Here is a 52,271-nt window from a genome sequence, read left to right on the forward strand (position 1 = left end):
AACGCCGATAATCTACATTATGTAAAGTAGAAGTGATTCGGTTGCGGAATTTGCAGACTAGGACCCGTTGTTGGTACCCCCGCTTCTCCCAAGCGCGAAGTCGCAACCAAGCTGCCAGCGAAATCCAGTGACAAAGCCCTCCGGCCACGTATACGCTCCGACCAGCTTCAATTCCACGCCTCCCCTGGCGACATGTAAGCCATTCCTGCCGTCCGCACCATGTTCGCAATTCGTCAGCATTTTGGGGACATCCAACGGCGTCAACCTGCCGTGGGTGGAGGCAGGCGGGTTGAGAGTGGAACTGTATTCCGTCAACGGGGTGCTTCAATTCGCGGCGAAAACCCCTTGCAATCCGATCAGTGGACCGGCGACGATCACAGGGAACACCCACACACTCGGCAAACTCGCAGCTGGGGCAATGGGCTGCGCCGGCGAGTCTTCTGCGCAGGAGCAATGGGTCACGCAATTCCTGAGTCGCCCCATCGAAATGTCGTTCGTCCAAGACACTCTGACCTGGACGAGCGGAGGGGACACCCTCCGCTTCAAAAGCAAATAGCAGCCGCTCGTTTCAGCTTTAGCATGCCTCCAGGCGGGATACCCTGCGGGGGGCGCCCCTCGTCCATCACGGGCTCCTCCCCCACCAGGTTCCAAACCGCGCACGTTTGGCGGGATAGGTGAGCAAATCGAGCTGGTCCACCAGGTTGTTGGCGAGTAGCCATCGGACCAGGACACCGCTGCCCGGGACCAGCAGCTCGCCGTCGTGATCCGCTTTCAGCTCAGCGATCGCTGTGGCGAGGTCGCCGGTCAGGACCGTGGTGCCCGACCATTGCGGGTCGGTGAGGCTGGAAGACGCCACGTACTTGGGCCGGCTGTTCAACGCGGCCGCGATCTGGTTGGTGCTCGGATCGATCATCGCTCCCCAATAAGGGGCAAGATCTCTTACGTGCGCCGCCCGAAGAGGAACGCGGACGCAGCGCCGTAAACCTGGCTGAGGTAGTCCCCCGTTTCTGAATCGAGAAGCGGGATCGCCCATCCCCCGCGGTCAAAGCCGCCTCTGCGATCTTCGTCGGCTCCCCCCCAGGCCCTGCATCACGCCGTCCACCGTGACGTTTGTCGTCCTCGTCAACCTCATGTCGTTTCACTTCACCCCGTCGAACAACGGTCGCGGACCCCTTCCGGACCCACGCCACTTGCCCTCATTGTCCCAAGTGTCAACGCCCTTGTCCGGGTACCGCCGTCGAATGACGCCGACTCCGTGCGACGATAACCGGATGGAACAGACACCGGAAGTACTCCGCTATGCCGCCTTTACCGCCACGCCCGACGGCGGAAATCCGGCGGGAGTCGTCCTCGACGCAAGGAGCCTCGACGACGCCGGGATGCAGGCCATCGCTTCTGGCATCGGTTACGCGGAAACGGTCTTTGTCACCGAGGTCGCCGTTGACGGGGACACCCGCCGAAACCGTGTGCGGTACTTCTCCCCCATCGCCGAAGTACCGTTTTGCGGCCACGCGACCATCGCTTTGGCTGTCGCGCTGTCAGGACGCGACGGTGCGGGAACCTTTGTGTTCGATACGGCGGTTGGGCCAGTGGTGATCGGGACGGCGTTACGCGGTGCTGCTGTGACAGCAAGCTTCACGAGCGTGGAGCCGCGAATCGCCGAGTTCGCCGACGGCGTTCTGGACTCCCTCCTCGGATTGCTCGGCGTGGGCCAAGGCGAATTGCACCCGGGCTACCCTCCGATGGTCGCCTTTGCCGGAAACTGGCACCCCATTCTCGTCTTCGCCGAACGCAGCACCTTCGACTCCTTCGTTTTCGACCCGGATGCCATGCGCGCGCTGATGGATGCCAAGGGTTGGGCCGGCACCGTCACGACGCTCTGCGAGATCGGTCGCGGCGAGTTCGACTCGCGCAACCTGTTCCCAGTAGGAACCATCACTGAGGATCCCGCGACAGGTTCAGCCGCCGCGGCTTTCGGCGCATACCTCCGGCTGCTTTCGCTCGTGGAGACGCCAAGCCGGGTCATTGTCCATCAAGGCAGCCACGTCGGCCGCCCGAGCGTCCTTACCGTCGACATTCCGTCCCAGGGCGGGATCGTCGTCAGTGGCGAAGCCGTGGAGATTGCCGAGCCCTCATAAGCAATCCAGGCCCGGCCAAAAAAATAGTAAGGTTACCTTTTCAGTTTGCCTTACTATCTGGTAGCGTCGTTGTTATGAACCCCAGCCCGGATGCGGACGCGGCAGGAACGCTCGAAGCTGCCGCCGAGCTTCGTGTCCTCATTGGCCAGTTGACCCGACGGCTGCGTGAGCAGTCCCAAGTGGACAACCTGACGAATGCGCAAAAGGCCGTGCTGATCCACTTGGAGCGGGACGGCCGGGCCACGTTGTCCGCGCTGGCCCGAGCCGAGGGAATGCGTCCCCAATCCATGGGGGCTATCATCTCCGCCCTTTCCAGCCTGGGACTCGTTGAGAGCGGACCTGATCCGGCCGACGGCCGTCAGCGGATCCTGTCCCTGACAGCCGAGGCCCGTGAGAGCATCAGCGCCAGCCGGGCGGCCAAAGCCGATTGGCTTTACCGCACCATCCTGTCCAAACTCACGCCGGACGAGCGCGAACAACTGCCCGGCGCCGTTCACCTACTCAAACGCCTTTTGGAGCCGTGATACACATGACCATCACCACGTTGGACCCACAGACAGCCCTGATCGTTGTTGACCTTCAGCGGGGCATTGTTGCCTCCCCGAAAGCCCACCCGCTGGAGCCGATTGTGCAGAATTCCGCAGCCCTGGCTGATGCCTTCCGCAGCCACGGGCTGCCCGTGGTGCTGGTAAATGTCACCGGCGGCGCGCCGGGCCGGACAGATCAAGGCAGCACCGCGGGAAGGGAGTTCCCCGCCGATTTCGCCGAGCTCCTGCCTGAACTGAACCAGCAACCAAGCGATCACCTTGTGACGAAGAAGACATGGGGCGCCTTCACCAACACTGGCCTTGGCGCACTCCTGGAGGACCTCGGTGTCACCCACGTTGTGCTGACCGGTGTTGCCACAAGCATTGGCGTGGAATCCACCGCGCGGAGCGCCCACGAAGCCGGCCTGAATGTCACCTTGGCCCTGGACGCTATGACCGATATGAACATGAACGCCCACGAGAACTCCGTCACGACGATATTCCCCCGGCTGGGCGAGACCGGAACGACCCAAGAAATCCTGGACGTGCTCAAAGCCTCCCGGTCGTGACAGCGCGGGACCCCGCCCCAGCATCGAGTCCGTCCGCTGACGTGGCCAACAAGCCGCTGACTCAGCCGCGGAACCCGGCCGGTGCTCCGGCTTCCGAACAAGGGCAACGGCACTCGAACCCGCTGGGCTGGAGGTTCACGGCACCGCTGCTGCTTGGCTCCACCCTGAACCCGATCAACAGTTCGATGATCGCCACCGCGCTGGTCGGCATCGGGGCTGACTTTCGCTCAAGTCCGGGAGCCACTGCCGGGCTCATATCCGTCTTGTATCTGTGCAGCGCGGTGGCCCAACCGACCATGGGGAAACTCTCCGTCGTCTTTGGGCCCAGGCGGGTCTTCCTCTCCGGCGTCGCTATCCTTCTGGCGGCCGGAGTTGTCGGAGTGTTTGCCCCGAATCTCGGGGTGCTGCTCATTTCACGGGCGCTCATCGGCGTCGGGACCTCAGCGTGCTACCCGACGGCGATGGCGCTCGTCCGCCGGCGGGCCGACGAGTCCGGCATCGGCGTACCGGGCCGCGTGCTGGGCAACTTTTCGATCGCGGCCCAAGTGACCGCCGTCGTCGGCCTGCCCCTGGGCGGGGTACTGGCGGGCGCGTTCGGCTGGCGGGCACTGTTCGCGGTCAACATACCGCTGGCCCTCCTGGCATTCACGTTCACTTTGCTCGGAGTGGCCAAGGACGCGCCGGTCCGCAAACAGGGCTTGGGCAGCCTGCTCACCATGCTGGACCTGCCCGGGATAGCCCTCTTCGCCGGTGCAATCGTCTCGCTGCTGGTGTTCCTCTCGGCGCTCACGACGCCGGCCTGGTGGCTTGCCGCGCTGGCCGTGGTGCTGGCGGGAGCGCTGCTGGTGCGGGAACGCCAGGCACGCAGCCCGCTGATCGACGTCCGGATGCTGGGCGCGAACCGACCGCTGCAGCGTACGTACCTGCGTTCGATCCTGGCCGCGTTGGCTACATACACATCGATGTATGGCGCCAGCCAGTGGATGGAACAAAGCATGGGGCTGCACGCCGCGACCGTGGGGCTGATTCTGATCCCGCTGAGCCTGCTGAGCATCGTCGTAGCGCGGGTCGTCTCCGGCCGTGCCTGGGTCCGTTGGCCTTTGATCCTTGCCGGTGTCGCTCTGACGCTCTCCGCAGGAGTGATGCTGCTGGTGAACCACGGCTCCAGCGTTGCGTTGCTCATCGGAATGACCTTGCTGCTGGGCCTGACCAACGGCTTCAGCAGTTTCGCCAATCAGGCGGCGTTGTACCTGCAAACGACTGCCGCGGAGATCGCGGTGGCCTCGGGATTGCTGCGGACGTCGATGTACCTGGGCGCGATCGGGTCCTCCAGCGTCATCGGCATCGCCTTCGGACCGTCGGCCACCGACGCAGGTTTCCATATTTTGGCCTGGATCCTGGTCGCCATCGGGGCATCGATGGTGCTCCTGACAGCGTTTGACCGCAGCGTTCCGGCCGTCGCCGCCGAGCATTGACACCGACGGCGGGTGGTGACCCTCCCGCTCAACCTGGCGTTGACCGCCGTATTCCTCTCCGTGGTCTTTGCCCTTCAGGCGCACCGCGACAGCGGTGTCAGCTTGCTCCCCGGCCGCCTTGGCCGCGGCCAGACCGCAATGGATGATGCACAGGTGTGCGTTGTTCCCTTTCAGCTGTTCGCCGAAACCGCGGTCCCCAGGCCAAGGGCCGTAAGGATCGCGGCGGAGCTCCGTTCGAGTGCTTTCGTCACAGATGGCTTCTTCAACCAGAGAACGGCCTGGGTGGCCACCACAGACAGGATTCCCAGGTAAAGCATCGAAATAGCGAAGTCGATCACTCCGAGGAGCATCGTCAGTCCAAGGGACGCCTCCCCGGGAGGAAGGAACTGGGGCACCACGGCGAGGAAAAACAGGCCCACCTTGGGGTTCAGCATGCACGAAACAAGACCTGCGAAGAAGCTCGAGCGCAGCGTGGGGCCCGCCCAAGTGGGGTTCTCTTCCTGGTGGGCTGGTTGCCCGCGCCGGCTGTGGATAAAGGCGCTGACCCCCAGGTAAACCAAGTAGAGGCCGCCGATGATCTTCACCATCCTGTACGCCTCGGCCGACTGCTCCAGTAGGGCCGCCAGTCCAATGCCGACAAGCCCTGCCCAGAAGATGCTGCCCAACGAGGAACCGAGACCGGCCGAGAGGCCGGCTTTGACGTTCGACAGGCTGTACCTCAGGACGAGGAACGAGTCAGGGCCTGGAGTAAGGGCCAGGATCACGCACAACCCGGTGAACGCCGCTAGTGAACTCAGAGTCATGTTCCCATTGAATCATCGCGCGGCATTTGGACCGTGTACCGCGGGCCTCACGGAACCTTCCCAGAGCCCCCAGCTACAATAGGGCCGTCCGTATTTCCCCTGGAGAGGTAGTTCCCCTTTTGGTCACTCGCCACGATGCACCCAGCCCGGAGCCGGGCCAGTCGCCCCCTGTCGCCTACCCGGGCCAGGGAAAGCTGGCTGCCCGCAGCCGGCGGTTCAGCTTTCGTCGTTCGGCCCGCTGGTTCAAAATCACCAGCGCCGCAGTGGCTGTCCTGCTGATCGCAGTCATCGCGTTTGGAGGGTATTGGGTATGGCGCCTTCAGGCCAATATCTCATCGTCCGCACTCGGCGCCGGTGGCATCAGGACGGAAGGGCCGGTTGACGACAGCAAGGACCGCCTGCAAATCCTCGTTCTGGGTACCGATACCAGGAGCGGCAAGAACGGGCAGTTCGGCACCACAGACCAGTCCTCCGGCTACGGCCAATCGGACGTCATGATGCTGCTGGACATTTCCGCGGACAACAACCATGTCAACGTGATCAGCTTCCCCCGCGACTTGTTGGTCGACGTGCCGGCTTGCACTGACAGCAAGACCGGCAAGCAATACCCCGAACGGCAAAATGCGATGATCAACAGCGCGATGGCCGAAGCCGGCATCGGCTGCGCTGTTGACACCGTCAACAAGCTCACGGGTTTGGAGGTTGACCACTTCATGATGGCCGACTTCAATGCAGTGACCGAACTGTCCAAGGCCGTCGGCGGCGTCGACGTCTGTGTGAGTACCGCAGTCAACGACCCCGACTCCGGGCTGCATTTGCCTAAGGGCACTTCGCAGGTGGAAGGTGACCAGGCACTTGCGTTCCTGCGCACGCGCCACGCATTTTCCGACGGCGGGGACCTCGGACGGATCAAGGCGCAGCAATCGTTCCTCGGTTCCCTCGTGCGGAAGCTCAAGGCTGACGGAACGCTCGGCAACCCCCAGAAGATGCTGAGCATCGCCGACACAGTCACGAAGAACCTCACCGTCGATGACGGACTCGCCTCGGTTCCGGCCCTGTTGACCATCGCGGGCAGGCTCAAGAATATTGACCCGGCCAAGGTCAACTTCATCACGGTGCCCAACGTGCCGGCCGCGTCCGATCCCAACCGGCTCGACCTTGACCAACCGGCGGCGAGCAACTTCTTCGCTGCCCTGACGAAGAGCCCCGATCTCAGCCAGCCCGCACCAAGCGCAGCGGCGTCCCCGGGGCCATCCACTGCAACGTCGAAAGCCGGTTACGACAAGGCCCTTCAACCGATCACCGTCGCCAATGGAACAGGCGTGACCGGCAGGAGCCAGGAGATCGGATCGATTCTCTCCGCCGGAGGCTTCACGAAACTGGCCAAGATCCAAGCCGATGCCAGGCCACAGACAATGGTCTACTACGGTGCGGGCTTTGCCGATGTTGCTGCGGACGTCGCCGCGATGTTCGGGTTGCCCGCGACGAGCGTGCAGCAGGTAGCGAGTGTCCAGGGAGTGCAGCTCTACGCCGGGCAGGACTTCGCCACCGGGGACAAGCCGACACTTCCGGCCCCCAAGCCCAACGATGTGGTTGCCCAGACCGCTCAAGACCAGACCTGCCAGACAACCAACCCGGTCGGATAGCCGGAAGACAGAGCGCCCTCCGCCTCGCAATGCGTGGCGGAGGGCGCTTTCTGTTTTCTTGCTACTGAGGCTGCTCGCCCGAAACGTTGACCAGCCAGGCAATGCCGAACTTATCCGTCAACATCCCGAAGATGTCGCCCCACGGCGCCTTCTCCAGTGGAACGGTGATCGTGCCGCCGTCGGCCAGTCCGTTCCAATAGCCGCGAAGTTCTGCTTCGTCGTCACCGCTGAGCGACACCGAGATGTTGTTTCCCGGACTGTAATCCATGCTGTTGGGGGTGTCTGCGGCCATGAGCTGCAGTCCGTTATCTGTTTTGAGCGCGGAGTGCATGATCTTGTCGCCCTCGGCGGGGTCTTCGCTCGCGTGGAACTCGGCGAAGGTGCTTTGGGTCAGCTCGCCCCCGAAGACCGACTGGTAGAAGGCCATGGCCTCCTTGGCGTTGTCCCGAAAGCTGATGTACGGGTTGAGGTTCGTGGTCATTACATGGCTCCTCAGTGTTCAGGGCAGCACGATCAGCTACCTTTTCGTCATGCTAACAGCGCCGGCTGCGCCCATCCACAGCCCAAAATTACCGCGCCCGACGGCGGCTGACCCGGTTCCCGTACGCTCCTTGTCCCGGAGGCGCGGAGTTCTTCAACAACGGGCCGGAGATCGGGTACGCCAAGTAAAACGCCGATGCCCGGCCGAGGTCGCTGGCGCGCCGGACAACGTGGATCAACCTCATGGTGTACCTCCGGGAATTGCGGGTCGATTCACGTGCGGTTGCCACATCTTCCGCGGTACTCAATCTTGGTTCAAGAGCCTGCCGGCATGCGGAGGGCCTTCAGTTCGAGTTCGGCTTAGCTGCGCGATAAGGTCGTTTCCATGCCTGCTGCAAAATCGACCCTGGTCCGCACTGCCCTCATCGCCGGACTGGCCGACGCCATTCTCATTCTTGTTTTCGCGGCCATCGGCCGCGACGCGCACCAACGCGCCGACGTCCTGACAGGGGTCTTTTCCACGGCCTGGCCCTTCCTTGCCGGTGCGGCGATCGGCTGGCTCGCCGCGAGGGTCTGGCGGGCACCGTTCCAGACCTGGCCGGCCGGCGTCGCCGTGTGGATTGGAACCGTGGCCGGTGGCATGCTCCTGCGTGCGGCCACCGGGCAGACCGTGGTGATCGCCTTCATTATTGTCGCCCTCATCAGCTTGGGGATCCTGCTGCTCGGCTACCGCGCTGTGATCGCCCTGGTAGTGCGGGTCCGTCGGCGGAGCCGCCAGTCCTGAGCGCCCGCCGATGTACTAGGCTTGCTACGTCCATCGCCGCACTTCGGAAAGGCCGCCCCCAGTGATCACCGCTTTTGTCCTGATCAAGACCGACGCTTCACGTATCCCGGAGACGGCCGAAGAGATCTCCGCCATCCAGGGGATCAGCGAGGTCTACTCCGTCACCGGGGAATGGGACCTTATTGCCGTGGCGCGCGTGGCGAAGCATGAGGAATTGGCGGATGTCATCGCCGACAAGCTCTCCAAGGTCCCCGCGGTGGTTCACACCACCACGCACATCGCCTTCCGCGCCTACTCGCAGCACGATCTGGACGCCGCGTTCTCGCTGGGCTTCGAGCAGTAACCGCCGGCGCCCCGACGCCTACCTTTGGGTGAGTCCAACCCACGTGTCGAGGACCCGGGCAGCTGCTCCCGAGTCGACGGACTCCGCAGCACGCAGCCAGGCCGATTTCATTCGGTCCAGGAAAGGGCCGTCGGCAGCAGTCTCGTAAGCCACCAAGCCCGCGGCGGCGTTGAGCAAGACGGCATCCCGGACCGGACCCGCCTTCCCGCCAAGCACTTCGCGCACGACGGCGGCATTCGCCGCGGCGTTGCCGCCTCGAAGATCGGCCACGGTCGCCGGAGCAATCCCGAGATCTGACGGCGAGAACCGCTGTTCGGTGACCTGCCCGTTCCGGATTTCCCACACCGTGGACGGACCTGTGGTGGTGAGTTCATCGAGGCCGTCTTCCCCGCGGAAAACCAAACCCCGGCTCCCCCGGCGTGCCAAGACGCCGGCGATCAGCGGAGCCATGGTGGCGTTGGCAACGCCCACGGCTGAAGCCTGGACATGGGCAGGGTTGGTCATCGGACCCAGGAAATTGAAGGCGGTGGGAACACCAAGTTCAGCCCGTACAACACCGGTATGCCGGAAGGACGGGTGGAATACCTGGGCGAAGCAAAAAGTGATCCCTGCCTCTTCGGCGTTGCGGGCGACGCGCTCGATCGGCAAGTCAAGCCTCACGCCCAAGGCTTCCAGGACATCGGCGGAGCCCGACGACGACGACGCGGCGCGGTTCCCGTGCTTTACGACCCGCGCTCCAGCGCCGGCCGCCACAAGGGCAGCCATCGTCGAGATGTTGACCGTGTTGAGTCGATCGCCGCCCGTGCCCACAATGTCCAGCTTTTCGCCCGGGATGCTCACGGCTTTGGCGTTGGACAGCATCGCCTCGACCAGTCCGGTGACTTCCTCCACGGTTTCGCCCTTGGCGCGCAGGGCAACCAAGAAACCGGCGATCTGGGACGGGGTTGCTTCCCCGGACATGATCGTGTTCATGGCCCATGCCGTGTTCTCGACCGTGAGGTCATGCCCGTTGATCAAGGCAGAGATGAGTCCGGGCCATGAGTTGCTTGCCTGCTGTGCAGATGCCTGTGAAGTCACCACTTGATGCTAGCGATCCACCGTGCTCCGTGACCAATGCGAAGGAGGTCGGGAACTTTTCCGCGCGAATTCGCGTGTTTGTAGAAAAAGTCTCCCCAAATGGCGGTTCGCATTGGGAAGTCCGGACTTTTACAGACATAATGTCCTTGTGACATCTGCGACCCATGCCCCCAGTACCCCGGCGCACCCGACGCTGAATCGCCCCAATTTGGTTTCCGTTGGAACCGTTGTGTGGCTTTCCAGTGAGTTGATGTTCTTCGCCGGTCTCTTCGCCATGTACTTCACGCTGCGTTCCACGTCAGGCGCGTTGTGGGCGGACGAAACCGGCAAGCTCAACTTCCCGTTTGCGCTTGTAAACACGATCGTCCTTGTGTCAAGTTCCTTCACTTGCCAGATGGGCGTCTTCGCCGCCGAGCGACTTGAACCGCGCCGTCGAGGCGGTGTGCTGCAGTTCACCCGCTGGGGCATGAACGAATGGTTCCTCCTGACGTTCATCATGGGCGCCATCTTCGTTGCCGGCCAGAGCACGGAATACGCCATGCTTGTGTCCGAGCACGTTACGCTCTCCGCCAACGCCTACGGTTCCGCTTTCTACATGACTACCGGCTTCCACGGCCTGCACGTCATCGGCGGCCTCATCGCCTTCCTGTTCATCATTGGCCGCGCATACGCCGCCAAGAAGTTCGGACACTTTGAAGCGACCTCGGCAATCGTCACCTCGTACTATTGGCACTTCGTGGATGTTGTGTGGATCGGCCTCTTCCTGGTCATCTACGTCCTGAAGTAGCCCGGCACCGACTCTTGTTCCACAAGAGGATGAATTTTAAAGAAGCGGCTCACGGAGCCGACGCAGGATCGAATAAAGGAACCACCACGTGAAGGCACTCTCGCAGAAGCGACGTCATCCACTGGCAGCAATTGCGCTGCTGTTGTTGGGACTCCTCGTCACTGGTGGGCTTTACGCCGTTGCCACAACGGTCAACCAGGCGAAGGCAGACACCACTACCTTCAGCGCCAGCGACGCCCAGGAGGGCGGCAAGCTCTTCGCCGCAAACTGCGCCACCTGCCACGGCATGGGCGCAAGCGGAACGAAGGACGCTCCGTCGCTGGTCGGCGTGGGTGCTGCTGCAGTTGACTTCCAGGTTGGCACCGGCCGTATGCCCATGCAGATGAACGGACCCCAGGCCCAAGAAAAGCCAAGGCAGTTCAACGACCAGCAGACTCAGCAGCTCGCGGCTTACGTCGCCTCGCTGGGTGCTGGTCCGGCAATTCCCGACGCATCGCTGCTCGACGAAAAGGGTGACGCCGCGAAGGGTGGCGAGCTCTTCCGCGTCAACTGCGCGATGTGCCACAACGCTGCCGCAGCCGGCGGTGCCTTGACCCGTGGAAAGTTCGCTCCGGCGTTGGCCGGGGTTTCGGGACAGCACATCTACGAAGCCATGGCCACTGGTCCGCAGAACATGCCCGTCTTCAACGACGCCAACATCTCTCCTGAGGGCAAGCGCGACATCATCACCTTCCTGAAGACGATCGAAGCCAACGGGTCGCCGGGCGGAAACGACCTCGGATCCCTGGGTCCGGTTTCCGAAGGTCTCTTCGTCTGGGTCGCAGGCCTCGGCGTCATCATCGCCTTCACCATCTGGCTGACGTCCCGCACGTCATAACCCGGACGCACTAAGAACTTCTGCTGTCCCCACAGCAGTTTGAATTGAACATTAACCCGGTTAAGGCCGGGACAACGAGAGAAGGATGAGGCGAATTATGGGCAACCATAGTGACGGCAGTCCGAACCACTCGGGCACCGTAGCTACGGCTGGTCAGAATGATGTGGAGAAGTTCCAGGATCCTGGGCTCCCTCCGCACCGTTTGCGCCTGGCTGACACGGATCCGAGAGCCGCCAAGCGAGCCGAACGACAGGTAGCCATACTCTTCGGCATATCTGTCATCGGCACGGTGATCTTCCTGGTGTCGTACTTTGCCATCGATCTGCACACCGATGGATCGATCGCAACGATCCGCAACCAAAACCTGTTGCTTGGCCTTGGCACCGCATTTGCGATGCTCGGCATCGGCACCGGTATCGTGCACTGGGCCAAGGCCCTCATGCCGGACCACGAGGTATCGGAAGAGCGCCACGCCATCCGTACCGAGGAAGACCGGCAGGCAGCCGTGCGGATCGTCGAGGACATCGTCGAGGAAACCGGCATCAAGCGTCGCCCGCTGATCCGCAACACCCTTTTGGGTGCTGTGGCCCTGGCTCCCCTCCCGGCCCTGGCCGTATTCGGTGACCTTGGACCCCGTCCGGACGACAAGCTCGCACACACCATGTGGGCACCCCAGGACGGCAAGCTCAAGCGCCTCACCCGCGACCCCGATGGAACTCCGATCAAAGCGTCCGACGTGACCATCGGTTCTGCGTTCCACGTGATCCCGGAAGGCCTCAACGAACTCCAGGAAGGCAAGCTCAACGCGAAGGCCAAAGCCGTCGTTTTGCTGATGCGCCTGAACCCGGAGGACTTGACGATTTCCAAGGGCCGCGAAACCTGGAGCTACAACGGAATCGTTGCCTACTCCAAGATCTGCACCCACGTCGGTTGCCCCGTTGCCCTTTATGAGCAGCAAACGCACCACCTGCTGTGCCCGTGCCACCAGTCAACCTTCGACCTCACCAAGGAATGCAAGGTTATCTTCGGCCCCGCCAGCCGTCCGCTCCCCCAGCTGCCCATCGCGGTGGACGCTGAGGGCTACCTCGTAGCCACGAGCGATTTCAAAGAACCTGTAGGACCGAGTTACTGGGAGCGTGACGAGCATGAGCGCCTCATCAACAGCTGAAGTCCCCTTCGTACCTAAAACCAAGGTTGGCCGGATCACGGACTTCGTTGACGAGCGTGTCGGCGGATCCGGAATCCTGCGTGAATTCGGCCGGAAGGTCTTCCCCGACCACTGGTCCTTCATGTTCGGTGAGGTGGCGCTGTATTCCTTCGTCATCCTCCTGATGTCGGGTACGTTCCTGACGTTCTTCTTCGACCCGTCGATGGCTGAGACCCACTATTCGGGTTCTTACACCCCGCTGACAAATGTCGAAATGTCCGTCGCGTACAACTCGTCGCTGAACATCTCGTTCGACGTCCGCGGTGGCTTGTTCTTCCGCCAGGTCCACCACTGGGCGGCCCTGCTGTTCGTGGCGTCCCTTGGTGTGCACATGCTGCGTGTCTTCTTCACGGGCGCTTTCCGCAAGCCCCGTGAAATGAACTGGGTGGTGGGCGGCGTCCTGCTCATCCTCGCCATGGCTGAAGGCTTCACGGGATACTCGCTCCCCGATGACCTGCTGTCCGGTAACGGCCTGCGAATCATCGACGGTGTCATCAAGTCGATCCCGGTGATCGGCACGTATATATCGTTCTTCCTCTTCGGGGGTGAATTCCCCGGTACGGCGATCATCGGCCGCCTGTACGTGCTGCATATCCTGCTGGTGCCGGCGATGATTCTCCTGATGATCGTCATCCACCTCTTCATGGTGGTTGTGCACAAGCACACGCAGTACCCTGGCCCGGGCCGCAACGACGGCAACGTCGTCGGCTACCCCCTGGGACCGGTTTATGCGGCCAAGGCAGGTGGCTTCTTCTTCATCGTGTTCGGTGTCGTCGCCCTCATGGCTGCGATGTTCACCATCAACCCGATCTGGAACTACGGGCCGTACGACCCCTCCCCCGTGTCTGCCGGTACCCAGCCTGACTGGTACATCGGCTTCGTCGACGGTGCCCTGCGACTCATGCCCGGCGTGGTCAACGACTTCCACTTCGAATACATCATCTTCGGCCATGTGCTGACGCTGAATGTGCTGTTGCCCGCATTGGTTCCGGCAGGCATCATTTTCACGGTGCTTTTCACGTACCCGTGGATTGAGCGCTGGATCACCAAGGACAACCGTGAGCACCACGTCCTGGACCGTCCTCGCAACGCGCCTACCCGCACCGCGATTGGTGTTGCAGGCTTTACCTGGTACTGCGTCATGTGGGCAGCGGCCGGCTCCGACCTCATCGCAACGCACTTCCACGTCGCACTGAACGATGTCACGTACTGGTTGCGCACGCTGTTCTTCATTGGCCCGATCATTGCGTTCATGGTGACAAAGCGCGTGGCCCTCGCACTGCAGCGCAAGGACCGTGAAATTGCCTTGCACGGCCGCGAAACGGGCCGCATCGTGCGCCTGCCGCACGGTGAGTTCATCGAGGTGCACGCCCCGCTGGACGACTACAAGCAATACAAGCTTGTGGGCTTCGAGTCGCCGTCCCCGTTGGCGGCCCAGCCGAACGAGCACGGCGTCGTCACTCCGAAGGAGAAGCGCCGCGCGGCACTGTCCAAGTGGTTCTTCGAAGACCGTGTTGCCCCGGCAACGCCGGCCGAGCTCGAAGCAGCGCACGGACACGGCCACCATGAGGCCATCGAATCCAGCGAAGAGCACAAGAGCCTTAGCCACTAGCTCCCGCAGATAGCAACGAGTGAGGGCCCCGTCCGCATGGACGGGGCCCTCACTCGTTGTGCTGCATCCGGGCGGTGTGCCCCTGGCTTCGAGCTAGTGGGTGCGGTAGCCCGTCGATTGGCTTCTCGTGGACCGGACGCCCGGCCGCTGCAACGGAACCCACAACTTGTAGCGGTCAGCACGGTAGTACGAGACGGAGTAGTCCACCATGGCACGGGCCACGAATGCGTGGCGCTGGATCTTGAGCAGCGGAGTACCGACATCCACGTTCAGTAGCCGCGCTGTGGATGGCGAAGCTGCGGTTGCTTCGATCATGTCCTCTCCCCACTCCATCACCAGTCCGTACTTTTCACTCAGTACGTTGTACAGGGACGTGGGAGGCGCCTCGTCCAAAAGACCTGGCACGCGGTGGGCAGGGATGAAGTTCTCGTCCACGCTCATGGGTTCGTTGTCCGCGAGGAGGAGCCTCCGGAAACGGACCAGCGGCGTGCCTTCCTCCAACTGGAGTTCCCTCGCCAGGAAGGCGCTGGCAGCGATTTGCTCAAAGCTCAGGACCTTGGCAGCCGGAACCATGCCACGGCGCTGCATTTCCTCGCTGTACGAGGTGAGCTTCACTTGCAGGTCCAGCTTGGGTTTGCGGACGAAAGTTCCCAGTCCAACCACCCGTTCGATGACTTCCTCGCCGACGAGGGCATCAATGGCCTGCCGTACCGTCATCCTCGCGAGTCCGAAGCGTTCAGAGAGGTCCCGTTCCGACGGCAACGCCGCGCCGGGCTTGCAGGACTCCGAGATGTAGCTACGCAGGATCTCGCGCAGTTGAACGTAGATAGGAGTGCCGCTCTTGCGGTCGATCTCCCCCGCGATACGTGCTGCTTCAGCAGGCACGGCGGACCCCGGCAAAGAAATCACTCATGAAACAAGCGTAGGCCAATCCACTCGCAGGTCTAGACCAGCCGTCCGCAACACACGGTGCGGCGGCGCTAGGCTTGTAGGGATCAAAATCGCAGTCGGCATCTGGCCGTACGAGTCAAAGGAGCCGGTTTGCCCGAGCACAAAGCCATCATCGCCGCAAAAATCGGCCTCCATGCACGGGCTGCCGCTCTGTTCGTGCGGGCCGTGACGGCCACTGGCCTGCCGGTGACGATCCGCAAGCCCGGCCAGCAAGCGGTGGATGCCCGCTCTTTGCTCGAAGTCATGACCGAAGATTTCGGATATGGCTGCGAAGTGGTCCTGGCGGTCGAGCGAGAAGCGCTGCAAGCCGGTCGCACGCTGGATGAGGTCAACGATGCCTTGGTGGCCCTTTCGGCCGTGCTGGAGGCCCTGGAGGGCTCCTGAAGGGCAATTCCCGTGATGGCATAGCTCTCAAACGGCATTCGGATACGACAAAAGACGGCGGGCCCCACCAAGTGGTGGGGCCCGCCGTCTTTGTTCACGTGTTTTTCTAGTGCGCGTGGTCTCCACGGCTGTATTCGAACACCCAACCGACCAGGGCTACGACAGCCAGGCCGGCGGCGACGAACGTGATCCAGAAGCCTACGGCCAAGCCAAGGAACCCGCCTGCACAAGACAAGCCGAGCACCAGCGGCCACCAGCTCCAGGGGCTGAAGTGTCCCTGCTCGCCGGCGCCTTCGTGGATCTCCGCGTCCGGACGGTCCTCCGGACGCATGCCGACCCGCTTACCCGTGAAACCGAGGTATGCGCCGATCATGCCTGCCAGGCCACCGACCAGGAGGATGCCGAGGGTGCCGACCCACTCATCCCAGTTGTTCAGGAAACCGTAAACCAGCGCGACCGGTACGAAGAAGAAGCTCCCCGCACCAAAAATCCAAGATTCGATTTTCATTTCGCGTCCTTCTGGTCAGCGTTGCCGAGCACCCTTGCTGCCGGCTCAGGGCTCATGGAAGTGTGGTGCTGCGCGAGTTCCGGGTGGTGGAGGTCCAAGGCAGGACGTTCGGAACGAATGCGGGGCAGCGACGTGAAGTTGTGCCGCGGCGGCGGGCAGGACGTAGCCCACTCGAGCGAGGCGCCAAAGCCCCAGGGATCGTCGACCTCGACCTTTTTGTTGCTGCGCCACGTGATGTAGACGTTCCAGAAGAACGGCAGGAGCGAGGCGCCGAGCACGAAGGACGAAATCGTGGAGAACTGGTTCATCCAGGTGAAACCGTCCTGCGGAAGGTAGTCGGCGTAACGCCGGGGCATACCCTCTACGCCGAGCCAGTGCTGGATCAGGAAGGTGCCGTGGAAGCCCAGGAACAGGAGCCAGAAGTGGATCTTGCCGAGGCGCTCGTTGAGCATCTTGCCGGTCCACTTGGGCCACCAGAAGTAGAAGCCTGCGAACATTGCGAACACCACGGTGCCGAAGACCACGTAGTGGAAGTGCGCCACGACGAAGTAGGAGTCCGAGACGTGGAAGTCCAACGGCGGGGACGCCAGGATGATGCCGGTCAGGCCGCCGAAGAGGAAGGTGACCAGGAAGCCGATGCTCCAGAGCATGGGTGTCTCGAAGGTAATCGAGCCCTGCCACAGGGTGCCGATCCAGTTGAAGAACTTCACGCCGGTGGGTACCGCGATCAGCATCGTCATGAAGGAGAAGAACGGCAGCAGCACCGATCCGGTGACATACATGTGGTGCGCCCACACGGTCACCGACAAAGCGGCGATCGCGATGGTTGCGTAGACAAGGCCCTTGTAGCCGAAGATCGGCTTGCGGCTGAAGACCGGGAAGATCTCCGAGACAATGCCAAAGAACGGCAACGCGATGATGTACACCTCGGGGTGGCCGAAGAACCAGAACAGGTGCTGCCACAAGACAGCGCCGCCGTTCTCCGGATCGAAGATGTGGGCGCCGAAGCGCCGGTCAGCGCCGAGGGCGAAGAGTGCGGCCGCGAGCGGCGGGAACGCCATGAGAACCAGGATGGCCGTCACCAGGGTGTTCCAGGTGAAGATCGGCATGCGCCACATCGTCATGCCGGGAGCGCGCATGCAGATGATGGTGGTGATGAAGTTGACCGCACCCAGGATGGTTCCGAAACCGGACAACGCCAGGCCGAAGACCCAAAGGTCACCGCCGACGCCCGGGGTGAACGTGGTGTCTGACAGCGGCGCATAGGCGAACCAGCCAAAGGAGGCGGCACCTTGCGGAGTGATGAAGCCGGACACGGCGATGGTGGAGCCGAAAAGGAAGAACCAGAAGGCCAGCGCGTTCAGTCGCGGGAAGGCGACATCGGGGGCGCCGATCTGGAGCGGCATGACGACGTTCGCGAAGCCGGCGAAGAGCGGCGTCGCAAACATCAGCAGCATCACGGTGCCGTGCATGGTGAAGAGCTGGTTGTACTGCTCCTTGGTCTGCAGGATCTGCATGCCGGGCTCGAAGAGCTCCGCACGCATCAGCAGCGCCATGACGCCGCCGAGGCAGAAGAACACGAAGGACGCGATCAGGTACATGTACCCGATGGTCTTGTGGTCCGTGGAGGTGATCCAGTTGACGACGATGCGTCCCTTGGATTTCGGTACTACGGGAGCCTCTAGGACCCCGGCTGATTGAGTATAAGTAGCCACGTCGCGTCCCTTAATTCTTTGCGTTCAGGTTCGGGTTGCGGTCGTACTTCGAATCGAGAAGACCGGTGTTGCCGCTCTGGCGAAGCTGATCCATGTGTGCCTGGAACTCGGCTTCGGAAACGACCTTCACGCGGAACAACATCTCAGAATGGTATTCACCGCAAAGTTCGGCGCACTTGCCGTCATAGGTGCCCTCCTTGGTGGGGGTCAACCTGATGTAGTTGGTCTTGCCGGGAATCACGTCGCGCTTCTGCAGGAAGGCCGGAACCCAGAAAGAGTGGATGACGTCGCGGGAATTCAGCTCGAGGTCAACCGACTTGTTGACCGGCAGATACAGCGTCGGCAACTGGTTCAAGTCGATGGCGTTGCCCGTGAGGTGCGCCTGGACGCCCGCTTCGTGAACGTCATCGGTGATGACAGAGCCCTTGACGTAGTTGAAGTCCCAAGCCCATTGCTTGCCCACGACGTCGATGGTGACGTCGGCCGGCTTGGAGCGATCGTCAATCGCCTGCTGGTCCTGGTTGGTGAAGTAGAAGAACACCAACACCATGAACAGCGGAATGGTCAAATAAAAGACCTCCAGAGGGAGGTTGTAGCTAAGCTGCTTCGGGAAACCCGTGGTGCCCTTGCGGCGCCTGTAGGCGATGATGCACCAAACCAGCAGACCCCAAGTGATAATGCCGACTACGAGGGCGGCGATCCATGAGTTGACCCAGAGGTCCATGATCCGATCGGTGTTGCTGGTTGTACCACGTTCCGTGGGCAACCAGCCTTTTTCTACCTCTGGTGAACATCCGGTCAAAACCAACGCGCCGGCTAGTGCCAAGCCAGTGATCGAGGTGATCTTTATGCGTCGGCTGCCGGTTCGGTTCTGCGAACTCACAGACGGCCCTTCCTCTTGTTGCTGCAGCCCGGCAGGCGGAAGGCCCACCGGGCACACTAAAGTTTTACTACCCGATGTAGAGCTTACCGCTACCAAGCGGTTTTCGCCGACATGCTGGCCCAGTGCGTCGGGACGGGTTTAACCCGTTCCTGAACTGGGCCAACAGTCTGCGAATGCCCGGTTAGTGGAACGAATCGCCGCAGGCGCAAGACCCGCCGGCGTTGGGGTTGTCGATCGTGAAGCCCTGCTTGGAGATCGTGTCCTCGAAGTCGATGCTCGCACCGCTCAGGTACGGCACGCTCATCTTGTCGACAACCACTTCGACGCCGTCGTAGTCGCGGACGGCATCGCCGTCGAGCAGGCGCTCGTCGAAGTAAAGCTGGTAGATCAGGCCCGAGCAGCCGCCCGGCTGAACAGCGACGCGAAGCCGCAGGTCCGTGCGGCCCTCCTGTTCGAGAAGGCTCCGGACTTTACCTGCTGCGACATCGGTCAACTTGACCTCGTGCTCAGGAAGCTCGCCGCCTGCGAGCTGCGCTCCGGTGCTGTTTTCGTTGGTTGCAGTGCTCATTGGCCTACCTTCTTATGACGCTCTTGGCGGCTGCGCCTACGCGCTGCCTGCCCTTACCCAAATACGTGCGGGCTATAGCTACATGCTACGTCGAGCCGGCGCATAGCTATAACTTCTAACGTAACCGGCCGGACCCTTGGCTTGTTCCCCGGCCTGATGCGCGCGTGGGCTCAGAGGCCTTCCGAGTTCAGGCGGGCCAGCATCAGGGCCTCGGCCAGCACTGCGTTGCGGAAATCCCCGATGTGGAGAGATTCGTTGGCGCTGTGGGCCCGTGAATCCGGGTCCTCGACACCAGTCACCAGGATCTGGACATCAGGATAGGTTTCGGTCAGGTCCGCGATGAAGGGGATTGATCCGCCGATCCCCATTTCGACGGCGGGCACACCCCAGGCTTCACCGAGTGCCCACATCGCGATCCGGGCGGCAGCTGATCCTGTATCGGTGGAGAAGGCGTTGCCCCGCTCCCCCGGCACGAACGTGACCTTCGCTCCGAAAGGCGCGTTCGCCGCGAGGTGTTTTCCGACGGCGTCCATGGCGGCATCGGGATCTTGCCCGGGAGCCAAGCGCAGGCTGAACTTCGCCCTCGCAGCGGGGAGCAACGTGTTGGATGCGACGTCGACGGCGGGTGCGTCGATGCCGATGATAGACAAGGCGGGTTTGGTCCAGAGCCTCGACGCAATACTGCCGCTGCCGGCGAGCCGCACGCCGTCGAGCACTGAGGCGTCGGCACGGTACTGGTCCTCGTCCACGTCCTCCACGACGTCATCCCTGGCTACCAAGCCCTCGATCGCGACGTTGCCGTCGTCGTCGTGCAGCGTGGCGATAAGGCGGGACAGGAGGGTCGGCGCATCCAGTACGGGACCGCCGAACATGCCGGAGTGCACGGCGTGTTCGAGCACCCGTACTTCGAAGGTACCGTCCACCAGGCCGCGGAGACTGGTTGTCAGTGCCGGTACGCCGACTTTCCAGTTGCTGGAATCGGCTACGACGATGACGCTCGCTTCGAGGAGGTCGCGGTGCGTTTCGAGGAAAGTGCGGAAGGTGGGTGAACCGGCTTCTTCTTCGCCCTCGAAGAACAAGGTGACTCCAAGGCCGAAGTCGTCTCCCAACACCTGGGTTGCCGCGGCGTAGGAAGCAAGGTGGGCCATGATGCCGGCTTTGTCGTCTGCGGCGCCACGGCCATAAAGGCGGCCCTCGCGTTCCTCGGCCACGAACGGCTCGGTGTCCCACAAGGTCACGTCGCCCGGCGGTTGCACATCATGGTGCGCGTACAGCAGGATGGTGGGCTTGCCCGGCGCGGCGAGGCGGCGCGCAACAATCGCAGGGCCCCCAGCGGTCCCGTCGGCCTTGTCGCAGCGCAGGATCTGTACGTCCTGGAAGCCCGACTCGCGGACCAGCGAGGCAACAGCCTCGGCGCTTCGCTCGAGTTCGGCCGGGTCGAAGCTGGGCCATGCGATCCCCGGAATAGCGACCAGGGCTTTCAAACGAGCCATGGTCTCGCCGAAGGAAGCATCGATCGAGGACTTGAGCGCATCAACATTGATCGTGCCGGAGCCGCCGGAAAGGGTCTGCGGGATCTCCGCATTCATTGAAGTCATGGCGAAAACACTACCGCCGCGAGTGGTGCTGGGGAACCGGGCCGGGCGGCGTGGCGGCCCCATTCGCCGGGCGGCGCGCCACGGCGACTTTCGCGCGGTTCCTGCGGGGTATTCTGTAGTGGTGTTTGGACGTAAAAAGGATGAGCCGAGCGCTCAAGACTCAATAGACCAGCTTGCCGCCGATCCCGCCGTGAGAGGCGCTGGCAAGGGCGCTCCCACGCCCAAGCGCAAGGAACAGGAAGCAGCCCGCAAGCGTCCCCTCGTACCGACGGACCGCAAGGCCTCGAAAGAAGCCGAGCGTATCGCCGTGCAGGACCAGCGCCAGAAAATGCGCCAGGCCCTCGACACGGGGGACGAGAAGTACCTGCCGCTGCGGGACAAAGGACCCCAGAAGCGTTTCGCGCGCGATTATGTCGATGCCCGTTTCAGCCTCGGTGAGTACTTGATGTTCGGTGCCCTGCTTTTCGTCGTGATCTCCTTCGTCATTCCTTCGGGAAGCGACGCCCTCAGCTACATCCTGATCGGCTTCTGGGTCATGTTCCTCGCTGTCTTCGCGGATGTGTTCGTCCTTTCCCGCAAGTTGCGCAAGGGCTTGACGCAGAAGTTCGGCGACATCGAGCGTGGCACCGTCTGGTACGGCAGCATGCGTTCCCTGCAGTTCCGTCGCTTGCGCCTGCCCAAGCCGCAGGTGCAGCGGGGCCAGTACCCCGCGTAAAGCCATCCGTCGCCACGGACCCGAGTCCATGAACCAGAAAGACCCTGGAACAACTGTTCCAGGGTCTTTCTGGTTTGTCCGCGCCTGGCGGCGACGCTTAACTGCGACGTTTGGCCAAGGCCCTGTTGATCCCGGCGGCCCAGAACGGACCTTCGTAGAGGAACGCCGTGTAACCCTGCACGAGGGTTGCGCCGGCGTCGAGCCGTTCCTGGACGTCGGCCGCGGACTGCACTCCGCCGACCGCGATGAGCACGAGGCCCTCCCCCACCGCGGCCTTCAGGCGGCGCAACACCTCGAGCGAACGCCCCTTGAGCGGGGCGCCCGAGAGTCCGCCGGCGCCGCACGCCTCGACTTTGACCGGATCGGACACCAGGCCTTCCCGGCCGATGGTGGTGTTTGTGGCGATGATCCCGTCGAGCTTGAGGTCCAAGGCGAGGCGGGCGACGTCGTCGATGTCTTCGTCACTCAGATCCGGTGCGATCTTGACGAGCAACGGCACATGGCGCCCCGCGGATTCGTCTGCCGCATCTCCGACGGCGCGCAGGAGCGGACGAAGCGTTTCGACGTTCTGGAGCAGGCGCAATCCCGGCGTATTGGGTGAACTGACATTGACTACCAAGTAGTCGGCGGCGGGTGCCAGGCTGCGGGCGCTGACCAAATAGTCCTCAACGGCGTCGTCGAGCTCTACAACCTTGGTCTTGCCGATGTTGACTCCGATCACGGGACGGACCCCTGAATGGGTCCGCTGCAATGCCGCCCGCGCGGCCTTGAGCCGCGGGGCCACGGCTGCCGCGCCGTCGTTGTTGAAGCCCATGCGGTTGATCACGGCTTTGTCCTCGATCAAGCGGAAGAGCCGTGGCTTCTCATTGCCGGGCTGTGCCTGGCCCGTGATAGTACCTACTTCCACGTGGCCGAAGCCCAGCTCGGCGAGGGCCTCGATGCCATGGCCCTCTTTGTCGAAGCCGGCCGCAAGGCCAAAGGGTGAGGGGAAGGTCAGCCCCAAAGCCTCGGTGCGCAAGGAGGGGTGGGGAGCCGTCATTTTGGCGAGGACGCGTCCTGCTCCTGAACGGTGTGCGAAGCGGATCGCCTGGAAGCCGATCTTGTGGGCCTTTTCGGCGTCCATCCAGGAGAAGGCCAACTTGAAGAATGTGGGGTAAACGCGCATGGTCCTAGTTTTCCGGTTTAGGGGTCCCGCACCAAACCAGGGCGGTTACCGGACGGTAGCATGTACGAATGCCGAGCAATCCACGTGATGGAGTTCACTCCGAGGCTATCATCAGAGCCGATGTCATCGTTATCGGTGCGGGATTGTCGGGGCTGGTCGCCGCGGCCCACGCCTACGCCGCCGGCAAACGCGTTGCGGTCTTGGACCAGGAGCCGCCGGCCTCCGTGGGCGGCCAGGCACATTGGTCTTTCGGCGGCCTGTTCCTGGTCAATTCTCCCGAGCAGCGGAGGCTGGGTGTCAAGGACAGTGCCGAACTCGCCTTGAGGGATTGGCTGGCGTCGGCTGCCTTTGACCGGCCGGAGGAGTCGTGGGCCCGGTTGTGGGCGGAGGCCTATGTGGATTTCGCCGCCGGCGAGAAGCGCCGGTGGCTGCGCTCCCTTGGCGTGCGGATCTTTCCGCTCGTGCAGTGGGCCGAACGGGGCGGTTATGGTCCCCAAGGCCACGGCAACACGGTCCCGCGGTTCCACGTCACGTGGGGCACCGGACCCGGCGTCGTGCAGCCCTTCCTGGCAAAAGTGAACGAAGGCGAGGCCCGCGGAAGGGTGTCCTTCCACTTCCGGCATCGCGCCACGGAAATAACGACGACGGCGGACCGCGCCACAGGGGTCAGCGGCGAGATTCTTGAGCCGTCCGGAGCCGGACGCGGCGAAGCATCGCCAAGGACCGTCGTCGGGCGGTTTGAGGCGACCGCCGGCGCGATCATCGTGACCACCGGCGGGATCGGCGGGAACCATGCCATGGTGCGCAGGCAATGGCCGGACGGGAGCACCCCGGAACACATGCTCAGCGGTGTACCCGCGTCGGTCGACGGCGAGTTCCTCGCTGCCGCTGCAGCCGCCGGCGGGCGGCTCATCAATGGAGACCGCATGTGGCACTACCCCGAAGGCATCCACAACCACTCCCCCGTGTGGCCTTCGCACGGCATCCGCATCCTGCCCGGTCCGTCGGCGCTGTGGATTGACGCGACGGGCAGGCAGTTGCCCGCCCCGCTGTTTCCGGGCTTCGATTCGCTGGGAGCCCTCCGGCATATCCTGGCGGGCGGGCACGGACATTCGTGGTTCGTGTGCAACCGCACCATCGCGCTGAAGGAGTTCGCCCTGTCCGGCTCGGAACAGAACCCGGACCTGACTGGCAAGGACATCAGGCTCCTTGTTTCCAGGCTCAAACCCGGCAGCGACTCTCCATTGCGCCTCTTCCTGGACCGTGGCGTGGATTTCCTGCAAGCTCCAACGGCCGCCGAGCTCGCCGCGAAAATGAACGCGCTGACAGGTTCAGCGCTCATAGATCCCGCCCGGCTCGATTCCCTCATCCACGATCGGGATTTGCAAGTGGCGAGTGGGCTGGGCAAGGATCCACAACTTGCCGCGATCCGGGCGGCCCGGCGTTTCGCCACCGACAAGATCATGCGTGTTGCCCCTCCGCACCGGCTCAGCGACCCGAAACACGGTCCCCTCCTGGCCGTCCGGCTCTCCGTTTTGACGCGCAAGAGCCTCGGCGGACTTCAAACGGACCTTCGCTCGCGCGTGCTCGACGATTCCGGCGTTCCGGTCCCCGGCTTGTACGCGGCTGGTGAGGCTGCCGGTTTCGGTGGAGGAGGAATCCATGGCTACCGGGCGTTGGAAGGAACGTTCCTCGGCGGGTGCCTGTTCTCCGGTCGCGCAGCCGGGCGCGATGCCGCGGCGAGTGTCTAAGCTGTTCCCATGGAGTGGCAGACCGACATCCTCGGTGCGGACTTCGAAAGTTGCGCATTCGAGGCGGCTGGACCTGACGGAGTGGTCCGGCGCGCAACGCTGGTCCGCCATGTTCCGCGCCAAGGTGCCGGCAACCCCTGTGATTCTCCCCCTCCGGCCGACCGCTCGGTCCTGTTCCTGCACGGGTGGAGCGACTACTTTTTCAACGTCGCCCTCGCGGAGTTCTGGACGGCACAAGGCTTCCGTTTCTACGCGTTGGACATGCACAACCATGGCCGCAGCCTGCAAGCGGACAGTCCTGGCGGTTACGTAGAGCACCTGAACGACTACGACGCCGAAATCAGCAAGGCCATCGACATGATCCGTTCCGCCGGTCAGCATGGCCAGGAGCCCGGTTCTTTGACGCTCATGGGACATTCCACCGGGGGTCTCGTCGCCGCTCTGTGGGCCAGCAGCCACCCTGGCTCTGTTCAGTACCTCGTACTCAACAGCCCGTGGCTTGAAATGCATGGAAGTTCCGTGGTCCGCCGCGCCGCGCAGACCATGGTGAAGCCGCTCGCGCGATTCCGACCCACGACGATCCTGCGCCTGCCCGAACGCGGCTTCTATTTCCGAAGCATCAGCAGCTCGGCCGAAGGCGAATGGCTCCTGGACGAAAAGTACCGTCCGCCCTTGGCCTTCCCCATGCGGGCCGGTTGGCTCAGTGCGGTCCTCAGCGGCCACACGAGGGTGGCCCGCGGGCTGAGGATAGACATCCCGATCCTGGTCCTGATTTCCGGAGCCAGCGCCAACGGCATGGTCTGGCAGGAGTCCATGCGGCACTCGGACGCCGTGCTGGACGTCAACACCATGGCCGTCCGGGCGATGACCCTGGGCCGTACGGTCACCCTGGAGCGGGTGGATGGCGGCCTCCACGACGTCTTCTTGTCGGCCGGTCCGGTACGCGCGGATGCCTATGACAGGCTTGCCCGCTGGATTCACGGGTACATCACCAGCGGGCCGCGGACGGAACCTCCGGCAGGCCGCGAACTGGGACAATCGGGGGAAACGCCATGACCACGGAACTGGGGTTGCCAGTCTGGCAACAGGACTTTCTGGGGGGCGGGTTCGAGGCCTTGGAACTCGAACTCCCGCCGGACGAAGAGGGACCCGCCTGCGCCACCCTCGTCCGGCACGTCCGTCCCGTGGCGGCACCGTCGGTGCCGCACGGGCTCCTGGATGCCTTGACGGCATTCACCCGACGCCGACGCCGGAGCGTCGTTCCTGTCAGCCAGGGGCCGCCGAGGGTGGTGCTGTACCTCCACGGCTGGGCCGACTACTTCATGCAGACCGAACTGGCTGAGTTCCTGGGCGCCTCGGGCTTCCATTTCTATGCCCTTGACTTGCGGAAGTTCGGACGAAGCCTGCGGCCGGGCCAGACCCCCGGCTACACGACTGACCTTTCTGTCTATGACGAAGACCTTGATGCCGCCCTCCGCGCGATCCGGCAGGATGTTGCCGAGCTGACGGGCAGCGTGGAGGAACCTACAATCCACCTCCTGGCCCATTCGCTGGGCGGCCTGATCGCGGCGCTGTGGGCGGACCGGAATCCCGGCCGCATTGCCACGCTGACATTGAATTCGCCGTGGTTGGAGCTCCAAGGCAGCAGCCTGATCCGCAGCATCGCGATGCACGTCGTGGAGCCGTTTGCCCGTACCGACCCCAAGCGTCCCTTCCGGTTCCCGGAGATGCCCGCCTACTGGGAAAGCGTGAGCAACCTGGCCCACGGCGAATGGACCCTTGACCCGGAATGGCGGCCGCGCGCTTCCTTCCCGATCCGCGCAGGGTGGACCAAGGCAGTCCTCGCGGGCCACGCCGCCGTCGAACGCAAACTCAATATCGACGCTCCGGTGCTCGTGCTGCTTTCCGGCCGGACCCGGATCCAGGCTGAGTGGACCGCGGAGCTTATGCGCGTCGACGCCGTGATCGACGTCGAGCAGACGGCCCGCCGGGCGCTGGGCCTCGGGCGCCGGACTGCGGTGTTCCGCTATCCGGGTGCGCTCCACGATGTGTTCCTGTCACGGCGCACCGTCCGGCAGCAGGCCTACAGGGACGTTGCCATCTGGTTGGCTTCGTACCCGGACTGAGCGGTTGGCACGCTTGTGCCAATTCCTTGCCGCAGTCAGCGGGGTGCGGCAGCGTCTACGGCGCCTCCGTAGCGGCGGTCGCGTTTGGCGTAAATCTCGACGGCGTCCCACAACGTCCTGCGGTCGACGTCGGGCCACAACGTGTCCATGAAGACGAACTCCGCGTAGGCCGATTGCCACAAGAGGAAGTTCGAGAGCCGTTGCTCGCCGGAGCTCCGTAGAAACAGATCGACGTCCGGAAGGTCCGGTTCGTCGAGGTACTTCTGGATGGTCTTCTCGGTGACGGAACCCGGCTTCAGGCGGCCATCGGCAACATCCTGGGCAATCGCGGCCACGGCATCGGCGATCTCGGCCCGGCCGCCGTAGTTAACACACATGGTCAAAGTGCAGGTGTCGTTGCCGCGCGTGAACTGCTCGGCATCCTCCAGCTCTTTGATGACGGAACCCCACAGCCTGGGCCGCCGCCCCGCCCAGCGAATCCGCACCCCCCATTCATCGAGCTGGTTGCGTTGCCGACGTAGCACGTCCTTGTTAAATCCCATGAGAAAGCGCACTTCTTCAGGAGAGCGACGCCAGTTTTCGGTGGAGAAAGCATAGACGCTGACATATTTGATGCCCAGTTCGATCGCCCCGGCCATCACGTCCAGCAGGGCCGGCTCCCCTGCCTTGTGGCCCTCGATGCGCGGCAGCCCACGTTGGTTCGCCCAGCGGCCGTTGCCGTCCATGACGATGGCGACGTGTTGCGGTATCAGTTCTGCGGGGATGGCCGGCGGCCTGGCGCCGGAAGGATGGTGGTAGGGGGCCTTCACCGGCGCGGTCCGCGTCGTTGCCGTCTTCTTTTTTCCCAGTGCCACTTTCAGCTTCGCTCCACATGTTTGAGGGACTTCAATGCTCGTTCAAGATGCCATTGCAGGTAGCTCGCCACCAATCCGGCGGCCTCGCGGCGGTGCAAGGATTCGGAGCTATCCGCGGTAGCCCAGTCCCCCGTGAGCAGCGCGCCCAGCAAGACGACGGTCTCGCGAGCGGGTGCCGGCGAACCGGGCGGGCGGCAGTCGTTGCAGATCATTCCGCCCAAAGGAGCGGAGAAAGCCGTGTGCGGACCGCTCGCCCCGCAGCGGGCGCAATCCGTGAAACTGGGTGCCCAGCCTCCGGTTGCCAAAGCGCGGAGCAGGTAGGAATCAAGAATGAGTTCCGGCGGGTGGTCGGAACGGCTCAACGCAGCTAGTGCCCCGACAAGCAGGTTGTATTGGGCCGTTCCGGAATCGGCGTCGGCGTCGGTCAGTTTCTCCGCCGTTTCCGTCATGGCGGCTGCAACGGTATACCGGGAGTAATCGGCGGCGATCGAGCTCCCATAGGCTCCCTTGGCGACCGCCTGGGTGACAATATCCAAGGTGCGGCCGGACACGAGTTGCAGGTCAGCGACCATGAACGGCTCCAGCCGGGCGCCGAACCGGCTGCTGGTGCGCCGTACGCCCTTGGCAACCGCCCTGACTTGTCCATGGTGCTTTGTGAGCAAGGTGATGATGCGGTCCGCTTCGCCCAGCTTGTGGGTGCGCAGCACGACGGCATCGTCCCGATAGGAGCGCGCTGCAAACGACGAAGGATTGGCCACAGTTAATCTTCGCACCACACCGGGCCTTCTCAGGTCCGGTGAAGCCGTGCGGCGCCGTGTTGACGGCGCCGCACGGCACATGGCTATGCCCGGACGGCCCTGATGGCACGGTTGACGGCAGAGATGACCGCCTTGAGCGCTGCGGTGCTCGTGTTGGGATCGATGCCCACACCCCAGAGAACCCGCTCGCCAACGGCGCATTCCACATACGCCGCGGCGGTGGCGCTGCCACCTTCGGACAGCGCATGTTCCGAGTAGTCCAGGACGCGGACGTCCACGCCGTCTTGGCGCAAGATGTCCAGCATGGCCGCGATCGGTCCGTTGCCGGCGCCGGTGCGCTGAACTACAGTGCCGTCAATGCGCAGGGCTGCGTGCAGGGTGAGCTCGCCGGACTCATCGGTTTCGGTGCGGATGGAACCCAGCGAATAGCGTCCCCACTGGCCGTCGGCCGTGCTGGCGGGCAAGTACTCGTCCTGGAACATCGCCCACAACTGGGCTCCGCTGACTTCGCCGCCCACGGTGTCGGTGCGGTGCTGGATGACGCCGGAGAACTCGATTTGGGCCCGGCGCGGCAGGTCCAGGCTGTGCTCGTTCTTGAGCAGGTACGCCACGCCGCCCTTGCCGGACTGGGAGTTGACGCGGATGACTGCCTCGTAGCTGCGGCCCAGGTCCTTGGGATCGATCGGCAAGTACGGAACCTGCCACGTGAAGTCGTCCACGGCCTTGCCGGCAGCGGCAGCGTCCTTTTCGAGGGCTTCGAAGCCCTTCTTGATGGCGTCCTGGTGCGAGCCGGAGAACGCCGTGAACACCAGATCGCCGCCATACGGGGAACGCTCGGGAACCGGCAGCTGGTTGCAGTACTCCACGGTCCGTCGGACTTCATCGATGTCGGAGAAGTCGATCATCGGGTCGACGCCCTGGACAAACATGTTCAGGCCGAGGGTGACCAGGTCCACGTTGCCGGTCCGCTCGCCGTTGCCGAACAAGCAGCCTTCGATGCGGTCGGCGCCGGCCAGATAGCCCAACTCTGCAGCGGCAACGCCCGTCCCGCGATCGTTGTGCGGGTGGAGGGAGATGATGATGCCGTCACGGGGATGCAGGTTACGGTGCATCCATTCGATGGAGTCCGCGTAGACATTCGGGGTGGCCATTTCCACGGTAGCGGGCAGGTTGATGATGACCTGCTTGTCCGCGGATGCTTCGAAAACGTCGGCAATCGCGTTGCAAACGCGCGCTGCGTACTCAAGTTCGGTTCCGGTGAAAGACTCCGGCGAATACTCGTACGTGATGTGGGTATCCGTGAGTGTTTCCTCGTACTTCTTGCACAAGCGGGCACCTTGGAGGGCGATGTCCAGGATGCCGTCCTCGTCCTGGTTGAACACGACGCGGCGCTGCAGAACCGAGGTTGAGTTGTACAGGTGGACGATTGCCTGCTTGGCGCCCACGAGGGATTCGTAGGTGCGCTCGATGAGGTGTTCACGTGCCTGGGTCAGGACCTGGATGGAGACGTCATCCGGAATGTGACCGCCTTCGATGAGCTGCCGCACGAAGTCGAAGTCGGTCTGCGAAGCGGACGGGAAGCCGACTTCGATTTCCTTGTACCCCATCTTGACCAGCAGCTGGAACATCTTCAGCTTGCGGGCAGGGCTCATGGGGTCGATCAGGGCCTGGTTGCCGTCACGGAGGTCCACAGCGCACCAGCGCGGAGCCTTGGTGATGACCTTGTCCGGCCAGGTGCGGTCCGGGAGCTCGACATTGATCTGGTCCTGGAAAGGCAGGTACCGGTGAATGGGCATTCCGGAGGGCTTTTGTGCGTTGCGCATGACTTGGGGCCTTTTCTCTTAATCTTTGATGGAAGATTGGCCGGGCACAGCTAACTCCGCAGCGAGGGTTGGCCTAGCGAATGATCGCCTTCGAGGCCCCGCCGCGGCAGCTAAGGAGAAGCATTCCTGCACGCACCATTTCACACTAACACGGGTGCGTATGATGACAATGCAATACCAGATGCAACGTCCACTATGCAGACGCGGGAACGGTTGTGAGCCGGTTCCGCTCGTCTTCCGAAGGAGTTCTTGTGCCACAGTCGGGGATCACACTGTCCAACATCGATGAAAGCGTCAGGCCGCAGGACGACCTTTACCAGCACGTCAATGGTGCGTGGCTGAAGTCGACGGTGATCCCTGACGACCGCCCGCTTGAGGGAACGTTCACGGCCCTGCGGGACGGCGCCGAACTGGCAGTCAAAGCGATCATCGAGGAAGCTGCCGCCAAGGGCGAGGACGCCAGCGGCATCGAACGCAAGGTAGGCGAGCTCTACAACAGCTTCATGGACGAGGAAGCCATCGAAGCAAGGGGCATGGAGCCTGTCCGGGACAGGCTCGCGGAGGTTTTTGCGACTACTTCGCCCGCCGGCGTGGTGTCCCTGACCGGGCGGCTGTTCCGCTCGGATGTCTCCGGCCTCTTCTCGATCTACCCGGCTCCCGACGCCGGGAACCCGGACCGGGTCCTGTTGTACATCGGCCAGGGCGGCCTGGGGCTTCCCGATGAGTCCTACTACCGGGACGAGAAGTTCGCAGGCATTGTCAGCGCCTATGCGAAATATGTCGCCAAGCTCTTCGGGCTGGCAGGAATTCCCGACGCCGACGGTGCTGCCGCGCGCGTTGTCGCCCTCGAAAAAGCACTCGCCTCGCACCATTGGGACAACGTCACCTTGCGGGATCCGCAGAAGACGTACAACCTCAAGACCGTGGAAGAGGGCCGGGAGCTTTTCCCGTACCTCGACGCATGGTTCGATTCGGCCCGGATCGAAGGCGACAAATTCGCCGAGCTGGTGGTGAGCACGCCTGATTTCTTCACCGGCGCGTCTGCCCTCGTCGAGTCCGAGCCGCTTGCCACATGGCAGGAGTGGCTGGCCCTTCGTGTGCTCAATGCCGCCGCCCCCTACCTCTCCTCGGGGTTCGTGGACGCGAACTTCGATTTCTACGGCACCACCCTGAGCGGCACTCCGCAGAACAAGGACCGCTGGAAGCGCGGCGTCGCCGTCGTCGAGGCCGCCTTGGGCGAGGCCGTCGGCCAAATCTATGTGGAGCGCCACTTCCCTGAGGGTTACAAAGCCAGGATGCAGACTCTGGTTGCCAAACTCATCGAGGCCTACCGCGAGAGCATCACGGCGCTCGATTGGATGGGCGAGGACACCAAAGCGGAAGCGTTGAAAAAGCTCGCGGCCTTCCGGCCCAAGATTGGTTTCCCGGACAAGTGGATCGACTATTCCGCCGTCGACATTCACCCTGGCGATCTTCTGGGGAACGTCGAGCGGGCGCACAACGCCGACGTCGACCGGCACCTCGATGAGGTCGGCAAGCCGGTCGATCTCGACAAGTGGCTCATGACCCCGCAGACGGTCAACGCGTACTACCACCCGATGTTGAACGAGATTGTCTTCCCAGCTGCGATCCTGCAGCCGCCCTTTTTCACGGCGGAGGCCGACGACGCGGTCAACTATGGAGGCATCGGCGCCATCATCGGCCATGAAATCGGCCACGGCTTCGACGACCAGGGCTCCCAGTTCGACGGGAGCGGGGCGCTGCGGAATTGGTGGAGCGAGGAGGACCGCAAGGCCTTCGAAGGGCTCGCGGCGAAACTCGTGGCCCAATTCGACGCCCTTGCCCCCTATGCCGCGCCCGAGCACAAGGTCAACGGGAAACTCACGCTCGGCGAAAACATCGGCGACCTGGGTGGCCTGACCATCGCCTACAAGGCCTACCTCCTGAGCCTCGACGGTTCGGAGCCGCCGGTTCTTGAAGGACTGAGCGGTGGCCAGCGCTTCTTCATGTCCTGGGCGGCCGGCTGGCGCCAGGTCATCCGTCCTGAGGAAGCCATCCGGCGCGTCGCGACTGACCCGCACTCCCCCAACGAGTTCCGAACCAATGCCATCGCGAAGAACCTCGACTCGTTCCACGACGCGTTCGCAGTGGAACCCGGGGATGGAATGTGGCTGTCGCCCGAGGACCGGGTCAGTATCTGGTAGCCATCTGGTAGGCGGCGACGCTAAACGGAAGGGAGCGGTCTCCACGCGACGTGTGGAGACCGCTCCCTTCGCTGCGTCCCGGGTCTTTCCCGTGTTGCTATCTCGCGATGAGTGCCGGGTTGACCGCCTGGCATTTCACGTCGCCTGCAGTCTGCTTCACGACGTTGGATGGTACGGAGGCCACTCCGTACTTGGTCCCGGAATCGAAGTCACTGCCGATATAGACCTGGACACCGACCACACCCGTCGATGGTTCGATTTGCGAAGCCGGGATGCCGAGGAGGCTCGCGACGTCCGGAGCGACGTCGGCATAACCGGCCCCGTAATAGACAACGGTCTTCGGTACGGCGGCCGCAAGGAAGTGCGCGGCTTTCGTGAATCCGCCACCGGCCAAAGCTGCGGCGATCTCCTGGCCGCGGGATGCGACGCCTGTTCCGTCGGCAACGGTCACTGGCTGAAGGGCCTTGTCATAGGCGGGAACGGCGGGAACAGGCGGCGCCGGTGCCGCGCTGCTGGACTGCGCGCCCGATGCCGCAGGCGTGGGACCCGCCGATGGAGCGGCGGTAGCCCCCGGGGTGGTCAGGTCCAGGTTCGCACGCATGGCGGCGAAGAGTTGGGAAGCCTGCGGTTGGACCAATTCGAGCCTGTTGGGATCGACGGCGGCGGGCTGGGTGGGAACCGAAACGAACGCGACCTTGGACAGGTCGACGTCTTTGAGGCGGCTGCCGATGGTCAGGAGCGACTGGACCGACGCCAGGCCTTCATCCACGGTCAGGTTCTTTGTCACGGCATCCGCGATGGACAGCAGGCTCTGCGGATTGCCCAGCGTTCCGTCGGACTTGATCTTGCGGGTCAGGGAGGAGAGGAAGCCCTGTTGCGCCTGGATGCGGCCGAGGTCGCTTCCGTCGCCAAAACCGTGGCGGGTCCGGAGGAAGGCCAAGGCCTGTTCCCCCTGGACGCTCGATGTTCCCTTGGGGAGCCGGAGGCCTGAATCGGGGTCGTATACGGCATCGCTCACGCACACGTTGACTCCGCCGACGGCGTTGGACAGCTCCTTGACGGCGTTGAAGTCGGCCATCATGAAGTGGTCGACCTGCAGTCCCATGAGCTTGTTCACGGTGTCTACGGCGCAACCGATCCCGGCTTCCGCCATGGCCGAGTTGATCATGACGTTGGAGTGCGGTTGATATACGGTGCCGGTTTTGGGATCGGTGCATGACGGGACATCCACCAGGAGGTCTCGCGGAATGCTGGTGAGGCTGACCCTCTTGTTGTCCGCCGAAATGTCGAGCAGCATCATGACGTCCGACTGGCCATAGCCCGTGGAATCCTGCGTGGATCCGTATTGCGAATTCTTCCCATCCCTGGTGTCGGAACCGAGGATGAGGATCTGCAGGCGGTCCGTGGCGTCGTTTGCTGCGGCCTCGGTCCTCGGTGCGCCTGCCGACAACGGTGCCGTGCTGATGTTCGACTGCAAGCGGATAACCCAGTAAGCGGCGAAAGCGATACCGCCGAGCAACAACACTGAGACCGTGGCGGCAGTGACCTTGAGCCAGATCGGGAGGCCCTTGGGAGCATTCATGTGGCGGGGGGTGCCGGGAGCTTCCCCGTGGCGTGCAGCGCCGCGGGCACCACCGGTGCCGGGCTCCTGTACGCGTGCATCGCGACGTCGCACGACTTGCTCAACCTTTCCTCGGAAAATGGGATTCGGACCATTTTACGGGCCCAATCTGGGAAATTCCCCAGCGGCTAGAATCCCAGCTTCACGAGTTGCTTCGGGTCGCGCTGCCAGTCCTTGGCCACTTTCACGTGCAGGTCGAGGTAGATCTTGGTTCCCAGGAGGGCCTCAATTCCCTTGCGGGCGTTCGTTCCGACCTCGCGCAGCCGGCTTCCGGCCTTGCCAATGATGATGGCCTTCTGGGACGGGCGCTCAACGTACAGGTTCACCCGCACGTCGAGGAGCGGGTTGTCCTCCGAGCGTCCTTCGCGGGGCAGGATTTCCTCCACCACCACAGCCAAGGAGTGCGGAAGTTCGTCGCGGACGCCCTCCAGAGCTGCCTCCCGGATAAGCTCGGCCACCATGACAGCCTCCGGTTCATCGGTGAGTTCACCGTCCGGGTAGAGCGGCGGGGAAGGCGGCATGTGGCCGATGAGGACGTCGGCCACAGTGCTGACCTGGAAGCCGTCGGTCGCCGAAACCGGGACGATATCGGCCCAGCCTTGTTCGCCGAGGACTTCGCGGCCCAGGGCGGCGACCGCCAAGAGCTGCTCGGTCAGCGCCTGGCGGTCCACCAGGTCGGTCTTGGTGACCAAGGCGATGATGGGCTTGCGTCCGACGGCGGCGAGCTGGGCTGCGATGTACTTGTCACCCGGCCCGATCTTTTCGTTGGCCGGCAAGCAAAAACCGATGGCGTCCACTTCGGAGAGGGTGTCCGCGACGAGATCGTTGAGCCTCTTGCCAAGGAGGGTGCGCGGGCGGTGCAGGCCCGGAGTGTCCACCAGGATGAGTTGGGCGTCCTCCCGATGGACAATGCCGCGGATCGTGTGCCTCGTGGTCTGCGGCTTCGCCGAGGTGATGGCCACCTTCTGGCCTACCAAAGCGTTGGTGAGGGTGGACTTCCCGGCATTGGGACGGCCGACAAGAACCGAGAATCCTGCGTGGAAGCCGCCGAAGTCCTGATCGGCGTCGAACTTCTTATTGTGCTTGCTCACGTGGAACTCCCTGTTGCGTTGTATCGGCCTCGTCGAGAAGGTCTTCAAGGTCAGTGTCTTCTTTTGGAATGGCTGCCGCAATGATATGGCTGACCCGGTTTCGCCGGCCTTCCAGCCTATCGGCTTTCAAGGAGATCCCATCCACCTCCACCGCACTGCCTACGATCGGCACTTTGCCCAGGGTCTTGGCCAGGAGGCCGCCCACCGTGTCCACTTCGTCGTCGTCGAGGTCTATGTCGAAAAGCTCGCCGAGGTCGTCGATGCTCATCCGGGAACTGACGCGGTACGTGCCGTCACCAAGGTCAGTGACCTCGGCATCGTTGGAGTCGTACTCGTCGACGATCTCCCCCACGATCTCCTCAATGAGGTCCTCGAGCGTCACCAGTCCTGCCGTGCCGCCGTATTCGTCAATGACGACCGCGACGTGCGTGGACTCTTGCTGAAGCTCGCTCAGGAGGTCGCTGACAGGCTTCGATTCGGGAACGAAGCGTGCTTCGCGCGCTATGGCGTCAACGTCCTGGCGCACTGACGGCTGGTCGGGGCGGTGCAATGCGGCCGCGACGTCCTTCAAATAGAGGATGCCCCGGATCTGGTCGGCGTTTTCGCCGATGACGGGGATCCTTGAGTACCCCGAGCGCAGGAACAAGGCCATGGCCTGTTCCAGGCTGGACCCGGACTCGATGCTCACAATGTCGGTTCGAGGGACCATTACCGAGCGGACCAGTGTGTCTCCGAAGTCGAAGACCGACTGGATGAGTTCGGCCTCGCTGTCCTCGATCATGTCGGATTCCGTGGCCCTGTCGACCAGTTCGCGGAATTCTTCCTCGCTGAAGAAAGCTTCATCGCCGCTGGGTGCACCGGGTGCGACCGTACTGCCGATCGCCACGAGCCAGCCGGGAATGGGACCAAGGATCCAACACAGGAACCTGATGAGCGGAGCCGAGTAGCGAACCACGCCTCCCGAGTGCGCGCGTCCAAGTTGGCGCGGCGAGACACCCACCAAAACGAATCCTATGACGGCCATGATGCCTGTCGCCGCCAAACCGGCAAGCCAGACGTTCTCGAGGAGGCTGTGCATGACGACGGCGACGGCCACCGCAGCCGCCATCTCGAACCAGACCCGCCAGAACCGCAGCGCGCGGATGTGCGCGACGGGCTGGGCGAGGATGCTGCGGAGCGAATTCCCCCGGCTCTTGACGACGGCTTGCTCTGCGTCATGCCGCGGCAGGAAAGTGAAGGCAGCTTCAGCCGCGGTCAGCAGGGCGACGAAACTGAGGAACACCAACGCCATCCCGACCAGGATGAGTGATGTCACTGCATGGTCTCCATGGGGGCATCCTTGCCAAGGAACGCGGACAGCAGCTCACGCTGCAGGCCGAACATCTCTTCTTTTTCCTCCGGCTCGGCGTGGTCGAAACCGAGCAGGTGAAGGATTCCGTGCGTGCAGAGCAGGAGCATTTCATCCTGCGTTGAATGACCGGCGTTGCGCGCTTGGACCTCGGCCACTTGCGGGCAGATGGCGATGTCGCCCAGCATGCCCTGCGGGGCCGGCTTGCCCGGTGTTCCCGGCGTCAGCTCGTCCATCGGAACAGACAGGACATCGGTGGCGCCGGGTTCGTCCATGAGCTCGATGTGGAGTTTTTCCATGGCGGGTTCGTCCACCAAAAGGATGGAGAGTTCGGCCTGGGGGTGAATGTAGAGCCGCTCGAAGATGAAGCGTGAAAGCGTCACCAATTGTGCCTCGTCCACCTGGACGCCGGACTCGTTGTTGACCTCGATGCTCATCGGTGTTCTCCCCGTTTGTCGTGGATGGGCGTGTGCTGGGCACGCACCCGGTGCTTTTCATCCCAGATGCTGTAGGCGGACACGATGTCGGCAACGAGCCGGTGCCTGACGACGTCGGACGCGTCGAGCATCGTAAAGTTCACGCCATCGATCCCGTTGAGGATTTCCTGGACGATGCGCAGCCCGGACGTGGCGCCGAAAGGCAGGTCCACCTGGGTGATATCGCCCGTCACGACCATCTTCGAGCCGAAGCCCAGGCGGGTCAGGAACATCTTCATCTGCTCTGCGGTGGTGTTCTGGGCTTCATCGAGGATGATGAACGCGTCGTTGAGCGTGCGGCCGCGCATGTAGGCAAGCGGTGCCACCTCAATGGTCCCGGCCGCCATGAGCCGCGGGATCGATTCCGGGTCCATCATGTCGTGCAGGGCATCGTACAAAGGACGGAGGTACGGGTCGATCTTGTCGCTCAGCGTTCCCGGCAGGAAGCCGAGGCGTTCCCCTGCCTCGACGGCAGGCCTGGTGAGGATGATCCGGCTGACTTCCTTGAGCTGCAAAGCCTGAACGGCTTTTGCCATCGCCAGGTACGTCTTGCCGGTGCCCGCCGGGCCGATCCCGAAGATCACGGTGTTGTCGTCGATGGCGTCGACATAGTTCTTCTGGTTCAGCGTTTTGGGGCGGATGGTGCGTCCGCGGCTCGAAAGAATGTTGTGGGTCAGGATTTCCACGGGGTTCTGCAGGGACTGGCTGCGCAACAAGGAAACGAGCTGTTGGAGGACGTCCGGTGTGATGACCGTCCCCTTGCCGACCAGGCCGCGGACTTCTTCCAGGAGGCGCATGATCCGGGGAACATCGCTTGACGGGCCGCTGAAGGAGAGCTCGTTGCCGCGCACATGAAAGTCGACACCGGGGAACTGGGCTTCGATGTAGCGCAACGCCTCGTCATGGCTGCCAAGGGTCTGAACCATCTGATCCGAGTTGTCGAAGATGACAACTTCCGTCCGGGCGCCCGGGACAGAGTGCGGGAACTCGGCCGGACCTGTGTCAACGCTGCCGGCCTTGGGCCGCCCGTTCAATGATTCTGTCATAGTGCTGGCCTTGCGGCCTGTGCTCCTCCGGCTTGGTGATGTCCATCGATTTTCTCCGATGTCCGTGTGCTGGATGGGCGCAGGATCGCGGGCCTCGGATTGCTTTCAATCCTACGCCAGCCAGTCTCCCGGATGGTTCCGGGCCGTGCCCGTCGGGGCTGCAGGGCGGCGGATCCGTGCGCTTTGGTATCAACTCGGCATCGACCTCGTATCAATCGGATTGCAGTTCGCCGCCGGAGTATCGAAACGCCAACCGGCGCCCGCGGGACTATGACAAGCTGATTCATGGGCAAAAATGCCCCTGTGCCCGAAACCGGGCGCACGACTCCCCCGCACCACAGCGGCAGAACACGAGCAGGAATCCACCATCACCAGGCCAGCCGTCACTCCACACGGCACTCGCATCCGGAAACGTTCCGCCATGCTTGTGACCGCCTTGACGGCTGCCATGTTCCTGTCGGGTTGCATCGCAGATCGCACGGGACAGGGTTCCACGACGCCGATCCCCACTCCGACAGTCGCCCTGCAGGCGGCCCCCGACAGCAATGCTCCGCTCGAAACGACGCAGGCCTCGAACAAGATCCCTGTGTATTGGATCGGCCGCAGCGACACTGACACCTTCCTGTACCGCGAATTCCGTGACAACCCGGGCAACGAGAACCCCATCACCACAGCCCTGCGGATCATGATGTCCCAGAAGCCGTTGGATCACGACTACTTCACGCCGTGGCAGAATCCGAGCAGCCTGGCGACCACGATTTCCGGTAAGAACGTTGTCACGGTGGATGTTTCCCGTGACGCGTTCAATTCCAATCTCGACGGCGGGATGGCGCAGCGGGCGATCCAGCAACTCGTCTATACCGCCACTGCCGCGGCAGCGAGCTCAGGCCTCATTGATGCCGGACAGCAGATCAAAGTGGCCATCCTGGTGGACGGGCACACAGACTATATGGCGTTCGGGCAGGTCAAGCTGGGCGACCCCATGGTCCGCGACGCCACCGTGGTGGCACCCGTGTGGATCATCGACCCGCAGGAGGACCTGACCTTGCCTGCCGGTCCGGTCAAGTTCAATGGTCGGAGCACGGACCCCTCGAAGAAACTGCACTGGCAAATCCTTCGGGAGAACTCAAACGGCGACAAATCGTCCTACTTGGCCGGGCAGACCACCGCTTCGACCGTACCGGGACAGGGTGGCGTCTTCAGCCTCACCGTGGGGCTCGGAGCCGGCCGCTATGAATTGCGGGTCTCCTTGGTCGGTCCCAACGACGCCGACGTCGCGACGGATACCCGCTCCTTCAACGTCCGCTGATCGAGGGGTCTTCCTACCAGCGCCCTAGAATGTCGCTGGCCAGTACGACGGCGGCAGGACCCGCCGTCGACGAGCGAAGCACGTGGTGGCCCAAGAGCGCGGTGACGGCGCCGACGTCGCTAAGCTTGGTCACTTCGCGCGGTGAAATGCCGCCCTCCGGGCCGACGATGAGCAGGACTTCCCGCCCCGCGTCGGTGTCCTCGCCGGAAATCCCGCCGCGCCAATTCTCCAGGACGTCGCGCAAGGGACGTTTCGCGTCCTCGTGAAGGATGATCGCCAGGTCAGCCGCGGCTACCGCCGCAGCCAGCCCGGAGCCGTCGACGGCGGCACGCACCTCGGGAATCCACGCGCGCCGCGCTTGCTTGGCGGCCGCGGTGGCGACGGATTGCCACTTCGCGTGGGCTTTGGCAGCCCGGTCGCCCTTCCAGCGGACGATCGAACGCTCGGCCTGCCAAGGCACGACGGCGTCAATACCGAGTTCCGTTGCCGTCTCGACGGCAAGCTCGTCACGGTCGCCCTTCGCCAGCGCCTGGACCAGCACAAGCCGCACGGCCGGGCGGCCTTCCTCCTGGACGGCGGAGGCAAGGACGGTCAAGGTACCCTGCCCGGATCCGGCCACGGTGCCCGTGAGCCGCTTACCCGCACCGTCGGCGATGTCGACCGCTTCGCCGATTTCCAGGCGCTTGACCGTGACAGCGTGCCTGGCTTCGGCGCCGTCGAGCACGAAAGTGTCACCGGTGCCGAGTCCGTCCAAGGTTCCGGCAGCGGTGAAGAATACGGGGTTGCTCACCGCTACAGGTTACCGAGCTTGTCCCGCAGCTTCGCGAACATACCGCCGCTGGCCACGAGCTTGCCCTCGGTGAACTGCTCTCCGCGCAATTTGGCCAGTTGGCGGAGCAGGTCTTCCTGGGCGGCGTCTAGCTTGCCGGGCGTCTCCACATGCAGGTGCACCTTGAGGTCTCCCCTGCCGTAGCCGCGCAGGTGGGTGACGCCCAGCCCGCGAAGGGTGATGACTTCGCCGGACTGGGTGCCGGACTTGACGTCGATCTCCTGGGGGCCGTCGAAGGTCTCAAGCTGCAGTTCCGTGCCCAATGCCGCGGCGGTCATGGGAACACTGAGCGTTGCATGAAGGTCGTCGCCTTCACGAAGGTAGGTGGAATCGCTGTTTACCCGGATCTCCACGTAGAGGTCGCCGGGAGGCCCGCCCGCAGGACCTGCTTCGCCTTGCGACGACAGCTGGATGCGGGTTCCGGTGGCGACGCCGCCCGGCACCTTGACGGTCAGCGAACGGCGGCTGCGGATGCGGCCCTGGCCGTTGCATTCATTGCAAGGATCCTTGATGATCGAGCCGAAACCTTCGCACGATCCACACGGTGCCGCGGTCATGACCTGGCCGAGGATCGAGCGCACGGCCCGCTGGACCTGGCCCGAGCCGCCGCAGATGTCGCAGCGCTCCGGGTGGGTGCCCGCGCGGCAGCATGAGCCCTCGCACGTGGGGCAGATGACAGCAGTGTCCACCTCAAGCTTCTTGTTGACGCCGAAGACAGCCTCGCGCAAGTCGATGCGCACGCTGATGAGGGCGTCCTGCCCGCGACGCATGCGTGATGCGGGCCCCTGCATGCCGCCACCTCCTCCGCCGAAGAAGGTGTCGAAGATGTCCTGGAACGCGAATCCCTGGCCTGCGTAGCCGCCGCCGAAACCGTTGTCCGTCCCGTTCTCGTTGCCTGTGGCGTCGTAGACGCGGCGCTTCTGGGGGTCGGAGAGGACCTCGTAAGCGTGGGTCACGGCTTTGAATTCCTCCGCAGCGCCGGCCCCGGGGTTCACATCGGGGTGGAGCTTACGTGCAAGCTTGCGGTAGGCCTTCTTGATCTCCTCGCCGGTTGCTTCCGACGAGACGCCCAGAACGTCATAGTGACTGCTCAAAGTCGGTATCTCTTCCTTTATTACGGGTACACTGCGTTTCTTGCGGGGCGGTTCCAGCCGAAGCCGTCAACCGCCCAGAATGCGGGAAAGGTAGCGTGCGACGGCCCGGACGGCCGCCATGGTGTTGGGGTAGTCCATGCGGGTGGGTCCAAGAATGCCGATCTTGGCGCTGCTGCCCGGACCGTAGCCCGTGGCAACCACCGAAGCCTCGGAGAGGCCGTCATAGGGGTTTTCGCGGCCGATGCTCACCGTGACTCCCCGGGGGTCTTCCGCCATGTCCGACAGCAGCCGCAACATGACCACCTGCTCCTCGAGCGCTTCGAGGACAGGGCCGATGCTCAGGGGGAAGTCCACGTTGGAGCGGGCCAGGTTGGCCGTGCCGGCCATGACCATGCGTTCATCGCGGCTCCGGTCGGCGAGCCTTTGGAGACCGTGGGCAAGGGCGCCTGCAAGGTTCCGGAGCGCCGGCGGGCACAAGGCCACCACCGAGGGCAGGACTTGGGGCATGAGGTCGAGCTGTGAGCCGGCAATGCTTCCAAGGAATCGCGCGCGCAACGTCATGAGCTCTTCGTCGGCAGTGTCCGCCGCTGCGTGCACAACGCCTTGTTCCACTTTGCCCGAATCCGCGATCAGCACTACCAGGACCTGGCGCGGTGCCAAAAGGACAAACTCGATGTGCCGGACGCGTGCGCGGCTCAGGTGCGGATACTGGACGACGGCGACCTGGTTGGTCAGTTGGGACAGGAGCCGGACCGTGCGCTCCAGGATGTCCTCGACGTCGTCGGGGCCCTCAAGCAACGAGTGGATGGCCCGGCGCTCGGCAGCCGACAGCGGCTTGACCTCGGAAATGCGGTCCACGAACAGGCGGTAGCCCTTGTCCGTGGGGATGCGGCCTGCACTAGTGTGCGGTGCCGCAATGAGGCCTTCCTCTTCCAAGAGGGCCATGTCATTGCGGATGGTGGCGCTCGACACTCCCAGATGGTGCCGTTCGACCAAGGCTTTGGAGCCGACAGGCTCGCGGGAGTGAACGTAGTCCTCCACGATGGCGCGTAGCACTTCAAGCTTGCGTGGTTCGCTCACTGCCCACCTCCATTCAACAACCGGTACTTCTACAGTTAGCACTCAACATGCCCAAGTGCTAACAAGTCTAGTATGAGCCACCTCGTTGTTAGCATTGGTACCGCTCGCGGCGAACATGATGCCCGCGCGGTCCTGCGGAATTCCAAGGACCGTGACCGATCCCTTAGCGCAAAGTGGTGTGAAGACCGTGTCTTACGACAATTGGGGCCCGCAAGACCTCTCCTCGCCGGCCAAGCGGCAACTGCCTGAAGTGCCCGCTGAACGCGGAATGGTGCTCGAGGACGTGCAGTCCGGTTGGGTCGGGGCCGTGACCAGGGTGGAGAAGTCCGGAGGCATGCACATCGTGGTGCTTGAGGACCGGCGGGGAAAAGCGAAATCGTTCCGGCTTGGTTTCGGATTCCTGCTGGAGGGGCAAGCGGTGAAGCTCCTCCCGCCGGTGCCGCGCGGGGCGGCCGCAAAGGGCGCATCCCAACCGGGCAGGACGGCGTCGGGTTCCGTCCGGGTGGCCGGCCAGCGGGCGCAGGTCGCCAAGGCAAGCCGGATCTGGGTGGAAGGCAAGCACGACGCCGAACTTGTGGAAAAGGTCTGGGGAGACGATCTGCGGGTGGAGGGCATCGTCGTCGAGCCCTTGCACGGCGTGGACGATCTCAAGGCGGCCATCGCCGCCTTCTCCCCCGGCCCTGGCCGCCGGCTCGGAATCCTGGTTGATCACCTGGTGCCGGATTCGAAGGAGTCGCGCATCGCTGCCGACGCCATGACGTTGCCGGGCGCCAAAGGAAACGTCCTGATCGTCGGTCACCCGTATGTGGACGTCTGGCAGGCAATCCGGCCCAAGGTGCTGGGGATCGAACAATGGCCGACCGTAGCGCGCGGCACGGATTGGAAGACCGGCATCCTCAGGTCGTTCGGTTGGCCGCACGAGACGGCCGAAGACGTGGGACTGGGTTGGCAGAGGCTTCTGGGCGCCGTCCATAGCTACGCCGACCTGGAGGCGTCTTTGTTGGGACGCGTGGAGGAAGTGATCGATTTCCTGACCGTCGCATGATGGTTTGGATGCCTCCGGGCCCGGACGTGGTCGTCCGATCCCGTGCCGAGCAAGTATTCTGGGACAGCAACACCGCACCTATAGCTACTCGAAGGAAGAAACTGTGGCAGACAACGCTCCTGACGATCGGGACGGCACCTCGGGCCAGTCCCAGTACCACGGCGTTCCTGCCAACGCGCTGCCCTTGACCGCCTCGGAAGACCGGCAGTGGGCAACCTTGGCGCACTTCGGCGGGATCCTTGGCTGCGTGCCTTCGCTTCTGATCTACCTGATCTTCCGCGAACGTGGTCCGTTCACGGCCCAGGAATCAAAGGAAGCCCTCAACTTCACTTTGCCGCCGACGATTGCCGCGGTGCTCGCCAACATTCTCGTCTTGCTCCCGGTGGTGGGAAACCTGTTCGCGGTCCTTGCCACGGGAATCTGGGTCGCGGTGACCTGCTTCTCGGTGTCCGCCGGAATCCGCGTCAACCACGGACAGCCGCACCGCTACCGCTTCAACCTGCGCTGGATCAAGTAGCCGTTCTTCGCGGGTGCCTATGACGGTTCGCGCGCCCGCCGTCCGCGCCGGACGCTAGTCCGGAAGGATCCGGCGGACCACGGCATCTGCGAGCAGCCGGCCCTTGAGGGTCAGGACCAGCCGTCCTTGGAAGGCCGCTGCGGGTTCAACCAGGCCGTCGGCAATGAGGCCTGCGACGGCGTGACGGCCCACTTTGTCGAGCGCGTCGACTTGAAGCCCGGTGCCGAGCCGCGCCTCCAGCATGATGCGTTCCACTTCCCGGGTTCCGGCGTCGAGCGTTTCGCGTCCAGCGGCCGGTGAGGCCCCGCTACCAAGCCTGTTGGCATAGGCGGTGGGGTGCTTGACGTTCCACCAGCGGACGCCGCCCATGTGGGAATGCGCACCGGGCCCGATGCCCCACCAATCGTCTCCCCGCCAGTAGGCAAGGTTGTGTTTGCACGCCTGTTCGGGAGTGCGGGACCAGTTGCTGACCTCGTACCAGTCCAGCCCTGCGGCGCTGATCAGCTGGTCGGCGAGTTCGTACTTGGCGGCGTGGTCGTCGTCGTCGATCCCGGGAACTTCTCCGCGCCGGATCTGTGCGGCCAGCTTGGTGCCTTCTTCCACAATCAGCGCATAGGCGCTGATGTGGTCCGGGGCGTAGGACAAGGCGGTCTCCAGGGACGCCTGCCAATCAGCCATGGACTCACCGGGAGTGCCGTAGATAAGGTCGAGGCTCACGGCAAGGCCGGCGTCGCGCGCCCACTGGACCACCAAGGGGACGCGGCTCGGTGTGTGCGTGCGGTCCAGGACTTTGAGCACATGAGGTACCGCCGACTGCATGCCGAAGGAAATCCGCGTAAAGCCGGCGTCGGCGAGCAGCCGGAGGGACTCCGGCGTCACGGAGTCCGGGTTGGCTTCAGTGGTGACTTCGGCTCCCGCTTCCAGGCCCCAGCGCCCGACGGCGGCCGTCAGGATGCGTGCCAGATCTTCAGCAGGGAGCAGGGTCGGGGTGCCGCCGCCGAAGAACACGGTGCTCAGGGGGCGCTGCGGCAACCCGGAGCCGTCCATGGCCCGGACGGCGAACTCCACTTCCGAAATGGCAGTAGCAGCGTAGGCGTCCTGGGAGGCGCCGCCGCCAAGCTCCGTGGCCGTGTAGGTGTTGAAATCGCAGTAACCGCAACGCACGGCACAGAAGGGTATGTGGACGTAGAGTCCAAACTTCCGTGAATCGACGCCGTCAAGCACTTGCGGCGGCAAAAGGCCGTCCGCAGGTGCCGGATCCCCGAGGGGAAGAACGCTAGGCACAGACTTCCCCTCGTGGCTGTCCTGTACGCACCGCTACAGCGTGCGCCGGTCCCGCAGTGTTCCGGGCGAACAGCCGCATTACTTCCTGGCCTTGTCCTTGGATTCGTCGGTGGTCAGGGCTGCGATGAAAGCTTCCTGTGGAACTTCCACCCGGCCCACCATCTTCATGCGCTTCTTGCCTTCCTTCTGCTTTTCCAGAAGTTTGCGCTTACGGGTGATGTCACCGCCGTAGCACTTGGCAAGGACGTCCTTGCGGATGGCGCGGATGCTCTCACGGGCGATGATTCGCGAGCCGATGGCTGCCTGGATGGGCACCTCGAACTGCTGGCGGGGAATGAGCTCGCGCAACTTGCCCGTCATCATGACGCCGTAGGCGTAAGCCTTGTCGCGGTGGGTGATGGCGCTGAAAGCGTCAACCTGCTCGCCCTGGAGCATGATGTCCACCTTGACCAGGTCGGCGACCTGCTCGCCGTCGGCCTTCCAGTCCAGCGAACCGTAGCCCCGGGTCTTGGACTTGAGGATGTCGAAGAAGTCGAAGACGATCTCGGCCAGCGGCAAGCGGTACCGGATTTCCACGCGATCCTCGGAGAGGTAGTCCATGCCGCCCATAACGCCGCGGCGGCTCTGGCACAGTTCCATGATGGCGCCCACAAACTCATTGGGCGCCAGGATGGTGGCCGACACCATCGGTTCGCGGACTTCGGCGATCTTGCCGGTGGGGTATTCGCTCGGGTTGGTGACGTGCAGGACCCGCTTGTCCTCCAGCGTGACCTCATATTCAACGTTGGGAGCAGTGGAGATGAGGTCGAGGTTGTACTCGCGCTCAAGGCGCTCACGGGTGATTTCCAGGTGCAGCAGGCCTAGGAAGCCCACGCGGAAACCGAAGCCCAGGGCGGCAGACGTCTCCGGTTCATACACCAGCGCTGCGTCGTTGAGCATCAGCTTCTCGAGGGCATCCCTGAGCACGGGATAGTCCGTGCCGTCCAAGGGGTACAAGCCGGAGAAGACCATGGGCTTGGCATCGGCGTAGCCCGCGAGGGATTCCGAAGCGGGCTTGGCGAGGTTGGTCACCGTGTCGCCGACCTTCGACTGGCGGACGTCCTTCACGCCGGTGATCAAGTAGCCTACTTCGCCGACTCCCAGACCCTTGGAGGGGGTGGGTTCCGGAGAGCTGACACCGATCTCCAGGAGCTCGTGAGTGGCGCGGGTTGACATCATCTGGATTCGCTCGCGCGGGTGCAGCATGCCGTCCACGACGCGGACGTACGTGACCACGCCGCGGTATGTGTCATACACGGAGTCGAAGATCATGGCGCGGGCCGGTGCGTCTGGATCGCCGACAGGGGCTGGAAGATCGCGGACGATCTTGTCCAGGAGGGCCTCAACGCCGACACCCGTCTTGCCTGATACGCGCAGCACGTCCTCCGGGTCGCCGCCGATCAGGTTGGCGAGTTCAGCCGCATACTTTTCGGGCTGGGCGGCCGGGAGGTCGATCTTGTTGAGCACCGGAATGATGGTGAGGTTGTTCTCCATCGCCAGGTAGAGGTTGGCCAGGGTCTGGGCCTCGATGCCTTGAGCGGCGTCCACCAAAAGGACAGCGCCTTCGCATGCCGCCAGGGAACGGGAAACCTCATAGGTGAAGTCAACGTGGCCGGGAGTATCGATCATGTTCAGCGCGTAGCTGGTGCCGTCAAGTTCCCAGGGCATGCGGACAGCCTGGGACTTGATGGTGATGCCACGTTCGCGTTCGATATCCATGCGGTCCAGATACTGGGCCTTCATGTCGCGGGACTTAACGACGCCGGTGTACTGCAACATGCGGTCGGCCAGGGTGGATTTACCGTGGTCGATGTGGGCGATGATGCAGAAGTTCCGGATGATGGCCGGATCTGTCGCGGCGGGCACCGGTGCGGTGCGGGCCATGGGAGACACGCAGGGTCCTTACTGTCGATACTCACACGGCCGGACTCCGGACTGGTCTGGACCATTCCGGCCGAATGCCGCATATCTGAACTAATAGTCTCCCATGAACACGACGCCGCTTGTGCACTGTGGCGGTAAGGGAAAGTACGGTGGAGCCATGGCATCGGACACACATTTGCTTGGCAGGCTCCTCAAAGGCTCCCTGGGCTACCTTCGACGGATCGTCGGGGCCCCGGCCGGCACGCCGCGTCGCCGATCCCCGAACGCCGGGAACGCTGCGAAGGCGGGCCGGACCGGGCGCGCAGGCACCGGCGTCGGGCAACTCTCCCGCCCCTACCCTGGCGACTTCCGCGGCACCGTGTCCCCGCGATACTCCCCCAACCCCGACGGCAAGCCCGACCCTGGCGAGATCGTGTGGTCCTGGGTCCCCTATGAAGAGGACTATTCCCAAGGCAAGGACCGGCCGGTCCTTTTGATCGGGCGCGACGGCGGGTGGCTGCTCGGGCTGATGCTGACCAGCAAAGACCACGACAACGGCCGCCGCTCAGATGGTTACGTCGACATCGGCACCGGCTCCTGGGACCCCCAGGGGAGGCCCAGCGAGGTCAAGGTGGACCGGGTGGTGCGCATCAATCCGGCGGACGTCCGGCGCGAGGGTGCCGTCCTCGACAAACGCACCTTTCAGCAGGTGGCCCGTCGGCTCGATAGGCAACACGACCGGGCCTAGAGACCAAATCCCCGGAAATGCGCCGAGTCTGATAATATTTATGGCTGTGTGTCCGTGCAGGTCGACGGCCACTCATGGTTGGCTGCCATAGGCATCCCCACGCCGCTCAGTCGATGGCCAACCTGAAAACCCTCTAGACCATTTTCCGCATTAAAAAGAGAGTTCACACACGTGGCTAATATCAAGTCCCAGAAGAAGCGCATCCTCACCAACGAGAAGGCTCGCCTGCGTAACAACGCCGTCAAGTCTGAGCTGAAGACGGCCATCCGCGCCGTTGCCACCGCCGTTGAGTCCACGGACAAGGATGCCGCTGCAAAGGCTCTTGTTGCTGCTAGCCGTAAGCTGGACAAGGCTGTCAGCAAGGGCGTTATTCACAAGAACAACGCTGCAAACCGCAAGTCGGCGATCTCCAAAAAGGTCAACGCACTCTAAGGTTTATCCAGTTCGACTGAGCTGAACGTGAGGCCGGCACCCCTTGGGTGCCGGCCTCGGGTATTTAAGATTGGTGGTTCCATTGAGAATCCGGAAGTATACGTAGCGCCTGACAACTTGGGTGTCTTGGGTGGCTTAGCGGCCCCGAGCCGAGGTGGCAATGACGGTGACCGCGTGCTCCACCGCGTATACGGGATCCCGCGAGAGGCCCTTCACCTGGGCATCCGCTTCAGCCGTGACCTGGATGGAACGGATCAGTCCTTCCGGAGTCCAACGGCGGACATCCCGTTGCGCCTGTTCCACGAGCCATGGCTGGATGCCGAGCTGCTTGGCGATCTGTGCCGACGATCCCTGGGCACCGGCAACCTTGGCCAGAGTGCGGAGCTTCGCGGCGAGGGCGGCAACCAGTGGCACCGGGTCGACCCCGGTGGCGAGGGCATGCCGGAGGCTGGACAGGGCCTGAGGACCATTGCCGGCCATGGCTGCATCCGCAACCTTGAATGCCGTGGCTTCGACGCGGCCACCGTAGTAGCGCTCCACTGTGGCTGCGTCTACCGCTGTAGTAGCGTCCGCGATGAGCTGGTTGCATGCGGCGGCGAGCTCGGAAAGGCTGGCACCTACTGCATTGACAAGGGCCTGGACGGCTTCCGCGTCGATGCGGCGGCCGCCTGCCTTGAATTCCGAGACGACGAACGCGGTTTTCTCGGCGTCCTTTTTCAAGGGCTGGCAGTCCACCACCGGCCACCCGGAAGACTTGATGGCGTCCAGGAGCTTTTTGCCACGCACCCCGCCGCCGTGGCGAAGGACCAACACGACGTCGTTCTCCGGTTGGGCGACGTACTTCATGGCATCGGCAAGGAAGGCATCGGTCATTGATTCGAGGCCTTCGATCTCGATGAGTTTGGCCTCATCGAACAGCGACGGCGTGACGGCCATTGCGAGCGAACCGGACTCGTAGCTTCCGGCATTGAGCTTGCTGATTTCCACTTCCGGTGCCACGGTCCGCACCTGGGATCGGATCCGATCCATGGCACGGATTCCAAGGTATTCCTCGGGGCCGGTGATAAGCACTACCGCGGACGGGGCAATGTCCCGCCAGCTGACGGTGTTCGCCGCGGAGCGTTTAGCCTTGGAGACCTGGGCAGCAGCCAATGTCGCTTCCTTCCAGAAGGGTTTTTGCAGAATCCCAGTCTCCCACGTTGAGCGTCCTGGGTGGTGATCTTCAAACTTGCGGCCTGCCTTCCCGTGCGGCGGCGGGCCCCGGGACGGCTCCCGGTCCGGCGGCGGACAGCAGACTCCCCCGCGGCTATTGCGAACACTAAGCGGCGGTGCAACGACAGTACGGCGGACCCCGCCCACGTTGGATGCAGGGCTAGCCACACCAGCAGGATGGCGACAAGCGACCAGAGAGTCATGGTGGCGATTCCAATGGGACCTTCCGGCCACGGCAAAGCCGCTCCTGGGAGCCCGGCGAAGAACCTCGCGATTGCCGCCACGATTCCCGCGCTGGCCCCGGCAACGGCTATTGGAACTATTGCAAGCCAAGGAAGCAGCGGAACGAGGGGAACCGCGATTGTTCCCAGGATCGTCACCGGTGCGACAAACGGGGCAACTGCGATATTCGTCAGTAATGAGTAGCTGGAGAACTGCGGTTGCAAGGCCACGATCACCGGGCTGCATAGAAGCTGTGCGGCCAAGGGAACGGCAACGGCGGACGTGAGCCAGGAAGGCACCCAGGCCGGAGCCCAGGACGCGATGGGCCGTGCCAACAGGACAATCCCCAGGGTGGCGAGGACCGACAAGAGGAATCCTATGCTCGTGCCAAGTGAGGGATCCAGGATGAGCAGGCCGGTCATGGCCAGGAAGAGAAAGCCCAGGCTCCGGCCCCGCCTGCCGGCACTGAGCGCGCTGAGGCCGATCGCACCCATGACGGCCGCCCTCAGGACGCTCGCGTCCGGCCCCACCATCACGACGAAGGCCGCCAAGCCACCCAGGGCCACGGTAGACGCCATTCCCCTGGCAAGCCGAAAGCTCCTTGCCAGTAGCACCAGACCGCCGAGGATGAGGCTGCAGTTTGCGCCGCTGACCGCCGTGAGGTGCGTGGTCCCGGTGGTCTTCATGGCCGTTTCCAGGCTTTCGTCCAAGCCTGTGGTGTCGCCCGTGACCATTCCGGGTAGCAGTCCGGCTGCGTCGCCGTGCAACCACTCAGCGGCGGAACTGAATTGCTTTTTCAATTGAGCGGGACCTTGGGGAATGTTGGCAAGTGCTTCCGGCCTGTTGTGTGCGTCCGGACTGTGCCGTGTGTCCTTGTGCCGCGGGTCCGGCCGCATGGGTGGGGTGGCGGCGGTAAGAACACCGGTCTCGACTTGTCCCGCCTTTGCAGGCTTTAGCTTTCCGGCGGTTCGCACCTCCTGTCCCGTGACCACCCGGTCCCAGCCTTCCCCTCCTGTCAGCAGAATCTTCGTGCGGGCGCGGGTCAGCATGCCGTCGGCCGCAATATCAATGATTTCGGCTGGCACGGCCCACCGTGCCGATCCGCGTGAATCGGTGCCTAGCTCGCGCGGCTCACCCACTATCACCGCATGAATGACAACCGAGTCGCGCGACGCCGCAGCCTCGGCAACCGGACCTTCTTGGCGCGGTCCGGCATCCATTGCTGCGTGGGCGGCCACGGCCGCCCCGAACAGGCACGCGACCGCCAGAGTGGCGGGAAACGTCCTCAAGCTTCGGGCGGCCATGGACCGGGTGGCGAGAAGAACACCCGCGGCGGAGAGCAAAGCCACGCACATGACTCCTGTCCACAGCGAAGGTAGATAGGCGGCTGCTAGGGAAACAGCCCACGCGAGAAAGGCCGACGGGGCCAGCCGAAGGTCTACACGGCCCGGGCTCACCTTCACTCGGCTCACCCTAGACCGTCACCAAAGGCAGCAGGGATTCCATCATCTTGGGACCGACACCATCCACTGCATCGAGATCCTCTACAGCAGCGAACGGGCCGTGCTGCTCGCGCCATTCGACGATCCGCTTGGCGAGGACAGGACCGACCTTCGGCAAGGCGTCGAGTTCCTCAGCAGTTGCGGTGTTGAGATTGACTTTGCCGCCGACAGACCCGGCCCCGATGCTCCCGCTAGTTGGAGCTGAGCCAACTGGCCCGGCAATCTGCGACGGAGCCGCCTCCCCCGTCCGCGGAACGTGGATCTTCGCGGCGTCCTGCACCACCGCCGCAAGGTTGAGGCTGTTCAGCTCGGCTGCAGGATCCGCACCACCTGCGGCAGCGATCGCGTCGAACACCCGCGCTCCCGTGGGTACTCTGACAATCCCGGGATTCTTGACCGCACCCGCAACGTGGACTGTAAGCAGCTGTGCTCCATCGTCGTGTTCCGAAGCCCCGTTGCCATCGTCGCCTTTACTTTCTGTGCCCGCTTTCGGAGTTCCTCCCGCAAGTGAACTTCGGACGACGGGCTCAGTGGTCGGGTGCCCGGACCAGGACTGCCAGAGGAACCACACCACCAGCAGCAAACAAGGCACAGCCAGCAACATTGCTACGCGCCATGGCGTTCGCCACCGAAGCTGTGATGGAGAACGTGCCTCCGAGGACGGGTCTTCGGTGCCTGACTTCTGGTCCGCGTCGGCCTTGCCCGAGCCAGCCGTCATCGAGGCCGGCACAGGAAGCAGAGGCTCTGTTTCGTTGACGTGGGCCGGCTGCGCGTCGGCGTCGTGGTCGGTCGGTGGTGCAAGACGAACAGCGAACCGGAGCCGGGCGGCACTCGCAGCATCATCCGCGGGCGAGGCTCGGTTCCTGCGTGGCATATCCACGAGCCTAGGCGCCCGCATCCGCCGCAGCAGCAGGGAATGCCCCTATGTGGATACGGCCACCGCAGGATGCCTGTGGAGGACCAGTGGCCGCGGGACACCGCCTAGCCCGGTCTCATATTTGGAAGTAGTGGTTTCTTCGGGGTTTCCGCTGCGGGTCGGTGTGGGGTGGCGGGATGAACCAGGGGATGCCGTTGCGGAGCTGGATGTGCCAGTCTTCCTTGTGGATCAGATGGTGGTGATGGCCGCAGAGCAAGGTCCCGTTCGCGGTGCTCGTGACTCCGCCCCGGGACCAGTACTCGATGTGA

The 52,271-nt window shown here is 63.5% G+C and carries 51 protein-coding genes; 23 read left to right on the forward strand and 28 right to left on the reverse strand.

Annotation, left to right across the window (positions count from 1 at the left end; all coding sequences use genetic code 11):
- Positions 1–319 precede the first annotated feature (319 nt).
- Positions 320–556: an META domain-containing protein gene (locus KNN17_RS17440; RefSeq protein ID WP_241710238.1), complete on the forward strand. Its 237-nt coding sequence runs from the start codon at positions 320–322 to the stop codon at positions 554–556.
- A gap of 66 nt (positions 557–622) precedes the next feature.
- On the opposite strand, the gene KNN17_RS17445 is transcribed toward KNN17_RS17440, so the two are convergent.
- Entirely contained in the window at positions 623–913 is a 291-nt protein-coding gene (locus tag KNN17_RS17445; RefSeq protein ID WP_241710208.1) for a dihydrofolate reductase family protein, read from the reverse strand.
- 358 nt (positions 914–1,271) lie between these two features.
- On the opposite strand from KNN17_RS17445, the gene KNN17_RS17450 reads away from it, so the two are divergent.
- The 4 genes from KNN17_RS17450 (at position 1,272) to KNN17_RS17465 (ending at position 4,709) form a co-directional block, all read left to right on the forward strand.
- Positions 1,272–2,138 (forward strand): PhzF family phenazine biosynthesis protein, encoded by an 867-nt coding sequence (locus KNN17_RS17450; protein ID WP_241710209.1) that lies wholly within the window; start codon positions 1,272–1,274, stop codon positions 2,136–2,138.
- 74 nt (positions 2,139–2,212) lie between these two features.
- Positions 2,213–2,662 carry a MarR family winged helix-turn-helix transcriptional regulator gene (locus tag KNN17_RS17455; RefSeq protein WP_241710210.1) on the forward strand — a complete coding sequence of 150 codons (450 nt, stop codon included), beginning with the start codon at positions 2,213–2,215 and terminating at the stop codon, positions 2,660–2,662.
- Between the two features lie 5 nt (positions 2,663–2,667).
- Positions 2,668–3,234: a cysteine hydrolase family protein gene (locus KNN17_RS17460; protein WP_241710211.1), complete on the forward strand. Its 567-nt coding sequence runs from the start codon at positions 2,668–2,670 to the stop codon at positions 3,232–3,234.
- On the forward strand, positions 3,231–4,709 hold the full coding sequence (locus KNN17_RS17465) for an MFS transporter (RefSeq protein ID WP_241710212.1): 1,479 nt from the start codon (positions 3,231–3,233) through the stop codon (positions 4,707–4,709). The genes KNN17_RS17460 and KNN17_RS17465 overlap by 4 nt, the downstream gene beginning before the upstream one ends.
- 170 nt (positions 4,710–4,879) lie before the next feature.
- Here KNN17_RS17465 and KNN17_RS17470 read toward each other — a convergent pair whose 3' ends face one another.
- Positions 4,880–5,512 carry a LysE family translocator gene (locus KNN17_RS17470; protein ID WP_241710213.1) on the reverse strand — a complete coding sequence of 211 codons (633 nt, stop codon included), beginning with the start codon at positions 5,510–5,512 and terminating at the stop codon, positions 4,880–4,882.
- A 119-nt stretch (positions 5,513–5,631) separates the two neighbouring features.
- Between KNN17_RS17470 and KNN17_RS17475 the strand changes: the two genes are divergently transcribed.
- Positions 5,632–7,158, forward strand: a complete 1,527-nt coding sequence (locus KNN17_RS17475) for an LCP family protein (RefSeq protein WP_241710214.1) — start codon at positions 5,632–5,634, stop codon at positions 7,156–7,158.
- A gap of 61 nt (positions 7,159–7,219) precedes the next feature.
- On the opposite strand, the gene KNN17_RS17480 is transcribed toward KNN17_RS17475, so the two are convergent.
- Entirely contained in the window at positions 7,220–7,639 is a 420-nt protein-coding gene (locus KNN17_RS17480; RefSeq protein ID WP_078108931.1) for a VOC family protein, read from the reverse strand.
- 384 nt (positions 7,640–8,023) lie between these two features.
- Here KNN17_RS17480 and KNN17_RS17485 point away from each other — a divergent pair, with 384 nt between their 5' ends.
- Together KNN17_RS17485 and KNN17_RS17490 are read left to right on the forward strand one after the other, a co-directional pair.
- The gene (locus KNN17_RS17485) at positions 8,024–8,422 is read left to right on the forward strand and encodes a DUF3054 domain-containing protein (RefSeq protein ID WP_241710215.1); all 399 of its coding nucleotides are present in this window, start codon (positions 8,024–8,026) and stop codon (positions 8,420–8,422) included.
- A 61-nt stretch (positions 8,423–8,483) separates the two neighbouring features.
- Positions 8,484–8,765, forward strand: coding sequence for an Lrp/AsnC family transcriptional regulator (locus KNN17_RS17490; RefSeq protein ID WP_078108932.1), 282 nt, complete (start codon positions 8,484–8,486; stop codon positions 8,763–8,765).
- An 18-nt stretch (positions 8,766–8,783) separates the two neighbouring features.
- Here KNN17_RS17490 and trpD read toward each other — a convergent pair whose 3' ends face one another.
- Positions 8,784–9,842, reverse strand: a complete 1,059-nt coding sequence (gene trpD / locus KNN17_RS17495; RefSeq protein WP_241710216.1) for an anthranilate phosphoribosyltransferase — start codon at positions 9,840–9,842, stop codon at positions 8,784–8,786.
- A 148-nt stretch (positions 9,843–9,990) separates the two neighbouring features.
- On the opposite strand from trpD, the gene ctaE reads away from it, so the two are divergent.
- The 4 genes from ctaE (at position 9,991) to qcrB (ending at position 14,325) form a co-directional block, all read left to right on the forward strand.
- The gene (ctaE, locus tag KNN17_RS17500) at positions 9,991–10,629 is read left to right on the forward strand and encodes an aa3-type cytochrome oxidase subunit III (protein ID WP_078108933.1); all 639 of its coding nucleotides are present in this window, start codon (positions 9,991–9,993) and stop codon (positions 10,627–10,629) included.
- Between the two features lie 88 nt (positions 10,630–10,717).
- The gene (qcrC, locus tag KNN17_RS17505) at positions 10,718–11,506 is read left to right on the forward strand and encodes a cytochrome bc1 complex diheme cytochrome c subunit (protein WP_078108934.1); all 789 of its coding nucleotides are present in this window, start codon (positions 10,718–10,720) and stop codon (positions 11,504–11,506) included.
- Between the two features lie 97 nt (positions 11,507–11,603).
- Positions 11,604–12,674 carry a cytochrome bc1 complex Rieske iron-sulfur subunit gene (gene qcrA / locus KNN17_RS17510; protein WP_241710217.1) on the forward strand — a complete coding sequence of 357 codons (1,071 nt, stop codon included), beginning with the start codon at positions 11,604–11,606 and terminating at the stop codon, positions 12,672–12,674.
- Positions 12,652–14,325 carry a cytochrome bc1 complex cytochrome b subunit gene (gene qcrB / locus KNN17_RS17515; protein WP_078108936.1) on the forward strand — a complete coding sequence of 558 codons (1,674 nt, stop codon included), beginning with the start codon at positions 12,652–12,654 and terminating at the stop codon, positions 14,323–14,325. The genes qcrA and qcrB overlap by 23 nt, the downstream gene beginning before the upstream one ends.
- A gap of 93 nt (positions 14,326–14,418) precedes the next feature.
- Here the strand turns inward: qcrB and KNN17_RS17520 are convergent, their stop codons facing one another.
- Entirely contained in the window at positions 14,419–15,210 is a 792-nt protein-coding gene (locus tag KNN17_RS17520; protein ID WP_078108937.1) for a GntR family transcriptional regulator, read from the reverse strand.
- Between the two features lie 156 nt (positions 15,211–15,366).
- Between KNN17_RS17520 and KNN17_RS17525 the strand changes: the two genes are divergently transcribed.
- Positions 15,367–15,660: an HPr family phosphocarrier protein gene (locus KNN17_RS17525; protein WP_241710218.1), complete on the forward strand. Its 294-nt coding sequence runs from the start codon at positions 15,367–15,369 to the stop codon at positions 15,658–15,660.
- A gap of 106 nt (positions 15,661–15,766) precedes the next feature.
- Here the strand turns inward: KNN17_RS17525 and KNN17_RS17530 are convergent, their stop codons facing one another.
- The 5 genes from KNN17_RS17530 to KNN17_RS17550 all read right to left on the reverse strand — a co-directional run bounded on the left by KNN17_RS17530 (position 15,767) and on the right by KNN17_RS17550 (position 20,932).
- Positions 15,767–16,168 (reverse strand): cytochrome c oxidase subunit 4, encoded by a 402-nt coding sequence (locus KNN17_RS17530; RefSeq protein WP_078105136.1) that lies wholly within the window; start codon positions 16,166–16,168, stop codon positions 15,767–15,769.
- Positions 16,165–17,883: an aa3-type cytochrome oxidase subunit I gene (gene ctaD / locus KNN17_RS17535; RefSeq protein WP_241710219.1), complete on the reverse strand. Its 1,719-nt coding sequence runs from the start codon at positions 17,881–17,883 to the stop codon at positions 16,165–16,167. The genes KNN17_RS17530 and ctaD overlap by 4 nt, the downstream gene beginning before the upstream one ends.
- A 10-nt stretch (positions 17,884–17,893) precedes the next feature.
- Positions 17,894–18,766 (reverse strand): aa3-type cytochrome oxidase subunit II, encoded by an 873-nt coding sequence (gene ctaC, locus KNN17_RS17540; RefSeq protein WP_078105134.1) that lies wholly within the window; start codon positions 18,764–18,766, stop codon positions 17,894–17,896.
- Between the two features lie 181 nt (positions 18,767–18,947).
- Positions 18,948–19,334 (reverse strand): HesB/IscA family protein, encoded by a 387-nt coding sequence (locus tag KNN17_RS17545; RefSeq protein ID WP_059390004.1) that lies wholly within the window; start codon positions 19,332–19,334, stop codon positions 18,948–18,950.
- A gap of 170 nt (positions 19,335–19,504) precedes the next feature.
- On the reverse strand, positions 19,505–20,932 hold the full coding sequence (locus KNN17_RS17550; protein WP_241710220.1) for a dipeptidase: 1,428 nt from the start codon (positions 20,930–20,932) through the stop codon (positions 19,505–19,507).
- A 121-nt stretch (positions 20,933–21,053) separates the two neighbouring features.
- Between KNN17_RS17550 and KNN17_RS17555 the strand changes: the two genes are divergently transcribed.
- On the forward strand, positions 21,054–21,647 hold the full coding sequence (locus tag KNN17_RS17555; protein ID WP_078105139.1) for a DUF3043 domain-containing protein: 594 nt from the start codon (positions 21,054–21,056) through the stop codon (positions 21,645–21,647).
- 97 nt (positions 21,648–21,744) lie between these two features.
- Here KNN17_RS17555 and KNN17_RS17560 read toward each other — a convergent pair whose 3' ends face one another.
- Entirely contained in the window at positions 21,745–22,812 is a 1,068-nt protein-coding gene (locus KNN17_RS17560; RefSeq protein ID WP_241710221.1) for a quinone-dependent dihydroorotate dehydrogenase, read from the reverse strand.
- A 68-nt stretch (positions 22,813–22,880) separates the two neighbouring features.
- Here KNN17_RS17560 and KNN17_RS17565 point away from each other — a divergent pair, with 68 nt between their 5' ends.
- From KNN17_RS17565 to KNN17_RS17575, 3 genes are read left to right on the forward strand one after another with little or no spacing between them, the layout of a single operon-like run.
- Entirely contained in the window at positions 22,881–24,563 is a 1,683-nt protein-coding gene (locus KNN17_RS17565; RefSeq protein ID WP_241710222.1) for an FAD-binding dehydrogenase, read from the forward strand.
- A 9-nt stretch (positions 24,564–24,572) separates the two neighbouring features.
- A complete protein-coding gene (locus tag KNN17_RS17570) occupies positions 24,573–25,619 on the forward strand; it encodes an alpha/beta hydrolase (RefSeq protein ID WP_241710223.1) in 1,047 nt (348 codons plus the stop codon).
- The gene (locus KNN17_RS17575) at positions 25,616–26,689 is read left to right on the forward strand and encodes an alpha/beta hydrolase (protein ID WP_241710224.1); all 1,074 of its coding nucleotides are present in this window, start codon (positions 25,616–25,618) and stop codon (positions 26,687–26,689) included. The genes KNN17_RS17570 and KNN17_RS17575 overlap by 4 nt, the downstream gene beginning before the upstream one ends.
- Positions 26,690–26,724: 35 nt before the next feature.
- Here KNN17_RS17575 and KNN17_RS17580 read toward each other — a convergent pair whose 3' ends face one another.
- The 3 genes from KNN17_RS17580 to leuA all read right to left on the reverse strand — a co-directional run bounded on the left by KNN17_RS17580 (position 26,725) and on the right by leuA (position 30,124).
- Complete coding sequence (locus KNN17_RS17580) at positions 26,725–27,543, reverse strand: isoprenyl transferase (RefSeq protein WP_078105128.1); 819 nt, start codon at positions 27,541–27,543, stop codon at positions 26,725–26,727.
- Positions 27,544–27,545: 2 nt separating this feature from the next.
- Positions 27,546–28,316, reverse strand: coding sequence for a DNA repair protein RecO (gene recO, locus KNN17_RS17585; RefSeq protein ID WP_241710239.1), 771 nt, complete (start codon positions 28,314–28,316; stop codon positions 27,546–27,548).
- 68 nt (positions 28,317–28,384) lie between these two features.
- Positions 28,385–30,124: a 2-isopropylmalate synthase gene (gene leuA, locus KNN17_RS17590; protein ID WP_078105126.1), complete on the reverse strand. Its 1,740-nt coding sequence runs from the start codon at positions 30,122–30,124 to the stop codon at positions 28,385–28,387.
- A 251-nt stretch (positions 30,125–30,375) separates the two neighbouring features.
- Here leuA and KNN17_RS17595 point away from each other — a divergent pair, with 251 nt between their 5' ends.
- Positions 30,376–32,328 carry a M13 family metallopeptidase gene (locus KNN17_RS17595; protein ID WP_241710225.1) on the forward strand — a complete coding sequence of 651 codons (1,953 nt, stop codon included), beginning with the start codon at positions 30,376–30,378 and terminating at the stop codon, positions 32,326–32,328.
- 97 nt (positions 32,329–32,425) lie between these two features.
- Here KNN17_RS17595 and KNN17_RS17600 read toward each other — a convergent pair whose 3' ends face one another.
- From KNN17_RS17600 to KNN17_RS17620, 5 genes are all read right to left on the reverse strand, one after another.
- Positions 32,426–34,003, reverse strand: coding sequence for an LCP family protein (locus KNN17_RS17600; protein ID WP_241710226.1), 1,578 nt, complete (start codon positions 34,001–34,003; stop codon positions 32,426–32,428).
- Positions 34,004–34,077: 74 nt separating this feature from the next.
- Positions 34,078–35,040, reverse strand: coding sequence for a GTPase Era (era, locus tag KNN17_RS17605; RefSeq protein WP_078105123.1), 963 nt, complete (start codon positions 35,038–35,040; stop codon positions 34,078–34,080).
- Positions 35,024–36,355: a hemolysin family protein gene (locus KNN17_RS17610; RefSeq protein ID WP_078105122.1), complete on the reverse strand. Its 1,332-nt coding sequence runs from the start codon at positions 36,353–36,355 to the stop codon at positions 35,024–35,026. The genes era and KNN17_RS17610 overlap by 17 nt, the downstream gene beginning before the upstream one ends.
- The gene (gene ybeY, locus KNN17_RS17615) at positions 36,352–36,825 is read right to left on the reverse strand and encodes an rRNA maturation RNase YbeY (RefSeq protein WP_078105121.1); all 474 of its coding nucleotides are present in this window, start codon (positions 36,823–36,825) and stop codon (positions 36,352–36,354) included. Before ybeY ends, KNN17_RS17610 begins: the two co-directional genes overlap by 4 nt.
- A complete protein-coding gene (locus KNN17_RS17620; RefSeq protein WP_241710227.1) occupies positions 36,822–37,910 on the reverse strand; it encodes a PhoH family protein in 1,089 nt (362 codons plus the stop codon). Before KNN17_RS17620 ends, ybeY begins: the two co-directional genes overlap by 4 nt.
- A gap of 421 nt (positions 37,911–38,331) precedes the next feature.
- On the opposite strand from KNN17_RS17620, the gene KNN17_RS17625 reads away from it, so the two are divergent.
- Positions 38,332–39,219 carry a GerMN domain-containing protein gene (locus KNN17_RS17625; RefSeq protein WP_241710228.1) on the forward strand — a complete coding sequence of 296 codons (888 nt, stop codon included), beginning with the start codon at positions 38,332–38,334 and terminating at the stop codon, positions 39,217–39,219.
- A gap of 13 nt (positions 39,220–39,232) precedes the next feature.
- Here KNN17_RS17625 and KNN17_RS17630 read toward each other — a convergent pair whose 3' ends face one another.
- From KNN17_RS17630 to hrcA, 3 genes are all read right to left on the reverse strand, one after another.
- Positions 39,233–40,009, reverse strand: a complete 777-nt coding sequence (locus tag KNN17_RS17630; protein ID WP_078105118.1) for a 16S rRNA (uracil(1498)-N(3))-methyltransferase — start codon at positions 40,007–40,009, stop codon at positions 39,233–39,235.
- A gap of 2 nt (positions 40,010–40,011) precedes the next feature.
- A complete protein-coding gene (gene dnaJ / locus KNN17_RS17635) occupies positions 40,012–41,142 on the reverse strand; it encodes a molecular chaperone DnaJ (RefSeq protein ID WP_241710229.1) in 1,131 nt (376 codons plus the stop codon).
- 66 nt (positions 41,143–41,208) lie between these two features.
- Positions 41,209–42,222, reverse strand: coding sequence for a heat-inducible transcriptional repressor HrcA (gene hrcA, locus KNN17_RS17640; protein WP_078105116.1), 1,014 nt, complete (start codon positions 42,220–42,222; stop codon positions 41,209–41,211).
- A gap of 187 nt (positions 42,223–42,409) precedes the next feature.
- Here hrcA and KNN17_RS17645 point away from each other — a divergent pair, with 187 nt between their 5' ends.
- Together KNN17_RS17645 and KNN17_RS17650 are read left to right on the forward strand one after the other, a co-directional pair.
- Positions 42,410–43,267 (forward strand): DUF3097 domain-containing protein, encoded by an 858-nt coding sequence (locus KNN17_RS17645; RefSeq protein WP_241710230.1) that lies wholly within the window; start codon positions 42,410–42,412, stop codon positions 43,265–43,267.
- A 103-nt stretch (positions 43,268–43,370) separates the two neighbouring features.
- Entirely contained in the window at positions 43,371–43,784 is a 414-nt protein-coding gene (locus KNN17_RS17650; RefSeq protein WP_241710231.1) for a DUF4870 domain-containing protein, read from the forward strand.
- Positions 43,785–43,838: 54 nt separating this feature from the next.
- Here KNN17_RS17650 and hemW read toward each other — a convergent pair whose 3' ends face one another.
- On the reverse strand, positions 43,839–45,068 hold the full coding sequence (gene hemW / locus KNN17_RS17655) for a radical SAM family heme chaperone HemW (protein WP_241710232.1): 1,230 nt from the start codon (positions 45,066–45,068) through the stop codon (positions 43,839–43,841).
- Positions 45,069–45,146: 78 nt separating this feature from the next.
- The gene (gene lepA / locus KNN17_RS17660) at positions 45,147–47,000 is read right to left on the reverse strand and encodes a translation elongation factor 4 (protein WP_241710233.1); all 1,854 of its coding nucleotides are present in this window, start codon (positions 46,998–47,000) and stop codon (positions 45,147–45,149) included.
- A 148-nt stretch (positions 47,001–47,148) separates the two neighbouring features.
- On the opposite strand from lepA, the gene KNN17_RS17665 reads away from it, so the two are divergent.
- The gene (locus KNN17_RS17665; protein ID WP_241710234.1) at positions 47,149–47,718 is read left to right on the forward strand and encodes a type II toxin-antitoxin system PemK/MazF family toxin; all 570 of its coding nucleotides are present in this window, start codon (positions 47,149–47,151) and stop codon (positions 47,716–47,718) included.
- A 171-nt stretch (positions 47,719–47,889) separates the two neighbouring features.
- On the forward strand, positions 47,890–48,150 hold the full coding sequence (rpsT, locus tag KNN17_RS17670; RefSeq protein WP_028267110.1) for a 30S ribosomal protein S20: 261 nt from the start codon (positions 47,890–47,892) through the stop codon (positions 48,148–48,150).
- A 135-nt stretch (positions 48,151–48,285) separates the two neighbouring features.
- On the opposite strand, the gene holA is transcribed toward rpsT, so the two are convergent.
- From holA to KNN17_RS17690, 4 genes are all read right to left on the reverse strand, one after another.
- A complete protein-coding gene (holA, locus tag KNN17_RS17675) occupies positions 48,286–49,302 on the reverse strand; it encodes a DNA polymerase III subunit delta (protein ID WP_241710235.1) in 1,017 nt (338 codons plus the stop codon).
- Positions 49,221–50,933, reverse strand: coding sequence for a ComEC/Rec2 family competence protein (locus KNN17_RS17680; RefSeq protein ID WP_241710236.1), 1,713 nt, complete (start codon positions 50,931–50,933; stop codon positions 49,221–49,223). Before KNN17_RS17680 ends, holA begins: the two co-directional genes overlap by 82 nt.
- Positions 50,934–51,057: 124 nt before the next feature.
- Entirely contained in the window at positions 51,058–51,960 is a 903-nt protein-coding gene (locus KNN17_RS17685) for a helix-hairpin-helix domain-containing protein (protein ID WP_241710237.1), read from the reverse strand.
- 118 nt (positions 51,961–52,078) lie between these two features.
- Positions 52,079–52,271, reverse strand: a 193-nt coding sequence (locus KNN17_RS17690) for an HNH endonuclease (protein ID WP_372489695.1), incomplete at its 5' end; no start/stop codon positions are given.

The sequence above is a fragment of the Arthrobacter bambusae genome, assembly GCF_022606295.1.
GTDB classification, from domain to species: domain Bacteria; phylum Actinomycetota; class Actinomycetes; order Actinomycetales; family Micrococcaceae; genus Arthrobacter; species Arthrobacter bambusae_A.

What these genes read in the sequence shown, in the direction of transcription:
- KNN17_RS17445 (WP_241710208.1), bottom strand. Translation starts at nt 913, where the DNA reads ATGATCGATCCGAGCACCAACCAGATCGCGGCCGCGTTGAACAGCCGG.
- KNN17_RS17450 (WP_241710209.1), top strand. Translation starts at nt 1,272, where the DNA reads ATGGAACAGACACCGGAAGTACTCCGCTATGCCGCCTTTACCGCCACG.
- KNN17_RS17455 (WP_241710210.1), top strand. Translation starts at nt 2,213, where the DNA reads ATGAACCCCAGCCCGGATGCGGACGCGGCAGGAACGCTCGAAGCTGCC.
- KNN17_RS17460 (WP_241710211.1), top strand. Translation starts at nt 2,668, where the DNA reads ATGACCATCACCACGTTGGACCCACAGACAGCCCTGATCGTTGTTGAC.
- KNN17_RS17470 (WP_241710213.1), bottom strand. Translation starts at nt 5,512, where the DNA reads ATGACTCTGAGTTCACTAGCGGCGTTCACCGGGTTGTGCGTGATCCTG.
- KNN17_RS17480 (WP_078108931.1), bottom strand. Translation starts at nt 7,639, where the DNA reads ATGACCACGAACCTCAACCCGTACATCAGCTTTCGGGACAACGCCAAG.
- KNN17_RS17485 (WP_241710215.1), top strand. Translation starts at nt 8,024, where the DNA reads ATGCCTGCTGCAAAATCGACCCTGGTCCGCACTGCCCTCATCGCCGGA.
- qcrA (WP_241710217.1), top strand. Translation starts at nt 11,604, where the DNA reads ATGGGCAACCATAGTGACGGCAGTCCGAACCACTCGGGCACCGTAGCT.
- qcrB (WP_078108936.1), top strand. Translation starts at nt 12,652, where the DNA reads ATGAGCGCCTCATCAACAGCTGAAGTCCCCTTCGTACCTAAAACCAAG.
- KNN17_RS17530 (WP_078105136.1), bottom strand. Translation starts at nt 16,168, where the DNA reads ATGAAAATCGAATCTTGGATTTTTGGTGCGGGGAGCTTCTTCTTCGTA.
- KNN17_RS17545 (WP_059390004.1), bottom strand. Translation starts at nt 19,334, where the DNA reads ATGAGCACTGCAACCAACGAAAACAGCACCGGAGCGCAGCTCGCAGGC.
- KNN17_RS17550 (WP_241710220.1), bottom strand. Translation starts at nt 20,932, where the DNA reads ATGACTTCAATGAATGCGGAGATCCCGCAGACCCTTTCCGGCGGCTCC.
- KNN17_RS17560 (WP_241710221.1), bottom strand. Translation starts at nt 22,812, where the DNA reads ATGCGCGTTTACCCCACATTCTTCAAGTTGGCCTTCTCCTGGATGGAC.
- KNN17_RS17565 (WP_241710222.1), top strand. Translation starts at nt 22,881, where the DNA reads ATGCCGAGCAATCCACGTGATGGAGTTCACTCCGAGGCTATCATCAGA.
- KNN17_RS17570 (WP_241710223.1), top strand. Translation starts at nt 24,573, where the DNA reads ATGGAGTGGCAGACCGACATCCTCGGTGCGGACTTCGAAAGTTGCGCA.
- KNN17_RS17575 (WP_241710224.1), top strand. Translation starts at nt 25,616, where the DNA reads ATGACCACGGAACTGGGGTTGCCAGTCTGGCAACAGGACTTTCTGGGG.
- leuA (WP_078105126.1), bottom strand. Translation starts at nt 30,124, where the DNA reads ATGCGCAACGCACAAAAGCCCTCCGGAATGCCCATTCACCGGTACCTG.
- ybeY (WP_078105121.1), bottom strand. Translation starts at nt 36,825, where the DNA reads ATGAGCATCGAGGTCAACAACGAGTCCGGCGTCCAGGTGGACGAGGCA.
- KNN17_RS17620 (WP_241710227.1), bottom strand. Translation starts at nt 37,910, where the DNA reads ATGACAGAATCATTGAACGGGCGGCCCAAGGCCGGCAGCGTTGACACA.
- KNN17_RS17625 (WP_241710228.1), top strand. Translation starts at nt 38,332, where the DNA reads ATGCTTGTGACCGCCTTGACGGCTGCCATGTTCCTGTCGGGTTGCATC.
- KNN17_RS17665 (WP_241710234.1), top strand. Translation starts at nt 47,149, where the DNA reads ATGGCATCGGACACACATTTGCTTGGCAGGCTCCTCAAAGGCTCCCTG.
- KNN17_RS17685 (WP_241710237.1), bottom strand. Translation starts at nt 51,960, where the DNA reads ATGCCACGCAGGAACCGAGCCTCGCCCGCGGATGATGCTGCGAGTGCC.